We start from the raw sequence: 57,671 nt of genomic DNA on the forward strand, positions 1-57,671 counted from the left end.
CAAGGAGCTCATGACGGAGTACCGGGGCGACTGGGAGAAGGTGATGGGGCACGTCCGCGTGCGCCGGCTCATCCTCTCGGAGAAGGACCGCATCGGCGTCGGCACGTTCCAGCCGAAGGACGAGAAGAACCAGGACTCCACCGAGCTCACCGGCGACATCAACTACCGGAAGATCGCGGAGTACGGCTCGGACTCCGACCCGCGCGCCTTCAACTTCGACGGTGAGTTCAACATCGCGAACCGCGGCATCGTGGAGTTCGTCGAGATCCTGAAGCTCGACGTCGCCTTCCTCTACGACCTCCTGGGGGCGACCCAGGAGCGGAAGATCAAGCCGAAGAAGTTCGCGCAGACCGACATCGACGAGGTGATCATCGGTCACACGAACGAGGCCGAGTACAAGCGGCTCCTGAACAACGAGTTCATGGAGGCGCTGCGCGATCGCACGGTGAAGATCGATATCCCATACATCACGCGGCTATCGGAGGAGACCAAGATCTACCTCAAGGACTACTCGGTGCGGAAGATCAAGGGCAAGCACGTGGCGCCGCACACGCTCGAAATGGCCGCCATGTGGGCGGTGGCGACACGCCTCGAAGAGCCGAAGAAGGCCAACCTCACGCTCCTGCAGAAGCTCAAGCTCTACAACGGCAAGACGCTCCCCAACTTCACCGAGGACAACATCAAGGAGCTGCGCAAGGAGGCCATGCGCGAGGGCCTCGAGGGCATCAGCGCCCGCTACATCCAGGACAAGATCTCCAACGCCCTGGTGAGCGACAAGGGCGAGGGGTGCATCAACCCCTTCATGGTGCTCAACGAGCTGGAGGCCGGTCTCAAGGGCCACTCGCTCATCAACAGCGAGGACGCGCGCAAGCGCTTCAAGGAGATGCTCACCTCCGTGAAGCAGGAGTACGAGGACATCGTCAAGAACGAGGTCCAGCGCGCCATCAGCGCCGATGAGGACGCCATCAGCAAGCTGTGCGGCAACTACATCGACAACATCAAGGCCTACACCCAGAAGGAGAAGGTCAAGAACAAGTACACCGGCCTCTATGAGGAGCCGGACGAGCGCCTGATGCGGTCGATCGAAGAGAAGATCGACATCCCGGACAGCCGCAAGGATGACTTCCGCCGGGAGATCATGAACTACATCGGCGCGCTCGCCGTGGAGGGCAAGACCTTCAACTACCGGACCAACGAGCGGCTCCACAAGTCGCTGGAGCTCAAGCTGTTCGAGGATCAGAAGGACAGCATCAAGCTCAAGAACCTCGTGTCCAGCGTGGTGGACAAGGAGACCCAGGAGAAGATCGACCTGGTCAAGGACCGGCTGATGAAGAACTACGGGTACTGCGAGATCTGCTCCACCGACGTGCTGAACTTCGTGGCGAGCATCTTCGCCCGCGGTGACGCCAAGGAGTAGCCACCCAAGAAGGGGGTTGTCGTGTCACTGCGGATCCACCAGGACCACTCGCGCTTCAAACAGATCGTCCGCGGGAAGATCAAATCCAACCTGCGCAAGTACGTGCAGAAGGGGGAGATGATCGGGAAGAAGGGGAAGGACACCATCGCCATCCCCATCCCCTTCATCGACATTCCCCACTTCAAGTACGGCCACAAGGAGCAGGGGGGCGTCGGACAGGGAGAGGGCGAGGTGGGTCAGCAGCTGTCCCCGGGCTCGGTGCAGCCCGGGGATGGGCACCAGGCCGGCCAGGGAGAGGGGGACCACTCCCTGGAGGTCGACGTCACGCTCGACGAGCTGGCGCAGATCCTCGGGGAGGAGCTGCAGCTCCCCCACATCGAGCGCCGGCACAACGAGAAGATCGTCACCCAGAAGATCAAGTACACCGGGGTCAACACCACCGGCCCCGAGTCGTTGCGCCACTTCAAGCGCACCTACAAACAGGCGCTGAAGCGGCAGATCGCCATGGGCACGTATGACCCGGCGCGGCCCATCATCGTGCCCACGCGCGAGGACCGGCGCTACCGCAGCTACAAGCTGCAGGAGCTGCCAGAGACGAACGCGGTCATCATCTACATGATGGACGTGTCCGGCTCGATGGGTGACGAGCAGAAGGAGATCGTCCGCATCGAGAGCTTCTGGCTCGATACGTGGCTGCGCCACCAGTACAAGGGCCTGGAGGCGCGCTACATCATCCACGACGCCGTGGCGCGCGAGGTGGACCGGGACACCTTCTTCCACACCCGCGAGTCCGGCGGCACGATGATCTCCAGCGCCTACAAGCTGTGCCGGGACATCATCAAGGCGGACTACCCGAAGAGCGCGTGGAACATCTACCCGTTCCACTTCTCGGACGGAGACAACTGGAGCGCGGACGACACGCGCCAGTGCATCGAGATGCTCCGCGAGGACATCCTCCCCAGCGTCAACCAGTTCGCCTACGGACAGGTGGAGAGCCCCTACGGCAGCGGCCAGTTCATCAAGGACTTGCGCGAGGCCATCGGCGACTCCACCAACGTGGCCCTGAGTGAGATCGCGGACAAGGACGCCATCTACACTTCCATCAAGGACTTCCTTGGCAAGGGCCGCTGACGGCGGACCTTCGGAGCTCGCGATGCCCAAGAGCCTCACCCCCGGACTCAGCAAGCTGAAGGAGGAGATCGAGGGCTACGCCCGCCAGTTCGGTCTCGACTTCTTCGAGACCATCTTCGAGGTGCTCACCTACGACGAGCTCAACATGGTGGCCGCCTACGGCGGCTTCCCCACGCGCTACCCGCACTGGCGCTGGGGCATGGAGTACGAGCAGTTGTCGAAGGGGTACGAGTACGGGCTCAGTAAAATCTACGAGCTCGTCATCAACAACGACCCCTGCTACGCGTACCTGCTGGAGAGCAACTCGGACGTGGATCAGAAGCTCGTGATGGCGCACGTGTACGGCCACTGCGACTTCTTCAAGAACAACTTCAGCTTCCGCCACACCAACCGCCGGATGATCGACGACATGGCGAACCACGCCACGCGCGTGCGCCGGTGGGTGGACAAGATGGGCGTGGAGAAGGTGGAGGACTTCATCGACCGGACGCTGTCGCTGGAGAACCTCATCGACCAGCACGCGCCGCACATCCGCCGCAACCCGGACCCCAAGCGGGCCGAGGACGAGATGAAGTCCAACGAGCGGGTGGAGGGCTTCAAGGTGGAGCGCGAGTACATGCGCGGCTTCATCAACCCCGCCGAGTTCCTCGACAGCCAGCGCAAGAAGGTCGAGGACGAGAAGATCAAGGCCAAGAAGTTCCCCGAGCGCCCGCAACGCGACGTGCTGCACTTCCTGCTGGAGCACGCGCCGCTGGAGCCGTGGGAGTCGGACATCCTGTCCATCATCCGCGACGAGGCCTACTACTTCGCGCCGCAGGGCCAGACGAAGATCATGAACGAGGGGTGGGCCAGCTACTGGCACTCCACCATCATGACCCGGCGCGCGCTGAAGGATGACGAGGTCATCGACTACGCGGACCGGCACTCGGGCACGATGGGGACGAGGCCCGGGGCGCTCAACCCCTACAAGCTGGGCATCGAGCTGTGGCGGGACATCGAAGAGCGCTGGAACAAGGGCCGCTTCGGCAAGGAGTGGGACGAGTGCGATGATCTGCGGGCGCGCCGCTCGTGGGACAAGAAGCTGGGCGTGGGGCGCGAGAAGATCTTCGAGGTGCGCAAGCACTACAACGACATCACCTTCATCGACACGTTCCTGACGCCGGAGTTCGCGATCGAGCAGAAGCTGTTCGTGTACGGCTTCAACGAGAAGAGGAACTCGTGGGAGATCCTGGACCGTGAGTTCCGGAAGGTGAAGAACAAGCTGTTGCAGGGGCTGACGAACTTCGGGCAGCCGATCATCGAGGTGGTGGACGGCAACTACGAGAACCGGGGCGAGCTGCTGCTGGCGCACAAGCACGACGGGCAGGACCTGAAGGGCGACTATGCGCGGGAGACGCTGCGCAACCTGCAGAGCCTGTGGCGGCGGCCCACGTGCATCATCACGCGCTACGACAACAAGGGCGTGCTGCTGCGCTTCGACGGGCAGAACCACACCGAGAAGAAGATCGACCTGTAACCCCCAGGTTCCCCCCGTGCCGGAAAACCACCGTCACCGTGAATCGGCCGGGGCAACCAGGCGGCCGAGCCGCCCGTAACACCGGCCAGAAGTTAGGCACAGGCCTGTAGCTCCACTACACTGCGCGAGCCCCATGAGACTCGCCACTGCCGTCGTGTGCCTGGGCCTGCTGCTGGCCGCGCCCTTCGCCGAAGCCTCGACCGTCCGTTACACCGTGAAGAACCGCCGCATCGAGCCCAACCAGCCGATGGCGGTGGCGCTGCAGGAGGCGGGACTGCCGCCGGAGCAGGTGTCGGCGCTGATTTCGGCGCTCGAGGGCGTGTTCGACTTCCGCAAGTCGCGGGTGGGGGATCAGTTCCGCCTGGTCATCCGCGAGGGCGAGCTGGACTTCTTCGACTACCGGCAGAGCACGGTGGACGAGTGGCAGGTGCGCCGGGACGGGGACAAGTACGTGGGCAGCAAGCGCTCCATCGAGGTGGAGAAGCAGGTGGGGCTCGTCTCCCTGGAGATCAACAACTCGCTCTACGAGGCGGCGCTGGCGGCGGGCGAGGATCCGGTGATCGGCATGGTGCTGGCGGACGTGTTCGCCTGGGACATCGACTTCTACCGGGACGTGCGGCGGGGAGACCGGGCGCGGGCGCTGGTGGAGAAGTTCGTGTCCAAGGGCCGCATCCTGCGCTACGGCGAGGTGCTGGCGGCCACGTACGAGGGCGAGTCGGTGGGCACCAAGCGGGTGTTCCGCTACGAGCTGCCGGACGGCAGGGCGAGCTTCTTCCAGGAGGACGGGGCGAGCGCGCGCAAGGCCTTCCTCAAGAGCCCGCTGAAGTACGCGCACGTGACCAGCCGGTTCGGCAGCCGGGTGCACCCGGTGCTCAAGTACGTGAAGGCGCACAATGGCGTGGACTACGCGGCGGCCATCGGCACGCCGGTGTGGGCCGTGGCCGACGGCACCGTCACCGTGGCGCACAACACCGGGGCCGGCGGCAACACCGTGTGCCTGCGCCACACCAACGGCTTCGAGACGTGCTACCTGCACCTGTCCAAGTACGGCTCCGGCGTGCGCGCGGGCTCCCGCGTCAGCCAGAAGCAGGTGATCGCCTACTCGGGCAACACCGGCCGGAGCACCGGCCCGCACTTGCACTACGCCCTCAAGCGCAACGGCGGCTACGTCAACCCGCTCAACCAGAATTTCCCGCGCACGGAGCCGCTGCCCAAGAACCTCCTGCCGGACTTCCGCACCAGGATTGCCCCGCTGGCCCAGCAGCTGGACGCCGTGTCCGTCGCCTCGGCGAGCAGCCAGCCGTAGATTTTTCCAGCCTGACCTGAAATGTAGGGTTGAACCTTACTTCCCCGTCTCGCCGAAAAAGCGGGAAAGCAAGCAAGCCCCCTGCTCCCGGCCGACCTGTCTGATAGGATGGGGCGTTCCCCGTGCGTCCTCCCCCACCGCCCCGGGCCCCTGACAGAATGTCCGCCATCGCCGATTTCATCGATATCGCCGAGGAGCTCCGCAAGGGGCTCACCGAGCTGAGCAACGAGTTCCAACACGGCCTGCCCGAGCGCCTCGCGCGGTTTCCGCGAGACCCCCAGCAGCGGGCCATGATGCAGCAGGAGCAGCAGGAGGTGCTCAAGCGGCGCATCCCGGAGGTGACGGCCTGGCTGGACGCGAGGTACCGGCGGCTCGCCGAGCTGGACGCGCAGCTGACGGAGGAGGAGCGGGAGCGGGCGATGGAGCACCACCGCTCGGCCGTGCAGCCCTTCTTCCTGCAGTGCCCCCTCATCCGGCGCTGCGTGGACAAGCCCCTGGGCTACCCCGGTGACTACTTCACGGTGGAGATGCTCTTCGGCACCGAGGATCAGGGCGTCTCCACCATGTCGAGGCTGCTGTCGCACTACGCGCTCAACGTGGGGCCCGCCCAGGCGCACCGCGCCCGTCCGCCCTGGCTGATCGGCCACCTGCGCAAGCGCGAGCAGGAGGTGGGCCGCCCCCTGCGGGTGCTCTCCTTCGCCTGCGGGCCGGAGCACACGCTGCGCGAGCACACCGCCATGGGCGGCACCGGGGACTTCACCCTGTGCGACTTCGATCCCGCCCCGCTCGACTACTGCCGCCGGCAGTTCGAGAAGCTGGCGCGCATCCCCCGCGGCGGCATCCCCGCGCCCCACCTGCGCTTCACCCAGGTGTCCACCTACCAGCTCATCCGCTACCGGGACTCGCTGGACAAGCTGCGCCACCCGGACGGGCCCATGGACGTGGTGGTCGCCGCCGGCATCCTCGACTACCTCAAGGACAACGTCCTCTCGCGCTTCCTGGACATGATGGCGTCCCTGCTCGCCCCGGGTGGCGTGCTGCTGCTGACGAACCTCAACCAGCACAACCCCTGGCGCGCCCTCATGGAGTACGTGTGCGACTGGTACGTCATCCACCGCACCCGCGAGCAGTTCCAGTCGCTGTGCGAGGGCCCCGCCGAGCGCCGCATGCGCACGCTCGAGCTCACCACGGACGCCACGGACACCAACATCTTCTGGGCCGGGCAGAAGCGCTGAGCCGCGCTCAGGTCCACTCCAGCAGGTACTGGCCGTAGTCCAGGGCCACGGCCGTCCCCGTGGCCTTGCCGTTGCCGCGCAGCACGTGCAGGGCCTCGGTGAGGGCGCCCTCGTGGAAGTAGATGGGCTGCATGTCCCCGCGGTAGTGCAGGCGCAGGCGGCTCTCCCCGAGGTCCTCGTACGAGCGCTTCCCGTAGCTCACCAGCGTGGAATAGATGGTGTCCACCGAGGAGAAGACGCGCTTGGGGTCCCCCACCCCCACCAGCTTCATGAGCGTGTTGCCCACGTAGGACTTGAAGAAGCCCGTCACCGTGGAGGCCCCGCACGCGCGGATGGCGTCCTCGGTGGTGGGGTACTGCGGCTCCAGCACGTCCGCCGCCGTGTACAGCATCCGCAGGAAGTCCGCCGCCGGGTACGAGAAGAAGTCCACCGGCATCTTGTTGATGCGCAGCTGCTGCAGCATGCGATCCGTCCCGGCGCTGCCCACACGCTGCTCCACCAGGCCATACACCGCCTTGAAGATGAAGCCACGCACGGTGTCCTCGGGCTTGCAGATGGCTATCCGCTGAGCGAGGTCGTTCTTGTCACTGGGCATGAAAGAACCTTCCGGGTCCCAGGCCGGGGGCAGGACCTGGATGCTCCCGCTTCCTACCAGAGTCTTCGCCTGATCGGCGAGTGATCGGCGGAGCCGCCCCGCCGGGCCCGCTCGGGGCTCAGAAGCCCCGCAACTCGCGATCAGGCCGCGCCGGGGGAGTGCCTGGCCGCCCTGGAAGCACACGTTTTTTCTTTCGGTGCGAGACGGCCCGGTGGCAGATACCCTGGCAAGCCCCGCGCACCGCTCAGCGGCCCGCGCATGACGCCACCTGATTTCCGAACGAAGAGTTCCACGCATATGCCCACCCTCGCTCCCGTCGATCTGCCGCCCACCTCCGCGTCCGACTCCCAGGACACGGGCCGTGAGCCCAGCCGCACCGGGCTGGACCCGCGCAACGTGCGCCGGGGCGTGCTCGAGCACGTCCGCTACTCGCGCGGGAAGAACCCCGAGACGGCCACCGCCCATGACCGCTTCATGGCCCTGGCCCTCGCCGTGCGCGACCGGCTCGCGGACCGCTGGGTCCGCACCGCCCGCACCTACTACGAGCAGGACGTGAAGCGCTCCTATTACCTCAGCGCCGAGTACCTGCTGGGGCGCGCGCTGGGCAACAACCTCATCAACATCGGCATGTACGAGGCCGCCGAGCAGGCCATGCGCGAGATGGGCGTGGACCTGTCCACCCTCGTGGAGATGGAGCCGGACGCGGGCCTCGGCAACGGCGGCCTGGGCCGTCTGGCGGCCTGCTTCCTCGACTCGCTGGCCACGCTGGGCTACCCCGGCATGGGCTACGGCATCCGCTACGAGTTCGGCATCTTCACCCAGGACATCGTCGACGGCTACCAGGTGGAGCGCGCCGACGAGTGGCTGAAGTTCGGCAACCCGTGGGAGATCGTCCGCCCGGAGAAGGCGGTGCCGGTGCGCTTCTTCGGCCGCGTGGAGCACCACCAGGGCGCGGACGGCCGGCCCGTGGCGCGCTGGGTGGGCGGCAAGACGGTCATCGGCGTGCCCTTCGACACGCCCATCGCCGGCTACGGCAACAACACCGTCAACACCCTGCGCCTGTGGCAGGCGCGCGCCAGCGAGGAGTTCGATCTCCTGCTCTTCAACGCCGGTGACTACGAGCGCTCGGTGGTGGAGAAGAACGACTCGGAGGTCATCTCCAAGGTCCTCTACCCCAACGACGCCTTCCAGGCCGGCAAGGAGCTGCGCCTCAAGCAGCAGTACTTCTTCGTGGCCTGCTCCATCGCGGACATCGTCCGGCGCTACCTGAAGAACCACACGGACTTCCGCGACTTCCCCAACAAGGCGGCCATCCAGCTCAACGACACGCACCCGGCCATCGCCGTGGCCGAGCTGATGCGCGTCTTCGTGGACGAGAAGCGCCTGTCCTGGGACGAGGCCTTCGCCATCACCCAGGCCACGTTCGGCTACACCAACCACACGCTCCTGGCCGAGGCCATGGAGAAGTGGCCCGCCACGCTCTTCGAGCGCCTGCTGCCGCGCCACCTGGAGATCATCTACGAGATCAACCACCGCTTCCTGCGCCAGGTGCAGATCCGCTACCCGTTCGACCACGACCGGATGCGGCGGATGAGCCTGGTGGAGGAGGGCCCGGAGAAGAAGATCCGCATGGCGCACCTGGCGGTGGTGGGCAGCCACAGCGTCAACGGCGTGGCCGAGCTGCACAGCAACCTGCTCAAGCGCGACGTGCTCCCGGACTTCGCGGAGATGTTCCCCGAGCGCTTCAACAACAAGACCAACGGCGTGACGCCCCGCCGCTGGCTCGCGTGGAGCAACCCGCGCCTGGCCAAGCTGATCACGAGCCGCATCGGCGGGGAGTGGGCCACGGACCTGGATCAGCTCCAGAAGCTGGCGCCGCTGGCCGAGGACGCGGAGTTCCGCGAGGCCTTCGCCGAGGTGAAGCGGCAGAACAAGCAGGACCTGGCCCGCTACCTGTGTGACACGTGCCAGGTGGACCTGGACCCGAACGCCATCTTCGACGTGCAGATCAAGCGCCTGCACGAGTACAAGCGCCAGCTGCTCAACGCGCTGCACATCGTGTCGCTGTGGATGAAGGCGCGCAGGGACCCGAGCACCATCATCGCCCCGCGGGTGTTCCTGTTCGGAGCCAAGGCGGCGCCGGGCTACCACGAGGCCAAGCTCATCATCCGCCTCATCAACGGCATCGCCGAGGTGGTCAACAGCGACGCGGGCACCACGGGCCTGCAGGTGCTGTTCGTGCCCAACTACCGGGTGAGCCTCGCCGAGCGCATCATCCCGGCCACGGACGTGTCCGAGCAGATCTCCACCGCGGGCATGGAGGCCTCCGGCACGGGCAACATGAAGTTCATGATGAACGGCGCGCTCACGCTGGGCACGCTGGATGGCGCGAACGTGGAAATCCGCCAGGCCGTGGGTGACGAGAACTTCTTCCTCTTCGGCCTCACGGTGGACGAGGTGCTCGCCCGCAAGCGCGCCGGCTACAAGCCTCGCGAGGAGTACGAGCGCAACCAGGAGCTGCGCGAGGCGCTGGATCTCATCGGCTCGGGCTTCTTCTCGCCGGAGGACAAGAGCCTCTTCAAGCCGCTGGTGGACGGCCTGCTCGACGAGGACCGCTACCTGCTGCTGGCGGACTTCGGCGCGTACGCGGCCCGGCAGCAGGACGTGGCGCGCGCCTACAAGGATCAGGAGAAGTGGACGCGCATGGCCATCCACAACGTGGCCCAGGCCGGCATCTTCTCCTCGGACCGCACCATCAAGCAGTACGCCGAGGAGATCTGGCGGGTGAAGCAGACGCCCATCCCCTGAGCCGCTGCCCCCGACAGCCAACCCCGCCTCGGGACGCTCCTCCCAGGCGGGGATGTCGAGCCGCCGGGACTCCTCCCGCCCGGGTATGCACCAGTCAACGCCCCGAGCCCCTTCCTTGGAGCCGAAAACAAGAGGCCGCCCCGGTCACCCGGAGCGGCCTCTTTTCACATCCGATGAACGAGCGGAGCGCTACGGGTACTCGGCGGCACTCGACGCGTTTTGCGGCTGACGCGCCGTGCGCACCACGAAGTCGTTCGCGTTGTTGTTCGAGTCCGTGCCGTTGCCGCGGTCGGCGTCGACGCCTCCCACCGCCATGGTGGCGGCGGTGGAGGTAGTGTACGCCTTGCGCTCGAGACTGCTGCCCGCGATGGCGTTGTCGATGAGCGGAGCAGGGCTACCCTCGGGATCGAGTCCCGCCGTGGTCGCGGTGCCCCAGGCCAGCCGGTCCACCACCGTCCCACTCCCATTGACGAGTCGCAGGGAGCCGCCATTGTGAGACGTCAACGCCGTGTACGTGGCATCGGGCGTCACCGAGCCGGTGAAGCTCGTCCTCTGCGCGACCAGGTAGTAGCCCCGCGCCGGGATGCTTCCGGAGAGGGTGAGACCCGCCAGTGCGCTGAAAGCCGACGAGGTGGACTTGTACTCAATCTTCCAGCCCGTGAGCGAGATGGGGCTGTTGGTCGGGTTGTGGAGTTCGATGAACTCGTCGTCATGGTTGACGGTCCCATCCGACTTCAGGTTCTTCGAGGCGAACTCGCTGATGACCACGTAGCTCGTCAGCACGGGAGCCGAGACCGTCACGGTACCGTAGTTGCCCGCCGGAGGCGTGGTCACACCAGACTGGTCACAATACACGTAGGGGCCGTAGCTGCCCGTGGCAGTGTTCCAGAGCCGGTAGCGGAAGCCGTACTTGTACGTGCCCAAGGTGTTGATCCTCAGCGAGCCCAGCACCTCGTCGTTGTTGCTGAACGCACTGGCGTAGCCACCGTTGGGCAGCGCCGCCGTCCACGTCCAGCCCGCCGGGTTGGCGGGATCCGTGCCGTAGCCCAGCTCGGCGGCCACGTGCGGGTAGAAGTCGTTCCCCTTCGTGTTCCGGTCGGTGATGCTCGCGCCGTAGAACTGGCTGTAGATGGACCACGAGGAGCCCCGCGACACGGTGGCCGGGTAGTCGGTGCCCTCCGGGAACGTCTTCGGGTACTGGATGTTGCACCAATCCAGCGTCGGGACGTCCGGCATGCCGCAGGTGGAGTTGCGGGCGTTGGGCGTGCCCAGGTCACCCCCCGCCTTGAGCGGCGCCTCCGAGTCGCACCAGTACCAGGTGTACGCCGAGGCCTTGGTGCCCACCACGAGCGCCGAGAGGTTCATGGACCTGCCCAGCGTCTGCGGGAAGGACGGCGTGTACTGGAAGTCCTCCACCGTGGTGGCGCCCTGGTTGAGCACGAGCCGGCCCGAGCCCTCCAGGTTCAGGTCCGTGCCGTACTGGTAGTCGGCGGAGACCCCACCGTTGGTGGCGCTGTCCTTGTTCTGCGCCAGCACGAAGGTGCCCTTGCGATCGACGATGAGCGGCTTGCTGCTCCCGGAGCTCACGGTGGTGGAGGACGTGACGCTCGCGCTGTTCCGGTAGAGCACCGAGAGCCCGTTGAGGTTGAGCAGGTTGCCGGTGTTGTTCGTCAGCTCGATGTACTCGGTGACGCCGGACGAGGGCGAGTGCATCACCTCGGAGATGCTCAGCTGGTTGGCGCCCGGAGCGGCCGCCGTGTCGCAGACATCCTTGAAGCAGACGCCGTTGGCACCCGGGCAGACGGTGGTCGTCTGCGACTCCTTGCAGGTGGCGGTGTTGTCCACGTCGACGCACGTCTCCGAGGTCTCGATTCGCGAGACGCCATCCGGGGCGCAGGCGAAGCTCGTCGGCGCGCAGGTGAAGCCCTCGCACGGGTTCGCGTTCGTCGCCGTGCTCAGGCTGGAGACGGCCGTGTTGCCCGCGTCATCGTGCACCTTCAGCACGAAGTAGTAGGTCGTGCTGGGGGTCAGCCCGGCGACGAGCACCGACTCCTCGGTCCCCGGAGGCTGCGGATCATCCAGGGACACCGACGAGACGGAGCCAGCGGGCGCGGTCTCGACGGGGACGGTCGCGTAGAGCAGCTCATGACTGGAGGCGGTGCCCACCAGGCCGTCATCACCCACGGCCGTCCACTTCAGCTCCACCTGGATGCTCGTCTTGCCCGTCACGCTGAGGGCCACGGCCCCCGGCGCGATGTCATCCACGAGGGTGAACGTGTTGCTCCGGGCAGCGTCCAGCAGCCCGCCCATGGCCTCGAGCTGGAAGCCCGTGCCCTGCTGGTCCACGGTGAGGCCGGAGAAGGTGGCGATGCCCTTCACGGGCTTCACGCTCAGCGAGCCGCCACCGAGCACGGCCGCCGGGTTGCCGCCCACCAGGCCCACCGTGATGTCCGGAGCGTCCACGTCGAGCACGTTGTCGAACGCGTCCGTGACGGCCACGGTCACCGCCGCCAGCGCCGTGCGCACCTTGCCGCCCGTGGGCTGGTCACGGAACACGAGCTTGCGGGCCGGGCCGGGGTTGACCACGAGGGAGGGAGCCGTCGCCGTCAGGAAGGTCCGGGCGAGGTCCTTCACCGTCAGGGACTGCTCGCCCGCGGTCTTCAGCGTCACGGAGAAGACCTTGTGGCCGGCATCCGCGCTGGTGAGCGCGCCGCTGGCGGGAGGCACCAGCTTCGGGTCGCTCGAGGTGAAGCCGAGGGTCCCCGTGTAGCCGGTGGCCACGTTGCCGTAGGCGTCCTTCAGGGTCACGTCGACGGTGAAGGCCACGCCCGCGTCCACCGGTGTGGAGGGCGCCACCAGCACGAGCTCGGAAGCCGGAGCGTGGGAGACCGACACGGTGTGCGAGGCGCTCAGGCCCGCCGTGTCCGTCACGGTGATCTTCGTGGAGACGGCCTTCTCCAGCGTGAAGTCGAACCGGCGGCTGCCCTCGTCCGCGAGGGCGAACAGGTAGGACGCCGGACCGGAGGCCCGGTCGGCATCCACGGAGAAGGTCACCTCGCGGGTGTAGTCCTTCACCACGTTGTCATGGACATCCACGGCGGTGACCGTCAGGGCCAGCGGGCCGCCCGCCTCCACGGAGGCCGGAGCCGCCAGCACGAGGCGCGACACCGCGAGCCACTTCACCGTGGTGTCGGCCTTCGCGTTGATGGCCGGAGAGGCCTTGTCCTGAACCGTCACGGACTGCGCGCCCGCGGTCACCAGCGTCACGGGGAACGTCTTGAGGCCCTTGTCCGTGGCGGTGAAGGTGTACTCCGACGCCAGCGTGGCCTTGCTGTCGGTGGCGCTCAGCACCACCGTGCCGGTGTAGCCGGTGGCCCGGTTGCCGAAGCCGTCCCGCACCTCGAGCGTGAGCGTGGACGAGTCACCCGCGTTCACCGTGGCCGGCAGCCCCGTCAGCACCAGCGTGCTGGCGTCCGAATGGCCCACCTCCGTGCGCAGCGTGGCGTCCGGCAGGCCCGCGGCGGACACCGTGAGGCTCTGCTCGCCCACGGTGCGCAGCACCACATGGTCGAAGCGGCGCAGGCCCTTGTCGGCGGCGACGAAGGTGTAGGGCGACGGCTTGTCGGCGGCGGCGTCGCTGGAGGTGAACGACACCGTGCCGGTGTAGTCCTCGACGGAGTTGTTGAAGACGTCCTGCACCGCCACCGTCAGGGTGTTGTCGGTGCCCGCGATCGTCGTCGGAGCCAGCCCCACCAGCGTCAGGCGCGTGGCCTCGGAGTGGGTGATGTTGAAGGGAGTGCTGTCATCCTCCGTGAGCCCGGACGAGGTGGCCTTCAGGGTGTAGCCCTCGCGCGCCTCGTCGATGCGCACGTCCGTGAAGGTGGCCACGCCCTTGTCCGACGTCACGGTGAAGGGACCGAAGCCCGAGGTGCCCACCACCGTCAGCGTCACCGCCACGGACGCGGTGTCCACGCGCACGCCATCGGCGTCACGCACCTCCACCGTGATGGGGGCCAGCACCGTGCCGGCCTTCCCGCTCCTCGGCTGCTCGACGAAGGCGAGCTGGGCGGCGGTCAGGTTCTTCGTGGAGACCGGGAGCGTGTCCGAGCGCACCGTGTTGCCGCTGTTGTCCGTCACCTTCAGGGCCACGTAATAGGCCGTGTTGGAGGTGAGGCCGGAGAGGGTCACGGAGCGCGTGGTGTCGGACGGCGAGGGCGCCGCCACGGCCACCGCGGTGGCCCTGTCGAAATCCAGGTCCGTGACGATGTTGGACGTGGAGTAGCGCAGCTCGTAGCTGGCCGGCGTGCCGAGCATCCCGTCATCGCCCACCGCCGCCCAGGCGACGGTGAGGGTCCTGGGCGAGTTGCCCGTCTGGGCGAGCTCCGGCTTGGAGGGCGCCACATCGTCGATGATGTCGAAGGCGGTGCCCGGCACGGAGCCCACACCCGGGGCCGAGGCCGTCAGCACGTAGCCCGTGTCCTCCTCGGCGATGGAGAGGCCCGAGAAGGTGGCCACACCCTCCACCGGCGTCACGGTACCGAGGCCCGTCACCCGCCCCGGCTTGTTGGCGGAGAGCGTCACGTCGGGAGTGCTCGTCCGCACCTGGTTGCCGAACGCGTCCGTCAGCAGCACCTGCACGCCGAAGCCCTCACGCACCGAGCGGTCGGGCAGCGTGTCGGTGAAGACGAGCGCCGACACGGCCGCCGGCACCACGGTGAGATCCACGAAGGAGGTGAAGGCCGCCGTCACCGTGTCCGTCACCGTCAGCCGATGGGAACCCGCGCGCGTCACGAGGATGCCCGTGAAGGGATGACGGCCCGCGTCCGCCGCGGTGAACGTGTAGTCCGCCGGCACCGTGGCCGCGCCATCCTCCGAGGTGAAGCGCACCGTGCCGGTGTAGCCGGCCGCGTCGTTGCCGAACGCATCCTGGACGACGACCTCGACGCTCTGCGCGACACCCGCCGTCACGGGCCCGCCCGGGTGGCTCATCGTCAGCGAAGCGGGCGACGCGGACGCCACGTCGAAGCTCGCGCTCGTCGCGCCCGTGAGGCTCCCGGAGCTCGCCACCAGCGTGTAGTCCCGCGCGGCCTTCTCGATCACCAGGTCCGTGAAGCGCGCCACGCCATTCACCGCCGCCACCGTCGCCGTCCCCTTCAGGGTGGCCGCCGCCGGACCGGAGCCAATGGCCACCGTCACCGGGCCCGTGGCGTCACTCACCGTCTCGCCCTCCGCGTTCTGGATGACGACCTCGAAGGCGCCCAGCGCCGCGCCCGCCGTCCCGGAGGAGGGCGCCACGATGAAGGCCAGCTTCGCGGCCGGCAGACGGACGAACTCGACGGTGGGCCGCGACGACAGCGTCACCGCGCCGCCCTCGGCCTCCACCGACACCGTCACCGTCTTCACGCCCGCCACCGTGGACACCAGCTTCGCGCTCGCCTGGCCCTGGTCATCGGTGGTGCCCGCGGGCTGCGTCACCGCATTGCCCTCGCCGGAGACCGCCACCCGCACCGTCCGGCCCGCCAGCGCCGTACCGTCCGCCTTGCGCACCGTCACCTGGATGTCGACGGCGTCCTCACCGTTGGCCCGGACTCCCGCCGACCTGCTCACCGCGACCGACGAGCGATCCGCGTCCGGCATCTCGCGCGCGGCCGGGGGGTTGGTGCCAGGATCACCACAACCCTGCCCACAGCCCACGGATAGACCAAGCAACAATACACTCCACGCGACCAGCCGCGCGAAGCCGGGGGGGCCATGCATCATGGACAACTCCAGGTAAAGGGGGACTGCATCCACCCAACGGCGGGTGGATACAGTCTGTATTCTACCAGACAGCCCCTACCTGTAAAAACTCAGCGGCAGAGGACGAAGCCGCCTGCCCCCTCTGGCCGAGCGGGCTCTTCTCACATTCCCATCGCCTGGAGCATGAGGCCGGAGCCGAGCAGCGATTGGCCTCCATCGCAAACCATGATGGAGCCGGTGATGTATGAGGCTGCATCGGACGCCAGGAAAAGCGCGAGTTGCGAGATGTCTTGCTTTGTCCCGAAACGCTGCAACGGCAGGGCACGGGTGAGCTTCTCGCGGGTCTCGCCACTGGGAGCGAGCCGATTCATACCCTCGGTGTCCTCGATGGGGCCGGGGGTGATGGAGTTGACGCGCACGCCGGCCCCACCCCACTCGATGGCGAGGGTGCGGGTGATCATGTCCACACCGGCCTTGGCGGCACAGACGTGGGCCTGCATGGCCATGGGCAGGTAGGCCTGGGGCGCGGAGATGTTGAGGACGCAAGCACCCGGCTTGCGCAGGTGCTCGAAGGCGGCGCGGCAGGCGTTGAAGGTGCCCAGCACGTCGATCTCCAGCACCGACTTGAAGCCGTTGGAGGACATCCCGAGGGCGGGCGCGGGGAAGTTGCCGGCCGCGCCGCACACGAGGATGTCCAGCTCCCCGTACGCGTCACGCGCCGCCTGCATGGCCTTCTCCATGGACTCGTAGTTGCGCACGTCCGCGGGCAGGCCCATGGCGGTGCCGTGCTGCTGGAGCCCCTTCACGGCGGCCTCCAGCTTCTCCACGTTGCGGCCGTTGATGACCACCTTGGCGCCAGCCTTCACGAACGCCTCGGCGATGCCGAGGTTGATGCCACTGCTGCCGCCGGTGATGAACGCCACCTTGCCCTGGAGCAGCCCCGACTTGAACACGTCCGACATGTGATTCATCTCCCCTGGAAGCGCGGAGGCCGGCGCTCGGCGAACGCGGCGAAGGCCTCGGCGAGGTCATGCGACTGAAGGAAGGCGGAGTTCCACACCGCCACGTAGCGCAGGCCGTCCGCCACGGACTTGCCCGCGCAATACTCCATCACCTGCTTGGCGCCCTGGACCACCAGCGGCGGGTTGTCGGCGATCTTCCGCGCGGTGGCGCGCGCCGCGGCCAGCAGCTCCTCGGGGGTGGCGAAGACCTGATTCACCAGCCCCATCTGGAGGGCCCGGTCCGCGTCCACGTCCCCGCCGGTATAGGCGAGCTCGCGCGTGTTGCCCTCGCCGATGATGCGAGGCAGCCGCTGCAGCGCGCCGAGGTCCGCGGTGATGCCCACGCGCACCTCGCGCAGGGAGAACTTCGCCTCGCGCGAGCAGTAGCGGAAGTCACACGCGGCGATGAGATCCATGCCACCGCCGATGCACCAGCCATGCAGCGCCGCCAGCACGGGCTTGCGGCAGCGGGCGAGCCCCTCGGTGGCGGCCTGCATCTTCTCGATGAGCTGGAGCAGCTTCGTGCGCTCGAGCGCGAGGTTGCCCTCGCCGAGGATGAGCGGCCCGAGCGACTCCGTCATCGCCATCAGGTCCAGGCCGTAGGTGAAGTTCGCGCCGTCGCCGCGCAGGAGGATGACCCGGACCGAGTCATCCGCGTCGAGAGCCCGGAGCGCCTCGGGCATCTCGCGCCAGAAGTCCGGGCCGAGCGCGTTGCCCTTGCCGGGACCGGTGAGCACCAGCTCGGCGATGCCGTCCGCCTGCTCGATGCGAAGAGACTGGTATGCCGCCGTCATTCAGGCCCTCCCTCGCGAGGAAGGGCCCACTTGAGCAGAACGGGCGGGCAGCGTCCACGCCCGCGCTCAGCCGAACTCGACCACCTTCATGCCGAAGAGCCGCTCCACGGACTGGATGAGCTCGTCACTCACCTGCACCTTGAGCGACGTGTTGCCGATGAGCGCCTCGGCCTCGTTGGTGAAGAGCAGGCTCACGGCCACCGGCGTGGCGCCCTCGTACTGCTTGACGAGCTTCGCCAGCTTCTCCATCCGCTCGTCCGTGGCGAGATCCACCGGCAGCCGGAACTCCAGCCGCCTGGTGCGCTTCTCGCGCACGGCCTTGAGGCTCTGGATGTCCTCGACGATGAGCTCCGCCACCGGCGTGTCCTCGTCGCGCTGATTGATCTGGACCGTGCCCGTCACGAGGATGGGGTCATCGCTCTTGAGCAGCGGCTCCCAGTGCTCGAAGCCGGGCTTGGGCCCCGACTTCGTCCACTTGCCGTCCTTGCCCATGACGTTGCGCGTGCCGTCCTTGCCGGGGAAGCACACCAGCTCGATGGAGCCGGACAGGTCCTCCAGCGTCACCCACGCCATGCGCTTGCCCGTCTTGGTGGGCCGCTCGCGCAGCGCCGCGACGATGCCGGCGATGGTGAGCTTCTCGTCCTTGCGCGCACGAGCCACCGCGGTGATGGGCCGGGCGTAGCGCTTGAGCTCCTTGTCGTACTGGTGCAGCGGGTGGCCCGACACGTAGAAGCCGATGGCCTCCTTCTCCAGCGACAGGCGCTCCTTCTCCGGCCACTCCTCCGCCTGGACGTACTCGTCCTTCATCCCGCCGCCGCCCCCCGAGGAGCCACCCCCCAACATGCCGAAGAGCGAGCTCTGCCCCGCGGCCTTGTCCTTCTGGCTGCTGGAGCCGCGGCTCATGGCGCGCTCGATGCTCTCGAAGAGCTGGCGCCGCGGGCGGTTCTCGAAGTCGAAGGCCCCCGCCTTCACCAGCGCTTCGAGCACCTTGCGGTTCACCTTGCGCGAGTCCACGCGCTCGCAGAAGTCGAACAGGCTCTTGAAGGGCCCTTCCTTGCGCGCCTCGACGATGGACTCGATGGCGCCCTCGCCCACGCCCTTGATGGCGCCCAGGCCGAACCTGATTTTTCCCTCCACCGCGCCGAAGGCCATGTCCGACTGGTTCACGTCCGGCGGCAGCACCTGCACGCCCGACTGGCGCGCCTCGCCGATGTGCAGCACCACCTTGTCGGTGTTGTCCTTCTCGCTCGTGAGAAGGGCCGCCATGAACTCCACGCGGTGGTGCGCCTTGAGCCATGCCGTGTGGATGGTGACCAGGCCGTAGGCCGCCGAGTGGCTCTTGTTGAAGCCGTACTCGGCGAACTTCTCCATGAGGTCGAAGATTTCGCCGGCCACCTTCAGGTCGACGTTGTTCTTCGCGCAGCCCTCGAGGAAGCCGGCCCGCTCGGCCTGCATGACCTCGGCCTTCTTCTTGCCCATGGCGCGGCGCAGCAGGTCCGCGCGGCCCAGGGTGTAGCCTCCCAGCACCTGGGAGATCTGCATCACCTGTTCCTGGTAGACGATGACGCCGTAGGTGTCCTTGAGGACGGGCTCCAGCTTCGGGTGCGGGTACACCACCGGCTCGCGGCCGTGCTTGCGGTTGATGAAGACGTCCACCATGCCCGAGTCGAGCGGACCCGGGCGGTAGAGCGCGCCGGCGGCGACCACGTCCTCGAAGCAGGACGGCTTGAGCTTCATCACCATTTCGGTGAAGCCGCTGGACTCCATCTGGAAGACGCCGGCCGTGTCGCCCTCGGCCATCAGCTTCCAGACCTCGGCGTCACCCTCCAGCGGGATGTCCTCGCGCAGGATGGGCTTGCCGTTGGGCGGGTTGCGGTTGATGAGGTTGAGCGCGTTCTGGATGACGGTGAGCGTCTTGAGGCCGAGGAAGTCGAACTTCACCAGGCCCGCCGCTTCCACCTCGTCCTTGGCGAACTGGGTGATGAGGGTGTCTTCCCCCGGAGGCTGGTAGGTGGGGACGAACTCCCACAGCGGCTTGTCGGCGATGACGACGCCGGCCGCGTGCATGCCCGGCTGACGGTGCAGGCCCTCCAGCGCGAGGGCGATCTCCAGCACGTCCTTGGTGGTGACGTCCTTGCCCTCCACCTGCCCGATGGCGGTGGGCTTCTCCATCATCTCCTTGAGGCGCGGCTCCTGCTCGATGGCGTCCTTGAGCGTGATGCCGAGCACCTCGGGCACCAGCTTGGCGATGCGGTCCCCCTCGCTGAAGGGCAGCGCGAACACGCGGCACACGTCGCGCAGCACGCTCTTGGCCTTGAGCGAGCCGAACGTGATGATCTGCCCCACGTTGTTCTCGCCGTACTTGCGGCCCACGTACTTGATGACCTCGTCGCGCCGGTCCTGGCAGAAGTCGATATCGAAGTCCGGCATCGACACGCGCTCGGGGTTGAGGAAGCGCTCGAAGAGCAGGTTGTACGGGAGCGGATCCAGGTCGGTGATGCGCAGGCAGTAGGCCACCAGCGAGCCGGCACCCGAGCCACGGCCCGGGCCCACCGGAATCCCGTGCTGCTTGGCCCAGTTGATGAAGTCCTGGACGATGAGGAAGTAGCCGCTGAACCCCATCTTCTGGATGACGCCGATCTCCAGCTCCAGACGGGCCTTGTAGGGCTCCCGGTCCACGGGCGGCTGGCCCGTGCGGTAGCGCGCGATGTCGATCTCCTTGAAGCGCTCCTCGAGGTTCTTGCGCGCCAGCTCCGCCATGAAGCTGTCGGCGGTGTGGTCCCCGGGCACCTGGAAGGTGGGCAGCATGGGCTTGCCCAGCTTCAGCTCCAGGTTGATCTGCTCGACGATGCGCTGGGTGTTGTGGACGGCCTCGGGGGTGTCCTTGAAGTACTCCAGCATCTCCTGGGGACTGGTGACGTAGAGCTTGTCCGTGGAGTGCTTCATGCGCTTGCCGTCCGCGAGCGTCTTGCCGCTGGCGATGCACATGAGGAGCTCGTGGGCGCGCGCGTCCGACTGCTTGATGTAGTGCGCGTCCGCGGTGGCGCACAGCCCGATGCCCAGGTCCCGGCCGAGCTGCTTGAGGTTCTCGTTGGCCTTCTCCTGCTCGGGCATCCCGTTGGACTGCACCTCGAGGAAGAAGTGCTCGGGCTCGAAGATGTTCTTGTACTCGAGCGCCGCCTTGCGGGCGTGGTCCATGTCCCCGCGGAAGGCCGCGCCCGTCACTTCGCCACCCAGGCACGCGGTGAGCGCGAAGAGACCCTTGCTGTGGTCCTTCAGCAGCTCCTTGTCGATGCGCGGGTGGTAGTAGAAGCCCTCGCGGTAGGCCATGGACGAGAGGTACTTGAGGTTGTCGTACCCCTCCTTGTTCTTGGCCAGGAGGATGAGGTGGTGACCCACCTTCTCCGTACGGTCCTTGCGGCCCTTGGGCCCGGCCACGTACGTCTCCATCCCGATGATGGGCTTGATGCCGGCGTCCTTGGCCTTCTTGTAGAAGTCGATGGTGGCGAACATGTTGCCGTGATCCGTCACGGCCACGCTCGTCATCCCCTTCTCCTTCACCGTCTTGATGAGGTCCTTCATCCGGATCGCCCCATCGAGGAGCGAGTACAGGGAGTGCAGGTGCAGATGGGTAAAGGACATGGCGGGAAAGTAGTCAGGAAGAGGGTCTACAGCACCACATTTGTTCAGGGTGGCGGCGCTCGCCAGTTTCCGGCCGGACGCCGCGTCCGGAGCCGGAAAATCGGCCCCGGCGCCTTGTGGCATGGCTCACACGGGCCGTGAAGGAGCCATCAGGTCGGGCATGGCCCGGGTGGCCTGGCACCTGGGGTGCCCCTCGGAAGCCCCCTGGCCGGGCGGCCGGGCAGGCGTGCCGGGACGGGTTCTCCGTGGCCCCGGAGCCTCCCGCGGCGGCCTTCACACTTCTTTACGCCCGCGCAAAGCGCCCGCAACGGGCCTCTCGCATTCTGTCCACCGTCGCCGATTGACGGCGCCCACGAACAGAAAGCGGGGCCCCCAGGGCCCCTGGGAGTTACACGCCATGACCACGAAGAACAAGCTGATGATCGCCGGTTCCGCCGTCCTCGCCTTCGTCCTCCTCACGGGCTTCCGCGGGGGACACTTCGGCGGCCCCCGCGACCCCGAGCGCGTGAAGCAGATGATCACCTGGCGGATGGATGACCGGCTCGAGGAGCTGAAGGCCAGCGAGCAGCAGAAGCAGGCCCTCCACGGGCTGAAGGACTCGCTCTTCGAGGACGGCAAGCGCCTCTTCGAGGAGAACAAGGGCGCCCGGGCGCAGATGGTGGAGCAGTGGGAGTCGGTCAACCCGGACGCCAACGCCGTGCACGCCCTGGTGGACGCGCGCATGGACGCCTTCCGCGCCTTCGCCCACAAGGTGGCGGACGCCGCCCTCCAGGCCCACCGCATCCTCACCCCGGAGCAGCGCCAGCAGGTGACGGAGAACGTTCGTGAGCGCATGAACGCTCGCTAGCCCTCGCCTACCGCCCGGTATCCATCCATGCACACATCCGGGCACAATCGAGCCCACGGACACTGCGGAGTGCGCCCCCAGGTGAGTAACCTGGGGGCGTGCCCCAGAACTACGACGAGTACGCCCGCCGCATCCGCGGCTACGCCCAATTCGCCGAGGTGAACGAGTACGCCCGTGTCGTCGAGGGTGGTGTCGAGTACCCACTCTTCCGGCTCACGACACCCGGCGACCGTTGGCTGGTCATCACCTCCGGCTTCCACGGTGAGGAGCCCGCCGGCCCGCTCACGCTCTGCCACTACTTCGCGGACATCTCCGCCTACGCCCGGGAACGCGGCGTGGGGCTGCGCGTGTACCCGTGCATCAACCCCTCGGGCTTCGTGGACGGCACGCGCTACAACCGCGGCGGGGAGAGGCCCAACAACGACTTCCTGCGCTACGAGACGGCGCCCGGCGAGTGGAAGGGCGAGCTCACCCGCGATGAGCCCTTCCTGCGCTGGGCCCTCTACGAGGGCGGACCCAAGGAGACGCGCGCGGTGCGCTCGGACATCGCGCGCTACCCGGCTCCCGCCGCGGCGCTGGACATCCACCAGGACAACTACCTGCCGGACCCCGCCACCTACGCCTATACCTTCGGGGACAAGGCCGCCTACCGGCCCTTCATGAAGGCCGCCGCGGCGCACGCCCAGGTCATCCGCGACGAGAAGGTGGACGAGCACAACCGCACCGACCCGGACGGCCTCATCGAGTACCACGACGGCAGCGTCACCGATTACTTCATGCGCCTGGGCGTGCCCTACACCACGGCGCTGGAGACGACCACCCGGACTCCGCTAGAAGCCTGCCACGCCATCAACCTCATCTGGATTCGCGGCTTCATCGACCTGGCCGCGCGTGGAAGCGGGAGCACATGATGATTCGCCGTCCTCTGGGCAACACCGGTCTGCAGGTCTCCGCGCTGGGATTTGGAGCAGGACCGGTGGGCAGCCCGGAGCTGTCCGAGTCCGGCGCCGAGGCCCTCTTGAAGGGCGTGCTGGACGCGGGCATCAACCTGCTCGACACCGCGCCCAGCTACGGGCAGTCCGAGGAGCGCATCGGCCGCGCGCTGCAGGGGCGGCGGCAGGACTTCGTGCTCTCCACCAAGTGCGGCTACGGCGTGCCCGGCGTGGAGGACTGGACCGGGCCCTGCATCACCCAGGGGATTGAGCTGGCCCTGCGCCGGCTGCGCACGGACTTCCTGGATGTCGTTCACTTCCACTCGTGCCCCGTGGAGGTGCTGGAGCGCCCCGGCGTGGTGGACGCGCTCCGGCAGGCCGTGCAGCAGGGCAAGGTGCGCGTGGCCGCGTACTCGGGTGAGAGCGCGCCCCTGAGCTGGGCCCTGCACTCGGGGGCCTTCGGCTCCGTGCAGACGTCCGTGAATGTGTTCGACCAGAAGGTGCTGGACTGGGCCCTGCCCCTGGCCCACGAGCGGGGAATCGGGGTCATCGCCAAGCGTCCCCTGGGCAATGCGCCGTGGCGTCACGCCGAGCGTCCTTCCGCTCCGGATGTCGCGACGTACTGGGACCGGATGCGCGCCATGGGCCTGGAGACCGGGGGGATGGACTGGAGCGAACTGGCGCTGCGCTTCGCCGCCTTCGTGCCCGGCGTGGCCACCTGCATCGTGGGGACGACGCGGATGGAGAACCTCCAGCGCAACGTGCACGCCCTGGAGAAGGGTCCGCTGCCCGAGTCCCTGGTGGAACGCATCCGGAACGCGTTCCGCCAGCATGACCACGGGTGGGAGGGGCTCATCTGATATTCCCTCATTGAATGACGCCCTTCCTCTTCACCGTCGTGGTCTTCCTCATCTCGCTGGGCGCGGGAGCGCTGGGCTCGCTGCTCGGGCTCGGAGGAGGACTCATCCTCGTCCCGGTGCTCACGTTGATGCTCGGGGTGGACATCCGTTACGCGGTGGGTGCCTCCATCGTGTCCGTCATCGCCACCTCCAGCGGCGCGGCGGCGGCCTACGTCCGCGAGCGCCTCACCAACCTGCGTGTGGCCATGTTCCTCGAGCTGGCCACGACGGCGGGCGCCCTCTCCGGCGCGCTCCTCGCGGGCTTCATCGGTGGGCGCTGGCTGTACATCGTCTTCGGCGCGGTGATGGGGTACTCGGCGCTCGCCATGTTGCGCAAGCTGGGCGGCGAGGCCCGCGCGGCGGTGCCCGTTGCTCCCGACGCGCTCGCGGACCGCCTGGGACTCCACGGCAGCTACTGGGATGAGGAGGCGGGCCGTGAAGTGCCCTACCGCGTCACCCGCCCGCTGACGGGCCTGGGCCTCATGTACGCGGCGGGCACGGTGAGCGGGCTGCTCGGCATCGGCTCGGGGGCGCTGAAGGTGCCGGCGATGGACCTCGCCATGCGCCTGCCCCTCAAGGTGTCCACCGCCACCAGCAACTTCATGATTGGCGTCACCGCCGCGGCGAGCGCGGGCGTCTACTTCGCGCGCGGCGATATCGATCCCTTCATCGCCGGCCCCGTATGCGTCGGCGTCATGCTGGGGGCCTTCGCCGGCTCGCGCCTGCTGTCGAAGGTGAAGAGCACCTGGCTCCGGGGGCTCTTCGTGCTGGTGCTGTTGTGGGTGGCCATCCAGATGCTGCGCAAGGGGGTGAGCCCGTGAGCGAGCCGTCCGCCGTCGAGGTGAAGTCCACCCAGCCCGGGCTGGCGCGCGAAGCCGTGGGCCCCGAGGTGCTCATCAGCCAGCTGCTGCGCCTCGGGGTGCTGCTCAGCCTCTCGCTGGTCTCGGCCGGCATGGTGCTGACCTTCTTCCACCACCCCGACTACTTCTCCTCGACCCAGGCCCTCCAGCGCCTCACGGCCCCGGAGCACACGCTCCATTCGCTCGATGGGGTGCTCGCGGGCGTGGAGGCCATCCGGGGCCAGGCCCTGGTCATGGTGGGGTTGCTGGTGCTGATGGCCACCCCCGTCCTCCGGGTGGCCCTCTCGCTGCTGCTCTTCAGCAGGCAACGGGACCGCATCTTCGTCGGGGTGACGTCCGTGGTGCTCGGCCTGCTGCTCCTGTCCTTCCTGCTCGGCAAGGTGGAGTGAGGGAACGCTGGACGGGCGGGGCCGCTCGCTGGCCTGACTGCTCGGAGGCCCAGGGTGCACGGCCGGGGAGGAACCCTGCTCCTGGGAGGCGCTCGCACTTCCTAGCTTTCACGGGCGTGGGTCTCTCGTCGGAATCGGAGCGGTCGGCTTTTCCTCCGGGGACGGAGACCTCGAGACGCGCAGCGCCACCGCTCGGCGGCTTCTTCCGCGGCCTGGCGGGCGTGGAGAAACGCTTCTGGGTGCTCGTCGTCGCCGTGGGCCTCATCTCGGGCGTGGGAGCCGTGGTGCTCCTCCGGGTGCTGCGCATCACCCAGCACCTCTTCTGGCGCAGCGAGGTGGAAGGCTTCCTCGCGGGCGTCGTCGCCTCGCCGCCCTGGCGCCGCTTCCTGGTGCCCGTGCTCGGCGGAGGGCTCGTCTCCCTGATGACCCTGCTCGTCGGGCGGCCGCTGCGGGGGCACGGGACGGCGGGCATCATCGAGTCCATCTGGGTGAAGGCCGGCGAGCTGCCCCTGCCGCGGGCGCTCTTCCGGGGCTTCATCTCCATCGTCGCGGTGGCCCTGGGAGCCCCCCTGGGCCGCGAGGGCGCGCTGCTGCAGACGGGAGCGGCCAGCGGTTCCGCCCTGGCCCGCCGGCTGCGGCTCCCCTCGGGACAGGCCCGCCTGCTGGTGGCGTGCGGGGCCGCCGCGGGCATCGCCTCCGCCTACAACGTCCCCATCGGCGGCGCGCTCTTCGGGCTGGAGGTGCTGCTGGGCAGCTTCGCGCTCGAGCTGTTCGGCCCCATCGTCGTCTCCTGCGTGGTGGCCACGCTCGTCTCGCGCGCCCTCGTCGCGGACCACCCCAGCTACGTCATCCCCCACTACGTGCTGACGCACCCCCGGGAGCTGCTCCTCGCGCTGCTGCTGGGCGTGCTGGTGGGCGCCGCCTCCGCCCTCTACGTGCGCGTCATCAACCTGCTGTCGGACACGCTGGACAAGGTGCCCCGCCGGTTCCAAGCGCTCCAGCCGCTGGTGGCGATGAGCCTCGTGGGACTGGCCGCCATCTGGCTGCCCGAGTTGCTCGGCAATGGCTATGACGCGGTGAACGCGGCGCTGCTCGGGAGGATGTCCCTGCTGCTGCTCGCCCTCCTCCCGCTGGCCAGGCTGCTGGCCACGTCCATGTGCGCGGGCGCGGGGGTGCCCGGCGGTCTCTTCACCCCCTCGCTCTTCTATGGCGCCCTGCTGGGCGGGGCCTTCGGGCAGGTGGCGGGAATGCTGTGGCCCGGCGGGGCTCCGAGTGGAGCCTACGCGCTGCTGGGCATGGTGGCCGTGCTCGCCGGCACGACGCACGCGTCCGTGTCCGCCGTGCTCCTCATCTTCGAGATGACGGCGGACTACGACTTGATGCTGCCCTTGATGCTGTGCGCGGTGATCTCCGCGGCGGTGAGCCGCAGGCTGGAGCCGGAGTCGCTCTACACGTCCGTGCTCAACCGCCGCAACGTGCGGATGCCCGCCAGTGTCCCCCACTGGCTGAGAGAGGAGGGAACCCGCGCCCTGCTCAAGCCCGTACACCAACGCCTCCCGCCCTCGGCGCCCTTCCAGGAGGTGGTGGTGCTGTTGCTGGAGCAGCCCCCCGGAACGGACCTCTACGTCACGGACGAGCACGGCCGGCTGCTCGGCACCATCGTCCTGGATGACCTCAAGGGGCACCTGCCGGACCACAGCCTGCTGGAGGCCACGGTGGCCGCGGACGTCATGGACTCGAGCCTGCCCGTCATCACCCCGGAGCTCTCCCTGGCCGAGGTGGCCAGGAGCTTCGGCAAGACGGCGCTCGAGTGCCTGCCCGTGGTGGACCATGAGCGGCGCCTGCTGGGCACGGTTTCCAAGAGCGACGTGTTGCAGAGAGGGCAGTTCTGACGGAGCGGAGGGCCGGCATGGACAAGAGGACTCGCGCATGGAGCATCGTGGCCCTGGGCCTCCTGTGTGCGGTCCTGGCCTATGTGCTGCTGCGGACGCCCCCCAAGGTGGGCCACTCGCATGACACCCCACGGGAACACCAGGCCGCGAGCACACCGGCGGCGCATCCCCCCTCCACGGAGCCGAAGTTCGACCCGAACATGTACCGGGGGTGGCCCCTCTTCCTCGGCTGGCCCCTGCCCGAGGTTCCTCCCCCCGACTGGGGAACCGGCGGCTCGGCCCCACCTCCCCCGCCGCCACATCGGCCCCCTGACCAGCAGTGAGAGGGGACGGCGTGCCCTCCCCTTGCCAGCGGAGGAGGCTCCCCGCACACTGCCTCGTCCATGAGGAGCGCCAGGGCCGGGCGCACCCGCCTGGAGGCCGTCGTGAGGCGCTGGAATGGTTGGGGAGACGCCGCCGTCAGCTACCCACTGCCGGATGCCACCGCCGCCGTCCTCGCGGAACGGCTCGGCCCCGGGACTCCGCCCCGGGATGCCTCGCTCGCCGAGGTGCTCGCCTCCGTTCCTCCCTCCCGCCTTCCGCCCCACCCGCTCGTCTCCACCGAGCCCGAAGTCCGCCTGCGCCACGCCCGCGGCCAGAGCTTCCCCGACCTCATCGTCCTGCGCGGCGGCCGCGTCCCCGCCTTCCCCGATGGGGTCGCCTTCCCTCGCGATGCCGGGGAAGTCCGTGCCCTGTTCTCCTACGCGCGTGACGCCGGTGCCCGCCTCATCCCCTTCGGCGGTGGCACCAGCGTCGTCGGCCACGTCAACGTCGCGCCCGGTGACGCCCCCATCCTCACCGTCTCCCTCGAGCGCCTCCAGCGGCTCCACTCGCTCTCCGAGGAGGACCGGCTCGCCACCTTCGGCGCCGGGGTGAGCGGCCCCCGGCTCGAGGAGGCCCTGCGCGCCCGTGGCTACACGCTCGGGCACTTCCCCCAGTCCTTCGAGCTCTCCACGCTCGGTGGATGGATCGTCACCCGCTCGCGCGGGCAGCAGTCGCTCGGCTATGGGCGCATCGAGAACCTCTTCGTCGGAGGACGGCTCGAGTCCCCCGCCGGCACCGTGGTGCTCCCCTCCTTCCCCGCCAGCGCCACCGGGCCGGACCTGCGGGAATTCGTGCTCGGCTCCGAGGGGCGCATGGGCATCCTCACCGAGGCCACGGTGCGCATCTCCCCGTTGCCCGAGCGCGAGGACTTCCACGCCCTCTTCTTCCCCGACTGGGAACGCGCCCGCACCGCCGTGCGCGAGCTGGTGCAGAGCGGCACGCCCCTCTCCATGCTGCGGCTGAGCACGCCCCAGGAGACGGCCATCAACCTCGCCCTCTCCGGCCACCCGCGCATGGTGAAGGTGCTGTCCGGTTCCCTCTCCCTGTTCGGCGTGGGCGCGGAGGGCTGCATGCTGGTGCTCGGCGTGTCCGGCAGCCGGTGCACCGTGGAGTCCGCGCAGCACACCGCCATGGGCCTCGCGGGCCGGTACGGCGGGGTGCGCGTGCCCCTGCTGGGACAGAAGTGGCTCAAGGGCCGCTTCCGCGCCCCCTACCTGCGCAACGCCGCCTGGGAGCGCGGCTGGGGCGTGGACACCGTGGAGACGGCCACCTCCTGGAGCAACGTGCCCCGTCTGCTCACCGCCGTCGAGGACGCCCTGCGCGGAGCCCTCGCGGACCAGGGCGAACGGGTCCTCGTCTTCACCCACCTGTCCCACGTGTACGCGACCGGCTCCAACCTCTACACCACGTTCATCTTCCGGTTGGGGAAGGATGCCGGGGAGACCCACGCACGCTGGCTCGCGCTCAAGACCGCCGCCAGCCGCGCCATGGCCGCCCACGGCGGAACCATCAGCCACCAACACGGCGTGGGCACGGACCACCGGCCCTGGCTGGAAGCGGAGAAGGGCGCACTCGGCCTCTCCGCCATCCGCCAGATGCTGGGAACATTCGATCCATCGGGCCTGCTCAATCCGGGCAAGCTCGTCTGAGACTGGCAGTCGGGGGGAGTCGCAACACCATGTCCGCATCCACTCAACGAGAGACGCTCTGGGGAGCGCTGGCCGCGCCCTGGGATTTGATCATCATCGGCGGTGGAATCACCGGCGCCTCCGTGCTGCGCGAGGCCACCCGCGCCGGACTGAAGGCCCTGCTCGTCGAGCAGCGTGACTTCGCCTGGGGCACCTCGAGCCGCTCCAGCAAGCTCGTTCACGGCGGTCTGCGCTACCTCGCCACCGGGGATGTGCCCCTGGTCCGCCAGTCCATCCGCGAGCGCCAGCGGCTCCTCGCCGAAGGCAACGGCCTGGTGAAGCCCCTCGACTTCATGCTCGCCAGCCACCCCCGCGAGGGCGGCAAGCACTGGCAGGGGCGCGCCGGCATCTTCGTGTACGAGCTGCTCACCGGCCGATGGCCTCGCGGCAACCACGCCACCGCCCGGCTGCGCCAGCTGGAGCCCTCGCTCGTGCAGGAGGAGGGACTCATCGGCGTGCCCTATGACGAGGCCTGGGTCGACGACGCGCGGCTCGTGCTGCGCATCCTCCGCGAGGCCGTGGCGGCGGGAGGCTCGGCGCTCAACCACGTGCGCGTCACCGGCCTGCTCCGCGAGGACGGCCGTGTCGCGGGCGTCGAACTGACGGACACCGTCGGTCAGCGCTCCGCCACCGTGCGCGCCCGCGCCGTCGTCAACGCCACGGGCGTGTGGGCCGACTCGGTGCGCGCCCACCTGTCCGCGGCTCCCAAGCTGCGCCCCCTGCGCGGCAGCCACCTCGTCTTCTCCTCCCAGCGCTTCCCCCTCGCCCACGGCATCAGCTTCCGTCACCCGCGCGGAGACCGCTTCGTGTGCGTCATGCCCTGGGAGGACTCCACGCTCATCGGCACCACGGACCTGGACCACCACCCCTCGCTGGACCAGGAGCCCTCCATCTCCTCCGAGGAGGTGGCCTACCTCATGGAGGCCGTGGAGTCCCGCTTCCCCGCGCTGAAGCTCACCCTCGAGGACGTGGTGTCCAGCTACGCCGGGGTGCGGCCCGTCATCTCCTCCGGCGCGAGCGACCCGTCCAAGGAGTCCCGCGAGCACCTCGTCCTCGAGGAGGAGGGGCTCGTCACCGTCACCGGCGGCAAACTCACCACCTGCCGTGCCATCGCGCACGATGCCCTGCGCGCCCTCCGCCACCGGCTTCCCGAGCTGGCCGCGCTGGAGCCCCACGGGCCCTTCCTCGGCACGCCTCCCGCGCTGGAGGACGCGCCCCTCTCCCCCGAGGCCCGCCTGCGCCTGCGGGGACGCCACGGAGCGGATGCGCCCGCGCTGGTGGCCATGGCCCGTCCCGGCGAGCTCGACGCCGTTCCCGGCACCTCCACGCTCTGGGCGGAGCTGCGCTGGGCGGCCCGCCACGAGAACGTCGTCCACCTGGATGACCTGCTGCTGCGGCGCGTGCGGCTGGGCCTGCTGCTGCCCCGGGGTGGCACGGCGCACCTGCCCGCCCTCCGCGCCCTCTGCCAGCAGGAGCTGGGCTGGGACGACGCGCGCTGGGAGTCCGAGGCACACGCCTACCTGACCCTCTGGCGCACCCACTATGCGCTGCCCGAGCAGCCCCGCCTTGAGACGCCGCGCGCCCAGCTCGCCACGTCCACTGGCTCCCCGCGGCGCCCCGGCGGATGACGCACGCCCGGCAGCCTCTCCAACATCGCCCGGCACTATCGTCTTCCCGACGCTCGCCTGCACCCGGAGGCGATATTTCCTCCTGCGCTCAAAGGTTACACAACTCCCCCACAATGGATTCCGCGTGGGGGGGCCATGCAACGGACCGTGGTAGCGGCGGTGGGTATGTGCATCGTGGCGTTGGGAGTGGGAGTCGTCGGCCCGCGGGAACAACCCCAGCCCACCGTGGCGAGCGTGGTCACCTGTGCACGGACGATCTCCGCCAACGTGGTGGTGCTGGATCAACCGCTGATGTTCAACCGGCTGGGCGCCCAGAACGTCAATGGCATGGTGTACGCGCTGAGCCGGGACGTCATCAACCTGGACTCTGGCCTGCCACTGACCCGGGGAGGCGCGCCGGTGCCGGGCCGGGTGGCCTTGCGCCCGGACAAACGGCCGAGGCCGCTGGTGCTGCGCGCCGCCGAGGGCGACTGCCTGCGGGTGAGCCTCACCAACCTGCTCACGCCCGCCGCCAACCCGCGAGGAGCCCCCACCCTCCTCAACCGCCTGCGTTTCAACCTGCCCCTCAACGAGCAGGCCGCCAGCCGGACCGTGGGCTTCAGCGTGCCGGGCCTGCAGCTCGCCGGCACCCTCGCCGATGACGGCTCCTTCGCCGGGCGCAACGCCAGCAGCCTGGCCGCCCCGGGCCGCGGCGCCGTCTACAACCTGCTGGCCGTGAAGGAGGGCACCTTCCTCGTCACGAGCGACGGCGCCCCGTTCGGCAGCGAGGGCGGCCAGGGCAACAGCGCCAATGGCCTGTTCGCCGCCGTCAACGTGGAGCCTCGCGGCGCGAGCTTCTACCGCAGCCAGGTGAGCGAGGAGGAGCTGCGGCTGAGCACCACCGGAACGAGCCCCACGGGCCACCCGCTCATCAACTACGAGGCGGTGTACCCCAGCACGGAGCCGTGGCTCGGCGAGGGCAAGAGCGGCCTGCCCATCCTCAACATGCTGGCGGCCGGGGAGCTCGTCCACTCGGACCCCACCGCCCTCATCGTGGGCCCCCTGGCGGATGGCTCCTTCCCGCCGAGCACCTACCCGCTGGAGAGCGTGGGCCGGCGCAACCCCAGCGTGCCCAACCGCCTGGAGGCCTTCCGCGAGTTCACCTCCCTCTTCCATGACGAGACCGCCACGGCCAACGCCTTCCCCGGCTACTTCGAGGACCCCGTGCTCGGCTACACCCTGGAAGGCGTCCGCGACGGCTTCATGATCAACTACGGCTCGGGGGGCATCGGCTCGGAGATCATCGCCAACCGCCTGTCCGTGGGGCCGATGCACGACTGCCTCGACTGCGCCTACGAGGACTTCTTCCTGAGCGCGTTCGCGGTGGGTGACGCCGCGATGGTGGTGGACGTGCCGGCCAACATCGGGCTGGAGACGCTGCCCCCCGGGGTGGCACCGCCGGCGGGCGCCTCGGGGCCCAAGGCCACCCGGGCCTTCTTCCCGGACGATCCCAGCAACGTCACCCACAGCTACCTCAGCGACTTCGTGAAGTTCCGCAACCTGCACATCGGCAAGGAACAGCACGTCTTCCACCTGCACAACCACCAATGGCTGTTCAATCCCAACGACGACAACTCGAACTACATCGACGCCCAGGGAATCGGGCCGGGTTCGGGCTACACGTATGAGATCAACTTCGGTGGCTCGGGCAATCGCAACCAGAGCGCGGGCGACGCCATCTTCCACTGTCACTTCTATCCCCACTTCGCCCAGGGCATGTGGGCCATGTGGCGCATCCACGACACGTTCGAGGCGGGAACGAAGCTGGAGGTGAGCGGCACGGGCTTCCACACGGCCCCCTTCTCGCTCCAGGACGGCAGGCCGGCCACCGGGGCCCGGGCCCTGCCGGACGGAGAGCTCGTGGCCGGGACGCCCATTCCCGCGGTGGTGCCACTGCCCGGCAAGGCCATGGCGCCCATGCCCGGCCGGGTCGAGGTGGTGCCCAGCTCGAACATCACCACGGCCTCCACCTTCCATCCGCTCAACCCGGGGGCGCGCGTGCCGGTGGGCAGCAATGCCCGCGTCATCGATCGCACCACCAACCCGGGCTACCCGTTCTGGATCGCCGGCATCGAGAGCATCGTGGGCCAGCGGCCCACCACGCCGCCCCTGGACATGCTGTCGGAGGCAGAGGCGACGGCGCTCCAGTCCGGCGCCAATCCCCTGTTCACCGGCCGGGCGGAGCTCGTCGCCGGTGCGGGCGGCTTCACCGGCGGACTGCCGAGGCACGCCCTGGAGGGCGTGGCGGCGGGAGGTGAGGCCGAGTCCACCGTGAGCCGGCTGGACTTCAGCAAGGAGGTGCGCAAGGCCCGGCCGGTGTACTTCCCCGAGGAAGGCACGGACGTGGAGCAGACGGCCATGCTCTTCCACTCGCGGCCGAGCCACCCGAGCACGACGCTGCGCCGCGATGGCACCTCGGTGCCGGGCAGCTTCCGCACCAACGGGATGCCCCCCGTGCCCAGCGCGCCCTTCTTCGAGCCGTGCCGGGATGACGCGGGCAACCCCGTGCTCGCCGGTGTGGCGCCGCGCTTCTTCGACGGCGTGGGCGGCCTGGGCACCACGGGCGCCGTCCAGTTCGGCGCGAGGAATCCCCGCGTCTACAAGGGCGCCAACATCCAGCTGGACGTGGTCTTCAACAAGGTGGGCTACCACTACCCGCAGGAGCGCATCCTCACCCTGTGGGAGGACGTGACGCCCACCCTCAACAAGACGCGGCCGCCCGAGCCCTTCATCATCCGCTTCAACACCTTCGACTGCGGCAAGTACCTCCACACCAACCTCATCCCCAAGGACTTCGAGCTGGATGACTTCCAGGTGCGCACGCCCACGGACGTCATCGGCCAGCACATCCACCTGCCCAAGTGGGACCTGCCCTCCGCGGATGGCGCGGCCAACGGCTGGAACTACGAGGACGGCACCCTGTCGCCTGGCGCGGTGCGCGAGCGCATCGCGGCCATCAACACGTACAACACCACCCCGGGCGTCACCCCCGTGCCGGCGCCGGATGGCCGCACCACGCTCACGCCGCTGCCCCACCCCTTCTTCGGCGCCGGGCCGGGCGGTGAATGGCTGGGGGCCCGCACCACCATCCAACGCTGGTTCTTCGATCCGGTGGTGAACGCGGAGGGCATCCACCGGGGACTCGGCGTCATCTTCACGCATGATCACCTGGGACCGTCCACCCACCAGCAGGTGGGCCTCTACGGCACGGTGATGACCGAGCCGCCGGGCTCCACCTGGAGGCACAACGAGACGGGCGTGCCGCTCGGGACGCGGAGCGATGGAGGCCCCACGAGCTGGCAGGCCGCCATCCTCACCGGGGACCTGGACGGAGACGGGCTCAACGACAGCTACCGCGAGTTCTGGTTCCAGGCCTCGGACTTCCAGCACGCCTACGAGGCCGGCGTGTACGTGGGCGCCGGTCCGGACGGGAGGCCCGGGCCGGGGAGCGCGCCCACCGCGGCGACGTTCCGCAGCGCGATCGGCCCCCCCCACCGGCTGCAGGCCAGCCCGGTGTTCCCGGACCTGTTCGTCAACGCGGCCACGTGCCCCGGCGGTGTGCCCCGGCCGTGTCCCCAGGCCATCTCCGTGGATGACCCGGGCATGCTCGTCGTCAACTACCGCAACGAGCCCGTGGGCCTGCGCGTCTACGACCCGGGCAGGGTGGGACCGGATGGCAGGCCGGGCGCACAGGCCACGGGCCTGGCCGGAGACCTCGCCTTCGCGCTGCAGACGCGCACGGACCGCGCCATCCCCGTGCTCAACACCGCGCTCGGCAGCACCCCGTACCCCGCGCTGACGGCGGACATCGGCGCGGGAGATCCGTTCACCCCGCTCATCCGCACCTATTTGGGGGACCGGGTGCGGGTGAAGTTCCAGGTCGGCGGACACGAGGAGGAGTTCAACGCCACCATCCACGGGGTGAAGTGGCTGCAGGCGGGCTCCAGCTTCGGCTCCTCGCCCAACTCCGGCTGGCGCAACGCCCAGGCCCAGGGCATCTCCGAGCAGTTCACCTTCACGGTGCCGCTGCTGCCCGCGCTCGGCCAGGCCGGCTCCCGGGTGGACTACGCATACGGCATGAACAGCAGCCAGGACGGCTGGTGGAGCGGCGCCTGGGGCCTGATGCGCTCGTACAACACCCCGCGCACGGACCTCTTCCCGCTGCCCACCACCCGGGCCCCGGTGCGCATCGCCAACCCCGCGGACTTCAACACCGACAGTGGTGGCTCCTGCCCCCGCGCCGCGCCGGTGCGCGCCTATGACATCACCGCGGTGCTGGCCAACACCGCGCTCCCCCTGCCGGCCGGTGTCTCCCTCGTCCCCTCGGACGCCTCGGCCACCCAGCACGCCGGAGCCCCGCTCAATCCCAGCGGCGGCACGCTCGTGTACAACCCGCGGCGCACGGCGCTGTCCAATGGCGAGTCGGGACCGCTCCATGACCCGACGGCCATCCTCTACGTGCGCACCGCGGACCTGGATGCCACCGGCAAGCTGCGGCCCGGCGTCCCCATCGAGCCGCTCGTCCTGCGCGCGGCGGCGGGCGAGTGCATCGAGGTGACCCTGCGCAACCGGCTGCCCGGGGACATCAACCGCAACACCTTCTTCGATGACAACCCGGACCTGGGCAACCTCACCAGCCTCATCGGCGTGGTCAACCGCAACCGGAACGATCCCCAGGGGGTGACCACCTTCAACAACAACCTCATCCGCCCCTCGAGCTGGGTGGCGCTGCATCCCCAGCTCGTGGCCTATGATCCCACCAAGGCGGATGGGGCCAACGTCGGCACCAACCCGCAGCAGCTCACGCCCCCGGGCGGCCTCATGCGCTACCGCTGGTACGCGGGTGACATCAGCGGGACGCCGGGCAACACCCGGAGCATCACGCTCGTGGCCACGCCGTTGGAGTTCGGCGGCGCCAACCTCATCCCCGCCGACAAGGTGAAACAGGGGCAGAAGTCGCTGGTGGGCGCGCTCATCATCGAGCCCACGGGCTCGGCGTGGACCGAGGACGCGGGCCGGAGGGCCGCGGCGAGCGTGGGCCCCGATGCCAACCGCGATGGCCGGCCGGACAGCGTCGCGTTCCGGGATTTCGCCGTGGTGTGGCAGAAGCAGTTGAGCCACCGCTACGCGGATGGCACGGCCGTGGAGAACGTCGCCGCCGAGGGAGTCGTCTCCGAGGACCCGCAGGACTCCGGGCAGATGGCCATCAACTACGGCACCGAGCCGCTGTGGTTCCGCTTCGGCCTGCGTCCCAACGCGCCACTCGGCAACGTGGCCGGGGGCTACGGCGCCGTGACCGATGCCTCCACCGCCTACAGCAACACCCGCGTGGGGGGAGATCCGGTGACGCCCGTGTTCACGGTGGCGCCCGGCCAGCAGGCCCGCCTGCGGCTGGTGGAGCCGCACGGCGCCTACCGCGGCTCCACCTTCCGGCTGCACGGCCATGGCTGGCAGAGGGACCCCTATATCTGTCCGGGCTCGGCCAACCTCGGCCTGCCGGGCAAGTGCGGCATGACGGAGGTCGGCTCCCGGGCGCTCGGCGTCAACCCCGTGGGCATGTACCTGGGTGCCCAGGAGAGCGTGCAGCCCTACACGCACTTCGAGCTCTTCCTGCCGAGCGCCGGAGGCGCCAACGCGGTGCCGGGGGACTACCTGTTCCGGGACTACGAGAGCCTCGGAAACATCTGCGGCCAGTGGGGCCTGCTGCGCGTGCAGTGAGTGACCGGAGACCCGCCACCATGACTCCACACACGTCCCCGTCCCACCCGAAGCGCCCGTGGCGTGCCGCCGCCGCCGCGGGAGCCCTGCTCACCTTCCTGGCCCTGGCCGGGTACGCCGTCCTCTCCACGAAGAAGCGCGGGAGACCGGCCCCCGCGGCCCAGGCGCCCGAGCAGGTGAGCGCCACCGGACGGCTCGAGAAGAGCGGCGTCGTGGTGGAGTTCTCCGTCGTCCAGCCAGGGCTCCCCGGCACGGAGCAGCGGCCACTGATGGAAGGGGACCATGCCGAGGTCCGCTTCCGCATGACCGATGCCACCAGCGGCCTGCCGCTGCGGGGCCTGTCGCCCTCGGCGTGGATGGACCTGGGCCAGGTGCTCTCGGGGAAGGTGGAGCGGAAGCACGAGTGCAAGGAGCGTGTCGCGCTCTACCTCGAGGGGCTGGTCGGCATCCGCCCGCTCATCGACCTCAACAGCTACTACCTGCTGGTGATGAACCAGGATGCGAGCATCTCGGTCATCGATCCGCTGGTGGGGATGACGGGCAAGACGAGCCTCTATGCCACGGTGGTGCTCGACCGGCCCGGCGCGGACTGGGTGAAGAGCCGCGACGGGCGGAAGCTCTTCGTGTCGATGCCCCGGGCGGGGAAGGTGGCGGTGGTGGACACGGAGGTGTTCCGGGTGTCGGCCCGGGTGGAGGCCGGCGAGGAGCCCACGCGCGTCGCCCTCCAGCCGGACGGGCGCTACCTCTGGGTGGGGGATGGCCCCGGAGCGAAGGCCGGCAGCGGCGTCACGGTCATCGACACCGAGTCCCTGGAGCCCGTGGCCCGGATTCCCACCGGACGCGGCCACCACGAGCTCGCCTTCACCCCGGATGACCGCTTCGCCTTCGTCAGCAACCGCGAGGAGGGCACGGTGTCCGTCATCGACATCGCGAAGCTCGAGAAGGTGAAGGACCTGCGCACGGGCCCGCTCCCCATCTCCGTGGCCTTCTCGCCCCTCGCTGGCGCGCTCTACGTGGCGGATGGCAGGGAGGGCACCCTCGTGGCCATCGACGGCGAGCGGCTGGAGGAGCGCGCCCGCCTGACGGCTAGACCGGGCCTGGGGCCCATGCGCTTCACCCAGGACGGACGCTGGGGCCTGGTGGTCAATCCCTCCGAGCACACGGTGTCCGTCATCGACGCCGCCAGCCACCGGCTCGCGCACACGCTGAGCGTGGGAGGCCAGCCCTACCAGGTGGGCTTCACCCGGGCGTTCGCCTACGTGCGCCTGCTCGACTCCGAGCGCGTGGAGATGATCAACCTCTCCACCCTGGGCGGCGGCGCGAAGCCGACGATGCAGGGCTTCGGCGCGGGAGCCTCGGCGCCCCGGCTCGCCGGAGAGCTCAGCCTCGCCGACTCCATCTCGCAGGCCGCCACCGAGGCGGCGGTCTTCGTGGTCAACCCGGCGGAGAACACCACGTACTTCTACATGGAGGGCATGAACGCCCCCATGGGGAGCTTCGGCAACTACGGGCACAACGCCCGGGCGGTGAGCGTGGTGGACAGGAGCTTGAAGGAAGTCGAGCCCGGGGTGTACTCCACGCGCGTCCGCGTTCCGGTGGCGGGCCGGTACGACGTCGCCTTCCTGTTGGACTCGCCGCGCGTGCTGCACTGCTTCTCGGTCGAGGCGAAGGAGAACCCCGCCCAGAAGCAGGCGCGCAGTGCGCTCGAGCTCGAGTACCTGGACTTCCCGGCGCGGCTGACGGCGGGTGAGGAGCCACGGCTGCGCTTCAAGCTGCGCGAGCCGGACACCCACGCGCCCGTGGCCGGGTTGGGAGACGTGACGGTGCTCACCTATGCCGCGCCCGGGCGGCTGCGTGCCGAGGTGGCCGCGCGGGAGGTGGAGGACGGCGTCTACGAGGCCCGGCCCACGCTGGCGAGCGCTGGCGCGTACTACCTCTATGTCTCGGTGCCCTCGCGGAAGGTGGGTTACGGCGGGCTGCCCTACCGGACGCTCTGGGTCGCGGGCACGGCGAAGAACGAACCCTGAGGAAGGAATCCCATGTCACTCGAGCGCATGAGAGCGAAGACCGCGAGTCTCGTCGTGATCCTGCTGTTGGGAGTACCAGCCCCCGTGCTGGGAGCCGAGCCCTGTCCCCACCACGAGCAAGGCACCGCCACCGAGGCGTCCGCGGCGAAGCCCCCCGCCTCCGACGTCCGCCTCGTGGAGGCCGGGCTCGTCGACCAGGACGGCACACCGGTCCGGCTCGGTGGCGAGGTCATCGGAGACAGGCTCGTGGTCATGAACTTCGTCTTCACCACCTGCACCACGGTGTGCCCCGTGCTGTCGGCCATCTTCAGCCGGGTGCAGGGCAGGCTGGGCGAGCGGCTGGGCAAGGAGGTCCAACTGGTCTCCCTCAGCGTGGACCCCACCCGCGACACGCCCGCGCGCTTGAAGGACTACGCGACCCGCCTCCGGGCGAAGGCCGGGTGGACCTGGCTCACCGGCAGCCCGGAGAACGTCAAACAGGTGCTCCAGGGCCTGGGGGCCTACACCCCGTCGTATGCCAACCACACGCCCATGGTGCTCATCGGTGACGCACGCACCGGCACGTGGGTGAGGCTCAATGGCTTCCCCAGCGAGGAGCAGATCCTCGCGAAGGTGGATGAACTGGCCGCGGCCCGCCGGGCCCGCACCTGGTTCACCGACACCGCGCTCGTCACGCAGGAGGGGAAGCAGGTCCGGTTCTACAGCGACGTCCTGAAGGATCGCGTCGTCGTCATCTCCTTCCTCTTCACGCGCTGCACCACCGCCTGCCCGATGATCGCCGCCCGGCTCAATCACATCCGCGAGCAGCTCGGCGAGCGCTTCGGGCGCGACGTGTCCTTCATCTCCATCAGCGTGGACCCCGAGCACGACACACCGCAGCGGCTCGCGGAGTTCGCCCGCAAGCACCAGGCGGCCCACCCGGGCTGGACGTTCCTCACCGGGAAGAAGGAGGACGTGAACCAGGTGATCGCCCGGCTCGGCCAGTACGTGGAGAACGTCGAGGGACATTCCACCCTGCTCATCGCCGGCAACGAGAAGCGCAAGCACTGGATGAAGATCCGCCCGGATGAGCCCTCCCCGGCCGTCGCCGAGCGCGTGCGGCAGCTCGCCGAGGAACGATGACGGGCCTGGCCCTCACCCTGCTGCTCTGCGCGCTGACGCCCCAGGAGCAGGCGGGCAGGAGAATCTACTTCGAGGGCGAGAGCCCCTCGGGCGGGAGCATCTCCGCGACGCTCGGCGCGGGCGTCCGCCTGCCGGGCTCGGCGGTGCCGTGCGTCAACTGCCACGGCGAGGACGGCACCGGCAGTCCCGAGGGCGGCGTCCTTCCCCCGGACATCACCTGGACGGAGCTCACCAAGCCCTACGGCCACGTCCACCCGGGCGGCAGGAAGCACCCGGTGCTCGACGACAGGAGCGTGGCCCGCGCCGTCTCCGAGGGTTTCGACCCGGGCGGCAACCGGCTGGACGTGGTGATGCCGCGCTACTCGATGTCCCGGGAGGACATGAGCAGCCTGCTCGCGTGGCTGAAGCGGCTGGAGCACGAGCGCGCGCCCGGGGTGACGGACTCGGCGCTGCGGCTGGGCGTCGTGCTGCCCACGCGGGGGCGGCTCGCGGAGCTGGGACAGGCCATGCGCGGCGTGCTGGAGGCGTACTGCGCCGGGCTCAACGCCTCGGGAGGCATCCACGGCCGCGCGCTCGAGCTGGTCGTCGCCGGGTACGACAGCGATCAGGAGACGGGCCTGAGCAGCGCCCAACGGATGCTCGGCCAGGAGCCCGTCTTCGCGCTGCTGTCCGGCTTCCTGCCGGGAGCGGAGCGGGAGCTGGCCGCGCTGGCGGAGCGGGAAGCGCTGCCCCTCATCGGGCCCTTCACCCTGTCCGCCCGGAAGGACGGCGCACCGGGGCGTCACGTCTTCTTCCTCCTGTCGGACGCGGGAGAGCAGGCCCGCGTCCTCGCCGAGTACGCCGCGAGGGAGCTGCACCGGGAAGGCACGCGGGCCGCCATCCTCCACCCCGACGACGAGGGCCTCGCCACGGCCGCGCGCGCGGCACGGGCCCGGCTCCAGGCACGAGGCTGGAAACAGGTGGAGCCGCGGCGCTACGCCCGGGGTGCATTCAATCCCGCGGTGGCCGAGGAGCTGAAGCGGAAGGGAACGCGGGTGGTGCTGTTCCTCGGCAATGACGCGGAGCTGGCCGCGCTGCTGGAGAAGGCGCGGACCCTCGGCTGGGCGCCCTACGTGCTGCTGCCCGGAAACCTCTCCTCCCGGGCGGCGGTGCGAGCGCCCGCGCTCTTCCAGGGGCGCATCTTCCTCGCCTACCCCACCCTGCCCTCGGACGAGCAGCCCCGCGCCCGCGAGGCCTTCGCCCGGCTGCGCGCGAGCACGCCCACCGCGGAGGGCTACCGGATGGCCCAGGTCTCCGCGTACACCGCCGCCACGCTGCTCACCGAGGGACTGCGCCGCTCCGGCAGACAGGTGAGCAGGAAGAAGCTGCTCGGCCACCTGGAGGGGCTGTATGCCTTCGAGACGGGGCTCGTGCCTCCCTTGAGCTACGGGCCCAACCGGCGCGTGGGCGCTCGGGGCGCCTACGTCGTCACGGTGGACCTCGCGACGCGGAGCTTCCGTCCGGTCACCGGGTGGATGGACCTCGGCGATGAGGACTGAGTACCCCTGAATCGTACACACCCTCGGGAGCGATACGCCCTCGGCCGGGGCGTGCGCATCCTCCAGCGGAAGTGCTGTCCTTGTCCGGGAGAGGAATCATGTTCCGTATGCCGAAGCAGCACTGGAAGCGGTCCGCCCTCGTGGTGTGTGGTGCCCTTTTCGGTCTCGCGCCGCTGGTGTATGCGCAAGACCCGTCCGAGGAAGATCCCCAGGGCCGGGAGGTCCGCGCCAGGCCCGAGGGCAACGTCCACACCTCCTCCGAGCGGCAGGCGAAACGGAGCATGCCGAAGGCCGCGCTGGTGGGCAACCAGCTCTTCCTGAGCTGCATGCTGGACTTCCCCAGCCAGGTGAGGCGCTTCGCCGTCACCTGCCCGGGCACCCGGCACATCGACGTGAAGCTCGCCGACTGCTGCGACGCGGGGGACCACTGGCAGGTGACGGTGCGCTCGTGGGATCCCAAGCCCAATGTAGCGGTCGCGAGCGCCTCGGGCGCGAACGGCGAATTCAGCATGCCCGCGCGCGTCTTCACCTACCACAGAACCCGGGACATGAACGCGCTCATCGAGTGCAGCTACCTGCACGGCCGCAACCTCTTCCCGGCCGAAGCCGACATCCTCGTGGAGACACCGGGAGCGCCCTGCACCGTGCGGGAGCTGGGGTTCTCGAGCGAGGCGGACCTCGGCCGGTGAGGCCGGGCTACCTGCCGCCCGAGGTCATGCGCCGCATCTGCTCGGTGTACTCGGCCATGGTGCCCAGGCCCACGGCCGCGCGGCGCGCGTCCACGTTCGCCTCGTCCTCGATGGGGCGGGGCACCAGCTTGCCCTCCACCTCGTGGAACTGGGTGCCGTAGCGCTGCGGCTTGCCCTCGGCCACCAGCACCCGGTCCGTCAGGTAGGCCAGGGCCTTCGCATCGCCCTCGCCCGCCGCCACCGACTTCTCCAGCAACGGCAGGCACTGCCGCTGGAAGGCCACGTCCAGGTCCGCGTGCTGCACGAGCAGCCATGCCGCCTTCGCGCCCCGCTCACTCACCAACGACTTCGTGGGCCAGCCCACCTGCGCGACGATCTCCTTCATCCGCGCGGTGTTCTTGATGTCGATGGCCTTCATCCGCTCGTTGGCCGCCGTGTCCTTGAACCGCGCCGCGCCCGCCGCGCGCCGGGCGGCCTGGTCCTCCTCCATCATGCGCAGCAGCTCGTCGCGCAGCTGCGGATTCTGGGCCTGCATGAGCTTCGCCTCGTTGGCGGCGGCCTTCTCGGCGATGCGGGCGAAGGCGGGCTCCTCGCGCAGCGAGGCCAGGTCCTCGTCCTGCTTCAGGGGCCCGGGCTCGGCGAAGCCGGCGTCCACGGCGCGCTCGAGCCACGTGAAGGCCTCGTCCTTCTGGCCCGCGAGGGCCGCGGCACAGGCCGCGTTGTAGCTCGTGTACTCGGTGCGCACGCCCTGCTCCCAGGCCTGCCGGTAGAGTGGGAGCGACTCGGTGCTCTTGCCACTCTGGAGCAGCGCGTCCGCCTGCATCGCCAGCGCGCGAGCCTCGGGCGTGGGCGCCGGGGCCGCGGCGGGCGCGGTGGCCGCGGCGGGCGCGGGCGTCTCGGTGGGGGCGGCCGTATGGGCGCAGGCCGACAGCAGGCTCAGGGCGGCGAGCCGCACGATGAGGCGATTCATTCAGTCTTCTCCCGTGGGGATGGAGACCGGCGGGATGCCGGCCGTGGGGGGGCGCGGATGCTAGCGGAGGACCCGGACATGCCCTCCTGATTGGACTCCAGGCAGGCAGCCAACACTCCCGAGAACGGAGCGGCTTCCGGTATTTATTGGACTTCCAAGGAGATCGACCGGGACAGCTCTGTCCGTTAGAGTCGCGAGCCATGAATTTCGTGAGCCGGAAGCTGTGGATCGTCGGAGGAATGAGCCTGGCGCTGGGCGCGTGTGCGGGGAGGAACGTAGCGCCGGTCCAGAAGTACAGCCTCGGAGTGGCGCGTGCGGACTACCGCGACTACACGGGCGCCAAGGCGAACATCTGTGACGCGGAGCCCCGCTGGCTGACGGACGAGCTGAGCGCGGTGAACGGCCTGATGACGCGCTTCCTGTCCGAGACGGAGCAGGTGAAGAACCCGCAGTCGGTGGACTACGCGCGCTCGGTGGAGCTGCTGAAGGAAGCGGCGGGCTCGCTGGAGAAGGTGATGAAGGTGCACCAGAACAACCTCCAGGCGGTGCAGAAGTGCGGCTTCGCGAAGAGCGGGGCCTTCCCGGACATGACGAAGCGCGGCACGGAGCTGCTGGAGCAGTCGCGGGCGCGGCTGGCCGAGGGCGGCCAGTTGCTCGCCCTGGAGGAGGTGCAGCGCAAGTGGAAGGAGGAGGCGCCGCGGCGGGAGCAGGCGGCTCGCCAGGAGTGGTGCGCGAAGAACCCCGAGGTGGGCAGCACCGACCTGTACTACGCGCGCAAGCACGCCGATGGCCGCACCGAGTGGTTCTTCTGTGACGGGCACATCGTGCAGTCCGCGGCCAACGGGGGCGAGCCCACGCTGGTGTCTCCCGAGGGGCTGAGCGCGAAGGAGCGCCGCAAGGTGAAGCCGCCGCGCTACCTCGAGGCGGCCGCGGGCTACCCGGTGGAGGAGATGGACAAGCAGCCGGCGAGCGTCGCGGACGCGGCGGCTCCGGCGCCCGCTCCGGCTCCCGCCCAGGGCACGGCCGCGGGCGGGAACTGAGCACCCGCGCTACGGCGCGTACGTCACCACCAGGTGGTTGGCGGTGAGCACCATCCCGCGCGGCGCGCCGCCGCTCGGGAGGGTGAGGTCGAAGGTGAAGGGCAGGCGCAGCACCCGCTCGTTCAGGGCATTGCGCAGCATGCCCTCCGACTGGCTGCTGGAGTGGGCCTTGAGCTTCGTGCGCGAGGCATGGGCCCGGGCCATCAGCGCGTTGTCGCTGCCCATGGACAGCTCCACCACGAGGTCCGCCACCACACCGGCGGCCACGCCCGATTGGAACTTGCGGACCTCGGCCTGGTAGGCCTTGGGGACGCTGCCGTTGTAGCGGATGTTGTCGCCGCGCAGCTCGGCCCGGCAGGTGAGCGTGTTGAGCGGGCCGAAGCGCACGTCGGAGATGCGCTCGATGACGACCTCGCCCAGGAGCCGCTGGTCGAAGGTGCGGGCGGGCATCCGCATGGGCAGCAGCTGCGCGGCCATCTGCTCCAGGGCCGCGGGCGAGTAGTACATGGAGAAGGAGCGCCCCGCCTTGCCGGGCGAGCGCAGCCCCTCGGTGTAGCGCGAGACGGACTGGAGGGCCTTGTCCAGTTGCTGCTGCTCCTCGGTGAGGAGCCGGTTGTCCTGCTCCGCCGAGCGCAGCCGCGCGGCGGCACTCGTGCCACAACCGGCGCCCAGGGCGGCCCACACCACCAGGAGGCCCAGCGACAGCGCCCTCATGGCCCCACCACCCTGCAGGTGCCCTGGGACACGCGCCACTCCCCCGCCTTGCGAGGCGCGGAGAAGGTGGCCGTCATGCTGTAGGGCTGGCCACGCAGCTGGAAGCGGGCGTGGACGGCACCCGATTGGGGCAGCCCCGGCACCTGCGCACTGGCCGGAGCCACCCCGGCACAGGCCAGGTTGTTGAGGCCGGCGGCACTCTCCGCCTGCGCCATCACCTGGTAGGACTGCTGGAGCTCGGCCCTCTTGCGCTCCAGCTCGGCCCGGAGCTCCGCGTTGCGCGCCTCCAGCTCATTCGCGCGCCGCTCCGTGGCCGAGCCCGAGGACGCCCGGGCACCACTCCTGCTCGAAGCACACCCGGCCGCGCACAGCGCGAGCACGGGCAACCAACACCAGCGGGACATGTTCATGGTCCCACCAGGGTACCACCACCGCCTACCCGCCCAGCCGCGACAGGCGCTCGGCGAGCCGTGCATCGCCCCCCGCCTCCAGCGCGCGCAGCAGGGCCGGCAGGGAGCTGCCACCCGAGGCCAGGTGCCCCTCCACGTGCGGGCGCAGCTCGCTCCAGCGCGTCTCCCAGCCCTCGCCCGAGGCACGGGGCCTCGCCTCCAGCAGCGAGCCCAGGCGCAGCGCCAGCTCGGGCTCGCCGAGCACCTCGGCCTGACGGGACAGCACGCCGATGGCCGCCTGGGCCGGTGTCCCCGAGGCAGCCTTCTTCCACTGCTCCAGCGCCCGGACGAAGGCCGCGGCATCCAGCTCGGCCAGCAGCTCCAGGGCCACCCACAGCGGCAGCCGCGGCTCGCCCCTGGGCGCCACCACCTTGCCCATCAACGACGTGAACACCGCGCCGAGGGCGGCATGGCTGGCCGGATCCACGCCTCCCAGGGCCCGGAGCGCGCGCCGCGCCCGGCGGGCCTGGAGCGACACCTTCCAGCTGCGTCCTCCCACCCGCGTGTCGAGCGCCGTGAGCGCCTCGGCGGCCTCCTTCACCTGCTCGGCGGACGGCTTGCCCCCGCGCACCCGGGGCGGCAGCGAGAGCTTCGGAGCGGCGGCGGCGGCGCCCTTGGCGCCCTTGGGCGCGGGCGCGGACTCGGAGGACACCTCGTGGTAGCCCTCGCGCAGCTTCTCGGCCACCTTGCGCTCGTACTCGCGCCGGGCGCCCGCCTCGTCGTCGAACTCCTTCTCCTTGCGCTGCCCGTCGGTGCCCAGCCGGCCATACACCACGATGAAGGTGTTGCCCTGGACCTCGGCCATCCAGAACTTCGCGCTGGTGCCTTCCACGAACTCGAACCTGCGCATGGTGCTGCCCCTCCCGTACCCGGTGTGCGGATGCGGAGCCGGACGCTACTACGAAGCGGTCCCCCCCGGCGTGCCTGGAGCGCTAGCATTCCCCCCATGATTCGTTCAGCGACCCCCGCGGATGTCCCCTCCATCGCCCGGCTGATCCGGGCCCTGGCCGAGTACGAGAAGCTCTCCCACGAGGTCGTCCTGCGCGAGGAGGACCTGCACCAGCACCTCTTCGGCGAGCGGCCCTATGCCGAGGTGGTCCTGGCCGAGGATGGCGGGCAGGTGGTGGGCTTCGCCCTCTTCTTCCACAACTACTCCACCTTCCTCTCCAAGCCGGGCCTCTACCTGGAAGACCTCTTCGTCCTGCCCGAGCAGCGCGGCCGGGGGCACGGCAAGCGCCTGTTGTCGCACCTGGCGAAGCTCGCGGTGGAGCGGGGCTGTGGGCGCTTCGAGTGGTCCGTGCTGGACTGGAACACCCCGTCCATCGAGTTCTACAAGTCCTTCGGCGCGGTGCCGATGAACGACTGGACGGTGTTCCGCGTCACGGGCGAGTCGCTGGAGCGGCTCGCGCGGGCGTGACATTCTGCGTGGGAGCTGCGTGGTAGCGAGGCCGCATGACGTCCTTCGATGACAAAGAGCGCCGCACGCTCGTGAACGACGAGCGCCGCACGCTCGTGCCCGAGGAGCCCCGGCGCACGGTCGTGATGGACGACCGGCGCACGGTGAACATCGGCACGAGGGACGCACCAGGGTCTTCCGCGGGTACCCGACCCCTTGGGGTACCTGACGGGACACCTGGTGGGGCCCCGGGCGAGGCCCCCACGCTCGGCCGGGGCACGCCCCTGGACCGGTACGTGGTGTTGGATCCGCTGGGTGAAGGCGGCATGGGCATGGTGTACGCCGCCTACGACTCGGTGCTGGACCGGAAGGTGGCGCTGAAGCTGCTGCCGCCGGGAGAGGTGGACGGCGGCCCCGAGGTGTCCTCGGGACGGGCGCGGCTGTTGCGCGAGGCGCAGGCCATGGCCCGGCTGTCACACCCCAACGTGGTGGCCATCTACGACGTGCACCAGCACGAGTCCCAGGTCTTCATGGCCATGGAGCTGGTGGACGGCCAGACGCTGCTGCAGTGGGAGCGGGAGAAGCCGAGGACGTGGCGGGAGCTGCTCACGGCCTACCTGTCCGCGGGCCGGGGACTGGCCGCCGCGCACGCCGCGGGGCTGGTGCACCGGGACTTCAAGCCCACCAACGTGCTGGTGGGCAAGGACGGCCGCGTCCGGGTGACGGACTTCGGCCTGGCGCGTCCGCACAACGCCCCTCCGGAGCAGGCCGCCGACGCCGCTCCGGACACCAGCCCGGTGAAGGCGCACAGCCTGCTGGAGCTGAACCTGACGCAGCGGGGCGCGGTGCTGGGCACGCCGGCCTACATGGCGCCGGAGCAGTTCCGGGGCGCCACGGCGGACGCGCGGAGTGATCAATTCTCCTTCGCCGTGTCGCTGTGGGAGGCGCTCTACGGCGTGCGCCCCTTCGAGGGCACGTCCCCGGGCGAGCGCCGGGAGAACGTGCTGGCCGGGCGCATCCACGCGCCGCCGCCCTACTCCAAGGTGCCGCCGTGGGTGAACCGCGCCCTGCTGCGCGCGTTGAACACGGCACCGGAGGCGCGCTACCCGTCGCTGGACGCGCTGCTGGCCGTGCTGGAGAGGGACCCGGCGCGGGTGCGCCGCCGCGCGCTGGCCATCACGGCGTTGGGGCTGCTGGTGACGGGCTCGGCGGTGCTGGCGTGGACGACCTGGCAGCAGCGCCAGGCGCAGCTGTGCACGGGAGGCGCGGCGAAGCTGGTGGGCATCTGGGACGCGCCGCGCAAGGCGGCCATCGAGAAGGCCTTCTTCGCCACGGGCCGGGACTATGCGCGCGACACGTGGGTGCGCGTGCGCGAGGCGCTCGACGCGTACACGCGCGAGTGGCAGGAGATGCACCACGACACGTGCGCGGCCACCCGCATCCGGGGCGAGCAGTCCGAGGACGTCATGTCCTTGCGCATGGCGTGCCTGGAGGGACGGCGGCAGGAGCTGGCCGCGCTCAGCGAGGTCTTCGCCGACGCCGACGAGACGGTGGTGGAGAAGGCCATCTTCGCCACCAGCTCGCTGCGGCGGCTGTGGGGCTGCGCGGACGTGGAGGCGCTCATGTCCGAGGTGAAGCCGCCCGAGGACGCGAATACGCGCCGCGCGGTGGAGACGGTCCGCGCGCAACTGGCCCGCGTCAAGGCGCTCAACACGGCCGGCAAGCTCCCGGAGTCGCTGGAGCTGGCCACGGAGGTGGCGAAGAAGGCGCCCACGCTGGGGTACTCGCCCGTGCACGCCGAGGCGCTCTTCACGCAGGCGTGGGTGCAGATCCTCGCCGCGGAGAACCAGGGTGTGCCCCCGCTGCTCACCGAGGCGCTGTGGCTGGCGCACGCCTCCCGGCACGACACCATCGTCGCCGCGGCGGCGGTGCGGCTGATGGGCTACTACGCCCAGCGGGGCCCGGAGGAAGAGGCGAAGCACTGGCAGGCCTTCGCGCTGGCCTCGCTGGACCGGCTGGGGGAGAACGGGGAGCTGCGGGCCATCTACCACAACAACCGGGGCATGGCCTTCTACGCGCAGGGCAACTTCGCGGAGGCGTACGAGTCCTTCGACAAGGCCTTCGCGCTGGCGGAGCAGACGCTGGGCCCGGCGCACTCGACGACGCTGCGCTACGCCACCAACTCGCTGGCGGCGCTGGGCAACCTGGACCGCATGGACGAGTCGCTGCGGGCCCTGGAGTCGCTCGTGTCCGTGGGAGAGCAGAACCTGGGCCCGCTGCATCCGTTCCTCGTGCAGCCGATGATGAACCTGTCGAGCACGTACGTGATGCAGGGGCGGCTGGCGGACGCGCGCCGCATCCTCGACCGGGTGCGGGAGATCGTGAAGCGGGCCTTCCGGCCGAACTCGGAGGAGTGGGCGCACTACCACCTGTCGGCGGGCGAGCTGGACAGCGAGCAGGGCCGGGACGCCGAGGCGCTGGAGCACTACCAGGAAGCGGCGCGCCTGTACGGGACGCTCACGGGCCCGGAGAGCGCGGACGCACTGCAATCGCTGGTGCGGGTGGCCGAGGCGCAGATGGCGCTGGAGCGGCTGGGGCAGGCGCGGCAGACATTCCAGCAGGTGCTGGAGCTGACGAAGAAGGATCCGCAGCAGCAGGAGCACATCTACACGCAGGCGTTGAACGGACTGGCGGCGCTGCACACGGTGAGGGGCCAGCATGACAAGGCCCTGAAGCTGCACCAGCAGGTGTTGGAGCTGCGCGAGCGGTTCCTGGGAGCCGATCACTTCAACACGTTGCTCATCCGGATGGACGTGGCCAACAGCCTGTTGGAGATGGGGCAGGCGGCGAAGGCACTCGCGCTGTTCGAGCAGGTGCGGGTGCTCTTCGAGAAGACGACGGAGCTGGATTCACCGGTGGGGGCGCTGCTGCTGGCGGGCACGGGCGAGGCGCTGCGCAAGCTGGGCAGGACGGGCGAGGCCATTCCGCTGCTGGAGCGGGCGCTGGTGATCGTCGGGAACCACAAGGGGCGTCCGGAGTACCAGGCGTTGGTGCAATCCGCGCTGGCGCGGGCGTTGTGGAACACGGGGCAGCAGCTGGAGCGGGTGCAGAAGCTGGCGGCGGCGGCGCGGGCGATCTACGCGCGGACACCCATCCTGCGAGCGAACGAGCTGGCGCAGCTGGACGCGGTGCTGAAGCGGTACGAGCCGAAGACACCGCCCCTGGGAGCCATGGCGCAACCCACGGCGCCGTGAAGCGGGGGTGAGGGCCGTCACCCACGCATCCACCCCCACCCACGCATCCACCCCTCTCCCCTCGGGAGAGGGACGGGGTGAGGGTATCAGGGCCCCAGGTTGAGCCCGTGCTCCCGAGCGCCTACACCTTGACCACCTGGCGCAGATCCGCCGTCGGAGCGAACGCCGGCGGGCGGCGATGCTTGGAGGCCTGCTCGTAGGCGAACGCGAGCCGCAGGAGCACGGGCTCGCTCCAGGCGCGGCCGATGAACGACAGGCCCACGGGCAGTCCGGCCACATACCCAGCGGGGACGGTGATGCTCGGGTAACCCGCGACAGCGGCGGGCGAGGAGCTGCTGCCGAGCCAGTGGTCGCCATTCACCAGGTCGATGAGCCCGGGAGGAGCCTGGGTGGGAGCGACGAGCGCATCGAGCTTGTGCTTGGCCATGACGGCATCGATGCCCTGCTCACGCGACAACTTCCGGCAGGCGGCGAGGGCCTTGAGGTACTTCTTGTCGGTGAGGGGCCCCTTCTCCTGGGCCTGGAGGAACAGCTCCTGGCCGAACCAGGGGAGCTCGGTGTCGCGGTGCTCCTCGTTGAAGCGGATGAGGTCCGCGAGCGTCTTGAGCCGGGTCCTCTCCCCGAGCCCGGCGAGGTAGGCCTCGATGTCGGCCTTGAACTCGTAGAGCAGCACCTCCATCTCCGGCTCATCCGTCTTCGAGGCGGTGGGGATATGGGCCTCGTCGACGATGACGGCACCCTGGGCCTTCATGAGCTCGAGGGCCTGCGCGACGAGCGCATCGGTGGCGGGGTGATAACCGAAGAAACGCTCGCGCGGCACACCGATGCGAGCCCCCTTCAGCCCATGGGGGTCGAGGAAGCGCGTGTAGTCCGCGTGCGCGTGGCCCTTGCTCGAAGCCGTGACCGCATCAGTGGGGTCGATACCGGCGAGGACGCCCAGAAGCGCGGCGGCATCCGCCACGGAGCGGGCCATGGGGCCGGCGGTGTCCTGGCTGTGCGAGAGCGGAATGATGCCCGAGCGGCTCACGAGCCCGAGCGTGGGCTTGAGCCCGACGAGCGAGCTCGCCGCGGACGGAGAGACGATGGAGCCATCGGTCTCGGTGCCGACGGACACGGCGCAGAAGTTGGCGGCGGTGGCGGCGCCGGAGCCCGAGCTGGAGCCCGAGGGCGTGCGGTCGAGGGCGTAGGGATTGCGGCACTGGCCGCCGCGCCCGCTCCACCCGCTGGAGGAGTGCGTGGAGCGGAAGTTGGCCCACTCGCTGAGGTTCGTCTTGCCGAGGATGACGGCACCCGCGGCGCGCAGCCGCTCCACCACGAAGGCATCGCGGGAAGGGACGGCGCCCACGAGCGCGAGGGAGCCGGCGGTGGTCTGCATCTTGTCGGCGGTCCCGATGTTGTCCTTGATGAGGACCGGAATGCCGTGCAGCGGACCGCGAGGCCCCTTCGCCTTGCGCTCCTCATCGAGCGCGGTGGCGATGGCGAGCGCATCCGGATTCAGCTCGATGACGGACTTGAGCGGGAGCTCTCCCTCGCGGTCCAGCGATTGGATGCGGGCGAGGTAGCGCTCGGCGAGGCCCTGCGCGGTGTACCGGCCCGACTGCATGGCGGCCTGGAGCTCGGAGACGGTGGCCTCCTCGAGCTCGAAGGAGCCGGCGCGCGGCGCGGAAGCGGGCGCGGGCGCGGCGTTGCCGGGAGAGGGCTGTGCATGGACATCCAGGGCGGCCAGCGTGCTGGCGGCGGCGGCGCCACCGAGGAACGTCCGGCGGCTCAGGCCCTGGGAGTTTCCGGGGGAAGGAATGGGCTTCTTCATGGAGGGCGCTCAGTACAACAGCGGACGCGGCCGGCCACAACCCGGACCCCTTCACCCCTGGCTCCTGCACCCCACGCACCTTCCGTGCGAGACTCGGGAGGGTGAGCACTCCGACTCCAGACGCCTGGTGCCCGCGTTGCCGAGATACGACCCTGCGCCGGATGCGGACGCGGCACGGGACATTGGGGTTCTGCCAGGGGTGCAAGGGGCACCATGTGACGCGGGAGGCAGGTGACTTCCTGGCGCCGCTCCTCGCCCGGCTGGCGAAGCGCCTCACCGAGGCCGCCGGAGAGGGGCGCTGTGCCCAGGGAGTCCACCTGCTGGCGGACGAGCAGGAGCATTGCTACGTGTGCCCGATGCCCTCGCTGCGCTGTCCGGACTGTACCTCCCGGATGGTGCCGCTCGAGGTCCACGGACAGACGGTGGACATCTGCACCCGCTGTCCGGGCATGTGGCTGGATGCGAACGAGCTGACGGCCCTGCGGAGCGCCCATCAGGGACAGCTCTCCGCACCAGGCGGGTCCCAGGTCCTCGCCGGGTCCCGTCCGGAAGAGTCAGGGACCTTGCTGGGAACGGTGGGAGAGGTCGCGGGCGATGGCGTGCTCTACGTCATCATCGAGGCGATCTGCTCCCTGTTCTGACCGGCCGCGCGGCGTACCAACGGGTCCGACCATCGGACCAGTTGCTCCCCATCGCGGCCGGAGCCTCCCCTCCGAGCTCAGAGCGCCGTCAGGTCGTAGTACTCCGCCGACGACTGGTCGTGGTTGCTCACGCCGCCCACGACGAGCACCGTGCCGTTGCCGAGCAGGGTCGCGGTGTGCTGGTAGCGGTCCACGCTCATGGCGGCCGTCACGCTCCACCTGCCCATGGCCGGGTCATACAGCTCGGACGAGGTCAGGATGCCCGTGGCCGGGTGGTAGCCACCGGCGATGAGCACGCGGCCATCCGGAAGCACGTTGGCGGTATGGAACCGGCGCGGCGAGCCCATGCCGCCCGTGGCTGACCAGTTGCCGGTGGCGGGGTCATACAGCTCGGCGGACGCGCTCGGCGCCACGCCGGTGCCCGAGCCGCCCGCGACCAGCACCTTGCCGCCCGGCAACAGGGTGGCGGTGTGCGAGGCGCGGCCCGTGGCCATCGTCCCCACGCTCGTCCACTTCCCGGTGGCCGGGTCATACAGCTCCGCGGAGGCGATGAGTCCATCGGAGGCATCGCTGCCCCCCGTCACCAGCACCTTGCCGCCGGGCAGCAGCGTCAGGGTGTGGAAGGCCCGAGCCGTGTTCAGGCTTCCAGTAGAGGACCAGGTGTTGGTGGCCGGGTCATACAGCTCGGCCGAGGCCAGCGTGGCGCTGTCGTACTCACCCGCGCGGCCACCGGCCACGAGCACCTTGCCGCCAGGCAGCAGGACGGCGGCGTGGTGGTAGCGCTGGGTGTTGAGAATTCCCGCGGGCGTCCACCTGCCCAGGGCGGGCACGTACAGCTCGGCGGTGGCGTTGGTGATGGGGCACACGCCGCCGCCCGCGATGAGCACCCGGCCATCCCGCAGCTTCGTGGCCGTATGGCCCCGGTGCGAGCCCAGCGTGCTTCCCGTGACGGACCAGGATCGGGCCTCCGGGTTGTAGACCTCCGCCGTGGTGTTGAAGCCACCGGCCACCAGCACCCGGCCATCGTCCAGCAGCGTGGCGGTGTGCAGCAGCCGTGGCAGGGCCATGCTGCCCGTCGGAATCCAACCGCCGCCCCGGTCCTCGCACGAGCCGGAGGCACCCGGAACGACCGTGACCGTCCGCGTCGCGCTGCCCACGTTGCCGGCCCCATCCTTCGCCGAGTACGTGAGGGTGTACGTGCCCGGCATGCGGGTGTTGATGGAGCCGGACACGGTCACCGCGGAGGACAGGACCCCGGAGCACGAGTCGATGGCCACCGCACCCGGCTCGACGTAGGGCGTGCGGCACTCGAGCGTCTCCGAGGCATACCCCACCAGCGACACGGCCGGCGGCGTGGCGTCGACGACGGTCACCGTCCCCGCGCAGCTCGACAGCAGGCCCGCGGGGTCCAGACAGGTCAACCCCACGAGGTACGAGCCCAGCCCCAGGGAGCCGACGAGCCCCTGGGTGCACTGCAGCGAATCCCCATCTGGGTCGTACGAGCCGTCATTCACGGAGGGTACGGTGGCGCTGCAGGTGGGGCCGGCCTGGAGCGTCACGTCCTTGCACTTCGCCACCGGTGCACGGTTGACGGCCACGGACCGGCAGGACGCGCTGCACGCACCGGTGCCGTTGGCCGCGCCGGTATCGCACTGCTCGCCCGGATCCAACGTGCCATCTCCGCACCAGTGCAGGCGGCACACGGACGAGCAGGCCGTGCCCGGCATGCCGTTGCCGAGGCCGGTGTCACACTCCTCGGGGTACTGCACCACGCCATCGCCGCAGCGCACGGGGACGGCACCGCGGGCCAGGATGTAGGGCACCCCGTGCGAGCCATCCGCGAAGTCCAGCGAGCCCGGCAGACGCGCGCCGTACACCGGGTCCCTCGCGATGACGAGCGGGGTGAAGTTGGCGGCCGGGAAGGAATCGAAGGCCTCGTGCACCGAGCAGGCCCAGCGGGACAGCAGCGTGTCCGTCAGGCCCGACAGGGCCGGGTGCGAGGCCACCATGTGGGCGTCGTCGTAGCAACCCACCCCCGTCACGGTGAAGGAGCCAAAGGGCTCCAGCACCGGCACCGGCGTCCGAGGATCCGTGTCGTGGTAGTAGCAGCTCAGGTTGATATAGGCGCCCGTCCTGCCCTCCTGCGCGGTGGCGAACTGGACGGCGTTCTTCGTGACCTGATCCTTGAAGTGGTACACGGGATCCGTGCCCACGATGATGACGTTGCCGTCCACCACGGGGCCCCAGATGCCGCGGGTCTTCGAGGCCGCGGAGATCAACCCGAGGCTGCCAGCACACGTGGCATCCCCCAGGATGATGGCGCGATAGCCCGCGAAGTCCGCCGAGCCCTTCGCGGCCCACGCGGCATCGGAGACGACGTCCACCGTGTAGCCCAGGCTCCGCGCGGCCACCGCCTCCACGCTGTTGGAGCCCCCCGTCACCGACGCCGCCAGGATGAGCACCTTGTGGGTGCTGCCGAGCCCCTGGGGACGCGTGCTCACGTCCGCCGGCATCTCACCGCCACCACAGCCCACGAGCCACCACACGCCCAGGGCCATCAGCATCCGGGAGCACAGACCGCTCCAGGTCTTCGGGGGGATTTCAGACCGCATGGGTTACCTCGGGGGGTTCGCACGCACCGCTCCCAGACACCCGGAGCAGGCGAGCGGCGCCTTTGTACACCAGCGATCGGGGTGGACGGACAGGGGGGGCCCGCCACCGCTTCACGAGCAGAGACGGAATCCCCGCGAGGCCCGGCAATCAGCGAGGCCCGAAGCCTCCGCTGGCACTCTCGGGCACCGGGCAGGCGGCACCGGGCGCACGGCTTGTTCGCCTCCAGACAGATGCTCAGCTTTCCGGGGCGATGAAGACTTCACAGATGATTCCGGCCTGGGTCGTGTTGCTGCTCACCCCGATGATGGCGCTCGCGCAGATGGGTCCCCCGGGGGACAGCCAGAAGGTGGATCAGTATGTCACCCACAGCCCGGCGCTCTGGTACTGGGTGGCGATGACCGTGGTGGCGGCGGCGGCCTTCGCGGTCGTCTCCTTCCGCCTGTCCAGGCACAAGCAGCCGCCCCACCGTCCGAGCACGCCCTGACGCGGACTAGCGCGCGTCCGCGGCCGTCTTCGTCTCGCCCTGCTTGCCCGCGGGGAGATCCGGGATGAGGAGGATCTCGATGCGGCGGTTGCGGGCGCGGCCCTTGGCGTTGGCGTTGCTGGCCACGGGCTTCGTGTCCGCATGGCCCGCGGCCACCAGCTTGCCCGGGGGAACACTGGCCTTCTCGCCGAGGAAGCGCACCACGTTCACCGCGCGCGCCACCGACAGCTCCCAGTTCGTCGGGTAGGTGGCCGCCAGCCGCTGCGAGGGCGGCGCGTCATCCGTGTGGCCCGACACGAGGATGGAGCGGTTCTCCACCTTGGACAGCACCGTGCCCAGCCGCGCCAGCACCTCGCCGCCGCGCGGCGACAGGCTCGCCTCGCCCGAGTCGAAGAGGATCTTGTCCACCAGGTCCACCTGGATGCGGCCCTCGCCCTGCGACAGGCGGATCTCCCCATCGGCGATCTCCGCCTTCAGCTTCTGCTCGATGTCCTCATAGGTGGCCTTGAGGCGGGCGAGCTCGGCGTCCTTCTCCTGCACCGCCAGCTGGAGCTGCTCGCGCTCGGTGGACAGGCGCGTGCGCTCGTCCTCGAGCGCCGTGAGCTTCTGGTCCTTCGCCGCGAGCTGCTGCGACAGCTGCGCCTCCAGCGCCTTGCGCGCCTGCTCGGTGCTCACCGTCCGCGCACGGGCCTCCGCGGCCGACTTCTCCGCCGCCTCCGCGCGCTCCTTCTGCATCGAATACGCGCCGTAACCGAGGTAGCCCGCCACACCGGCCAGCAGCGCCACCACCGCCGTCACCAGCCACGGGAGCCAGGCCTTCGAACCGCCCTCCTTGTTCTGGGGGGCCATTCCCTTCGCGAACACCGTCTTGTCGGAATCTCCAGGCATGGCGCGCAAGCTAGAGGCCCCGCCCGGTGCGCCTCAAGGCGTTGCAGGTACGCGCAGGTATCTGGAGGTGCAACGTTGCACCGATGGCGGAGCGCGAGTCCCGCTCCACGCCGTCCGGTTACAGCCCGGGTCGCGAAGTTTCAGGCCAGCGAGCCGCTCGGGGTGCTCAGCGCGTCGATGAGCTCACGCGCCGACACCGGGTGCCCCTGCCCTTCCGGCGTGAAGAAGATGCCCACGGGCATGCCCTCCTCCTCGAGCTGGGGCAGCACGTTCTCCAGCAGCTCCTGGAGCTTGATGGCGCGAGGCTGGAAGCCGGACCACAGCCGGGTGGCGCACATGGCGGCGAACTCGGGCGTGGGCCAGAGCGGCAGCACGTCCCGCCCGGAGTCGTCGAGCGCGAGCGCCCAGCCCTCGCCATCGAGCCCCCAGACCTCGCCGGACTCGGCCACGCGCTGGAGGAAGTACGCATAGCGGCGGGCCGCGGGCAACCGCAGCACGGCCTGCATCCGATCCTGGCTCTGCTCACTTTCCATGGGTCCTCCCAATGCTCGAAGGATGGTGGGCCGGTCCGACATGGGGCACGCCATCGGTCAACTGGCCCGCGAGCGCGGCCACCTCCTCGGCGCAGCCCCAGGAGAGTGTCACGCCCGCACCACCATGTCCGTAGTTGTGGAGGACGTGACGTCCCTCCACCTGCTCCAGCTCGAGGCGCACGGCGGGCCGTCCGGGCCGCAGCCCCACGAGGTGCTGCAACACGTGGAGGCGGGTGCCCGCGGGCAGCAGCCGCGCCGCGCGCGCGAGGATGGCCTCGGCCTGCGAGGGGTCCGGCGCCAGGGAAGCGCTCCCCTTCACGGAGGTGCCGCCGAGGATGCAGTCGTCGATGCGGGGAATGAGGTACGTCATGCCCCGCGCCTCGTCCTGCTCGTCGAGGAGGAAGCGCTCGAGGGGGAGCGGCGCCACGCGGAGCACCTCGCCGCGGATCGGGTAGAGCGACGCGTCACCCAGGAGGGTGCGCGACCCGAGGCCGGTGCAATTGACGACCAGCGGAGCCACCGCCCAGGCCTCGTCGAGCGAGCGCACCTCGCGCTGGACGATGGAGCCCCCGAGCCGGCGGAAGCGCGCCAGGAGGTACGGGAGGTAGCGCCGCATGTCGATGACGGGGGCCTCGAAGACGAAACCGTCGACGAAGCCCGGGAGCAGCTCGGACGCGGTGGCGTGGCGGAAGCCGGGCACGCTGGAGGCCCACCACGGATCGGGAGCGGGCCAGAGCAGCAGCTCCGTGCCGAGGACGCGCCGCACACCGGTCTCGGGGTGCGCGGCGAGGACGCACAGCTCCTCGAGGGTGCGGGCGCCCCAGGCGGTGACACGCTCCTGGGGGAAGGCGAGGTACGGGTACCAGACGGCCGCCGCGATATCGGACGTGGTGTGGGGAGGCAGCTCGCGCGCCCAAATCTCCACCGCGTGCCCGGCTTCGAGAAGCCGGACACCGCAGGACAGGCCAGAGACTCCACAGCCAAGGATGACGACGCGCATGGGAGACCGGGGGGACAACCCCATGTTCTATGCGGACGAGGCTGGTGAAGTGAATGCCCCCCCC

At 69.7% G+C, this 57,671-nt stretch carries 39 protein-coding genes; 25 read left to right on the plus strand and 14 right to left on the minus strand.

Annotated features, from left to right (window positions below):
* The 5 genes from AC16DP_RS23045 to AC16DP_RS23065 all read left to right on the plus strand — a co-directional run.
* Window positions 1–1,417 (plus strand): PrkA family serine protein kinase (locus AC16DP_RS23045; protein WP_483956858.1); only part of this gene is annotated, 1,417 nt, incomplete at its 5' end.
* Between the two features lie 21 nt (window positions 1,418–1,438).
* On the plus strand, window positions 1,439–2,548 hold the full coding sequence (locus AC16DP_RS23050; protein ID WP_329726712.1) for a DUF444 family protein: 1,110 nt from the start codon (window positions 1,439–1,441) through the stop codon (window positions 2,546–2,548).
* A gap of 22 nt (window positions 2,549–2,570) precedes the next feature.
* Window positions 2,571–4,064 carry a SpoVR family protein gene (locus AC16DP_RS23055; protein ID WP_329726711.1) on the plus strand — a complete coding sequence of 498 codons (1,494 nt, stop codon included), beginning with the start codon at window positions 2,571–2,573 and terminating at the stop codon, window positions 4,062–4,064.
* Window positions 4,065–4,197: 133 nt separating this feature from the next.
* Window positions 4,198–5,370 (plus strand): peptidoglycan DD-metalloendopeptidase family protein, encoded by a 1,173-nt coding sequence (locus AC16DP_RS23060; RefSeq protein ID WP_329726710.1) that lies wholly within the window; start codon window positions 4,198–4,200, stop codon window positions 5,368–5,370.
* Window positions 5,371–5,528: 158 nt separating this feature from the next.
* A complete protein-coding gene (locus AC16DP_RS23065; protein ID WP_329726709.1) occupies window positions 5,529–6,605 on the plus strand; it encodes a class I SAM-dependent methyltransferase in 1,077 nt (358 codons plus the stop codon).
* A gap of 7 nt (window positions 6,606–6,612) precedes the next feature.
* On the opposite strand, the gene AC16DP_RS23070 is transcribed toward AC16DP_RS23065, so the two are convergent.
* Window positions 6,613–7,200, minus strand: coding sequence for a TIGR02265 family protein (locus AC16DP_RS23070; RefSeq protein WP_329726708.1), 588 nt, complete (start codon window positions 7,198–7,200; stop codon window positions 6,613–6,615).
* A 297-nt stretch (window positions 7,201–7,497) separates the two neighbouring features.
* On the opposite strand from AC16DP_RS23070, the gene AC16DP_RS23075 reads away from it, so the two are divergent.
* A complete protein-coding gene (locus tag AC16DP_RS23075; RefSeq protein ID WP_329726707.1) occupies window positions 7,498–10,008 on the plus strand; it encodes a glycogen/starch/alpha-glucan phosphorylase in 2,511 nt (836 codons plus the stop codon).
* A 189-nt stretch (window positions 10,009–10,197) separates the two neighbouring features.
* Here AC16DP_RS23075 and AC16DP_RS23080 read toward each other — a convergent pair whose 3' ends face one another.
* The 4 genes from AC16DP_RS23080 to dnaE form a co-directional block, all read right to left on the minus strand.
* A complete protein-coding gene (locus AC16DP_RS23080) occupies window positions 10,198–15,768 on the minus strand; it encodes a lamin tail domain-containing protein (RefSeq protein ID WP_329726706.1) in 5,571 nt (1,856 codons plus the stop codon).
* Window positions 15,769–15,908: 140 nt separating this feature from the next.
* Entirely contained in the window at window positions 15,909–16,709 is an 801-nt protein-coding gene (locus tag AC16DP_RS23085; protein ID WP_329726705.1) for an SDR family oxidoreductase, read from the minus strand.
* Between the two features lie 5 nt (window positions 16,710–16,714).
* Window positions 16,715–17,542: a crotonase/enoyl-CoA hydratase family protein gene (locus AC16DP_RS23090; RefSeq protein ID WP_329726704.1), complete on the minus strand. Its 828-nt coding sequence runs from the start codon at window positions 17,540–17,542 to the stop codon at window positions 16,715–16,717.
* Window positions 17,543–17,608: 66 nt separating this feature from the next.
* A complete protein-coding gene (gene dnaE / locus AC16DP_RS23095) occupies window positions 17,609–21,184 on the minus strand; it encodes a DNA polymerase III subunit alpha (RefSeq protein WP_329726703.1) in 3,576 nt (1,191 codons plus the stop codon).
* A 397-nt stretch (window positions 21,185–21,581) separates the two neighbouring features.
* On the opposite strand from dnaE, the gene AC16DP_RS23100 reads away from it, so the two are divergent.
* The 14 genes from AC16DP_RS23100 (at window position 21,582) to AC16DP_RS23165 (ending at window position 41,815) form a co-directional block, all read left to right on the plus strand.
* The gene (locus AC16DP_RS23100; RefSeq protein WP_329726702.1) at window positions 21,582–22,031 is read left to right on the plus strand and encodes a Spy/CpxP family protein refolding chaperone; all 450 of its coding nucleotides are present in this window, start codon (window positions 21,582–21,584) and stop codon (window positions 22,029–22,031) included.
* Between the two features lie 98 nt (window positions 22,032–22,129).
* Window positions 22,130–22,942, plus strand: coding sequence for a M14 family metallopeptidase (locus tag AC16DP_RS23105; protein WP_329726701.1), 813 nt, complete (start codon window positions 22,130–22,132; stop codon window positions 22,940–22,942).
* The gene (locus AC16DP_RS23110) at window positions 22,939–23,823 is read left to right on the plus strand and encodes an aldo/keto reductase (protein WP_329726700.1); all 885 of its coding nucleotides are present in this window, start codon (window positions 22,939–22,941) and stop codon (window positions 23,821–23,823) included. Before AC16DP_RS23105 ends, AC16DP_RS23110 begins: the two co-directional genes overlap by 4 nt.
* Window positions 23,824–23,837: 14 nt before the next feature.
* The gene (locus AC16DP_RS23115; RefSeq protein ID WP_329726699.1) at window positions 23,838–24,683 is read left to right on the plus strand and encodes a sulfite exporter TauE/SafE family protein; all 846 of its coding nucleotides are present in this window, start codon (window positions 23,838–23,840) and stop codon (window positions 24,681–24,683) included.
* On the plus strand, window positions 24,680–25,111 hold the full coding sequence (locus AC16DP_RS23120) for a DUF1634 domain-containing protein (protein WP_329726698.1): 432 nt from the start codon (window positions 24,680–24,682) through the stop codon (window positions 25,109–25,111). The genes AC16DP_RS23115 and AC16DP_RS23120 overlap by 4 nt, the downstream gene beginning before the upstream one ends.
* Window positions 25,112–25,332: 221 nt before the next feature.
* On the plus strand, window positions 25,333–27,003 hold the full coding sequence (locus tag AC16DP_RS23125; RefSeq protein WP_329726697.1) for a chloride channel protein: 1,671 nt from the start codon (window positions 25,333–25,335) through the stop codon (window positions 27,001–27,003).
* Between the two features lie 17 nt (window positions 27,004–27,020).
* On the plus strand, window positions 27,021–27,326 hold the full coding sequence (locus AC16DP_RS23130; RefSeq protein ID WP_329726696.1) for a hypothetical protein: 306 nt from the start codon (window positions 27,021–27,023) through the stop codon (window positions 27,324–27,326).
* 102 nt (window positions 27,327–27,428) lie between these two features.
* Window positions 27,429–29,015, plus strand: coding sequence for an FAD-binding oxidoreductase (locus tag AC16DP_RS23135; protein ID WP_329726695.1), 1,587 nt, complete (start codon window positions 27,429–27,431; stop codon window positions 29,013–29,015).
* A 29-nt stretch (window positions 29,016–29,044) separates the two neighbouring features.
* Complete coding sequence (locus AC16DP_RS23140; RefSeq protein WP_329726694.1) at window positions 29,045–30,682, plus strand: glycerol-3-phosphate dehydrogenase/oxidase; 1,638 nt, start codon at window positions 29,045–29,047, stop codon at window positions 30,680–30,682.
* A gap of 135 nt (window positions 30,683–30,817) precedes the next feature.
* On the plus strand, window positions 30,818–36,439 hold the full coding sequence (locus AC16DP_RS23145) for a hypothetical protein (RefSeq protein WP_329726693.1): 5,622 nt from the start codon (window positions 30,818–30,820) through the stop codon (window positions 36,437–36,439).
* Between the two features lie 20 nt (window positions 36,440–36,459).
* Entirely contained in the window at window positions 36,460–38,466 is a 2,007-nt protein-coding gene (locus tag AC16DP_RS23150) for a YncE family protein (RefSeq protein ID WP_329726692.1), read from the plus strand.
* A gap of 12 nt (window positions 38,467–38,478) precedes the next feature.
* A complete protein-coding gene (locus tag AC16DP_RS23155) occupies window positions 38,479–39,588 on the plus strand; it encodes an SCO family protein (protein ID WP_329726691.1) in 1,110 nt (369 codons plus the stop codon).
* Complete coding sequence (locus AC16DP_RS23160) at window positions 39,585–41,126, plus strand: ABC transporter substrate-binding protein (RefSeq protein WP_329726690.1); 1,542 nt, start codon at window positions 39,585–39,587, stop codon at window positions 41,124–41,126. The genes AC16DP_RS23155 and AC16DP_RS23160 overlap by 4 nt, the downstream gene beginning before the upstream one ends.
* Window positions 41,127–41,224: 98 nt before the next feature.
* The gene (locus tag AC16DP_RS23165; protein ID WP_329726689.1) at window positions 41,225–41,815 is read left to right on the plus strand and encodes a hypothetical protein; all 591 of its coding nucleotides are present in this window, start codon (window positions 41,225–41,227) and stop codon (window positions 41,813–41,815) included.
* A 7-nt stretch (window positions 41,816–41,822) separates the two neighbouring features.
* Here AC16DP_RS23165 and AC16DP_RS23170 read toward each other — a convergent pair whose 3' ends face one another.
* Window positions 41,823–42,785 (minus strand): DUF6624 domain-containing protein, encoded by a 963-nt coding sequence (locus AC16DP_RS23170; protein WP_329726688.1) that lies wholly within the window; start codon window positions 42,783–42,785, stop codon window positions 41,823–41,825.
* Window positions 42,786–42,985: 200 nt separating this feature from the next.
* Here AC16DP_RS23170 and AC16DP_RS23175 point away from each other — a divergent pair, with 200 nt between their 5' ends.
* On the plus strand, window positions 42,986–43,825 hold the full coding sequence (locus tag AC16DP_RS23175; protein ID WP_329726687.1) for a hypothetical protein: 840 nt from the start codon (window positions 42,986–42,988) through the stop codon (window positions 43,823–43,825).
* Window positions 43,826–43,834: 9 nt separating this feature from the next.
* Here the strand turns inward: AC16DP_RS23175 and AC16DP_RS23180 are convergent, their stop codons facing one another.
* The 3 genes from AC16DP_RS23180 to AC16DP_RS23190 are packed head-to-tail and all read right to left on the minus strand — an operon-like array spanning window position 43,835 to window position 45,838.
* Window positions 43,835–44,539: a hypothetical protein gene (locus tag AC16DP_RS23180; protein WP_329726686.1), complete on the minus strand. Its 705-nt coding sequence runs from the start codon at window positions 44,537–44,539 to the stop codon at window positions 43,835–43,837.
* Window positions 44,536–44,949: a hypothetical protein gene (locus AC16DP_RS23185; RefSeq protein WP_329726685.1), complete on the minus strand. Its 414-nt coding sequence runs from the start codon at window positions 44,947–44,949 to the stop codon at window positions 44,536–44,538. The genes AC16DP_RS23180 and AC16DP_RS23185 overlap by 4 nt, the downstream gene beginning before the upstream one ends.
* Before the next feature lie 25 nt (window positions 44,950–44,974).
* Window positions 44,975–45,838 (minus strand): WGR domain-containing protein, encoded by an 864-nt coding sequence (locus AC16DP_RS23190; protein ID WP_329726684.1) that lies wholly within the window; start codon window positions 45,836–45,838, stop codon window positions 44,975–44,977.
* A 96-nt stretch (window positions 45,839–45,934) separates the two neighbouring features.
* On the opposite strand from AC16DP_RS23190, the gene AC16DP_RS23195 reads away from it, so the two are divergent.
* Window positions 45,935–46,405 (plus strand): GNAT family N-acetyltransferase, encoded by a 471-nt coding sequence (locus tag AC16DP_RS23195; RefSeq protein ID WP_329726683.1) that lies wholly within the window; start codon window positions 45,935–45,937, stop codon window positions 46,403–46,405.
* 35 nt (window positions 46,406–46,440) lie between these two features.
* Window positions 46,441–49,638, plus strand: a complete 3,198-nt coding sequence (locus AC16DP_RS23200; RefSeq protein ID WP_329726682.1) for a serine/threonine-protein kinase — start codon at window positions 46,441–46,443, stop codon at window positions 49,636–49,638.
* Window positions 49,639–49,759: 121 nt separating this feature from the next.
* Here the strand turns inward: AC16DP_RS23200 and AC16DP_RS23205 are convergent, their stop codons facing one another.
* The gene (locus AC16DP_RS23205) at window positions 49,760–51,448 is read right to left on the minus strand and encodes an amidase (RefSeq protein WP_329726681.1); all 1,689 of its coding nucleotides are present in this window, start codon (window positions 51,446–51,448) and stop codon (window positions 49,760–49,762) included.
* Window positions 51,449–51,663: 215 nt separating this feature from the next.
* Here AC16DP_RS23205 and AC16DP_RS23210 point away from each other — a divergent pair, with 215 nt between their 5' ends.
* Window positions 51,664–52,089, plus strand: a complete 426-nt coding sequence (locus AC16DP_RS23210; protein WP_329726680.1) for a TFIIB-type zinc ribbon-containing protein — start codon at window positions 51,664–51,666, stop codon at window positions 52,087–52,089.
* 77 nt (window positions 52,090–52,166) lie between these two features.
* On the opposite strand, the gene AC16DP_RS23215 is transcribed toward AC16DP_RS23210, so the two are convergent.
* A complete protein-coding gene (locus AC16DP_RS23215) occupies window positions 52,167–54,701 on the minus strand; it encodes a Kelch repeat-containing protein (RefSeq protein WP_329726679.1) in 2,535 nt (844 codons plus the stop codon).
* 266 nt (window positions 54,702–54,967) lie between these two features.
* Here AC16DP_RS23215 and AC16DP_RS23220 point away from each other — a divergent pair, with 266 nt between their 5' ends.
* Complete coding sequence (locus AC16DP_RS23220) at window positions 54,968–55,186, plus strand: hypothetical protein (protein ID WP_483956859.1); 219 nt, start codon at window positions 54,968–54,970, stop codon at window positions 55,184–55,186.
* Between the two features lie 6 nt (window positions 55,187–55,192).
* Here AC16DP_RS23220 and AC16DP_RS23225 read toward each other — a convergent pair whose 3' ends face one another.
* From AC16DP_RS23225 to AC16DP_RS23235, 3 genes are all read right to left on the minus strand, one after another.
* Window positions 55,193–56,074 carry an OmpA family protein gene (locus AC16DP_RS23225; protein WP_329726677.1) on the minus strand — a complete coding sequence of 294 codons (882 nt, stop codon included), beginning with the start codon at window positions 56,072–56,074 and terminating at the stop codon, window positions 55,193–55,195.
* Between the two features lie 140 nt (window positions 56,075–56,214).
* On the minus strand, window positions 56,215–56,607 hold the full coding sequence (locus AC16DP_RS23230; RefSeq protein WP_329726676.1) for a DUF2750 domain-containing protein: 393 nt from the start codon (window positions 56,605–56,607) through the stop codon (window positions 56,215–56,217).
* Window positions 56,597–57,631 carry an FAD-dependent oxidoreductase gene (locus tag AC16DP_RS23235; protein WP_483956860.1) on the minus strand — a complete coding sequence of 345 codons (1,035 nt, stop codon included), beginning with the start codon at window positions 57,629–57,631 and terminating at the stop codon, window positions 56,597–56,599. The genes AC16DP_RS23230 and AC16DP_RS23235 overlap by 11 nt, the downstream gene beginning before the upstream one ends.
* Between the last annotated feature and the right edge of the window lie 40 nt (window positions 57,632–57,671).

It is taken from the genome of Archangium sp. (genome assembly GCF_057119385.1).

Coding starts and splice junctions, on each gene's coding strand:
- AC16DP_RS23055 (WP_329726711.1), top strand. CDS start 2,571: ATGCCCAAGAGCCTCACCCCCGGACTCAGCAAGCTGAAGGAGGAGATC.
- AC16DP_RS23060 (WP_329726710.1), top strand. CDS start 4,198: ATGAGACTCGCCACTGCCGTCGTGTGCCTGGGCCTGCTGCTGGCCGCG.
- AC16DP_RS23065 (WP_329726709.1), top strand. CDS start 5,529: ATGTCCGCCATCGCCGATTTCATCGATATCGCCGAGGAGCTCCGCAAG.
- AC16DP_RS23070 (WP_329726708.1), bottom strand. CDS start 7,200: ATGCCCAGTGACAAGAACGACCTCGCTCAGCGGATAGCCATCTGCAAG.
- AC16DP_RS23075 (WP_329726707.1), top strand. CDS start 7,498: ATGCCCACCCTCGCTCCCGTCGATCTGCCGCCCACCTCCGCGTCCGAC.
- AC16DP_RS23080 (WP_329726706.1), bottom strand. CDS start 15,768: ATGATGCATGGCCCCCCCGGCTTCGCGCGGCTGGTCGCGTGGAGTGTA.
- AC16DP_RS23085 (WP_329726705.1), bottom strand. CDS start 16,709: ATGTCGGACGTGTTCAAGTCGGGGCTGCTCCAGGGCAAGGTGGCGTTC.
- AC16DP_RS23090 (WP_329726704.1), bottom strand. CDS start 17,542: ATGACGGCGGCATACCAGTCTCTTCGCATCGAGCAGGCGGACGGCATC.
- dnaE (WP_329726703.1), bottom strand. CDS start 21,184: ATGTCCTTTACCCATCTGCACCTGCACTCCCTGTACTCGCTCCTCGAT.
- AC16DP_RS23100 (WP_329726702.1), top strand. CDS start 21,582: ATGACCACGAAGAACAAGCTGATGATCGCCGGTTCCGCCGTCCTCGCC.
- AC16DP_RS23110 (WP_329726700.1), top strand. CDS start 22,939: ATGATGATTCGCCGTCCTCTGGGCAACACCGGTCTGCAGGTCTCCGCG.
- AC16DP_RS23115 (WP_329726699.1), top strand. CDS start 23,838: ATGACGCCCTTCCTCTTCACCGTCGTGGTCTTCCTCATCTCGCTGGGC.
- AC16DP_RS23130 (WP_329726696.1), top strand. CDS start 27,021: ATGGACAAGAGGACTCGCGCATGGAGCATCGTGGCCCTGGGCCTCCTG.
- AC16DP_RS23140 (WP_329726694.1), top strand. CDS start 29,045: ATGTCCGCATCCACTCAACGAGAGACGCTCTGGGGAGCGCTGGCCGCG.
- AC16DP_RS23145 (WP_329726693.1), top strand. CDS start 30,818: ATGCAACGGACCGTGGTAGCGGCGGTGGGTATGTGCATCGTGGCGTTG.
- AC16DP_RS23150 (WP_329726692.1), top strand. CDS start 36,460: ATGACTCCACACACGTCCCCGTCCCACCCGAAGCGCCCGTGGCGTGCC.
- AC16DP_RS23155 (WP_329726691.1), top strand. CDS start 38,479: ATGTCACTCGAGCGCATGAGAGCGAAGACCGCGAGTCTCGTCGTGATC.
- AC16DP_RS23160 (WP_329726690.1), top strand. CDS start 39,585: ATGACGGGCCTGGCCCTCACCCTGCTGCTCTGCGCGCTGACGCCCCAG.
- AC16DP_RS23165 (WP_329726689.1), top strand. CDS start 41,225: ATGTTCCGTATGCCGAAGCAGCACTGGAAGCGGTCCGCCCTCGTGGTG.
- AC16DP_RS23170 (WP_329726688.1), bottom strand. CDS start 42,785: ATGAATCGCCTCATCGTGCGGCTCGCCGCCCTGAGCCTGCTGTCGGCC.
- AC16DP_RS23175 (WP_329726687.1), top strand. CDS start 42,986: ATGAATTTCGTGAGCCGGAAGCTGTGGATCGTCGGAGGAATGAGCCTG.
- AC16DP_RS23180 (WP_329726686.1), bottom strand. CDS start 44,539: ATGAGGGCGCTGTCGCTGGGCCTCCTGGTGGTGTGGGCCGCCCTGGGC.
- AC16DP_RS23185 (WP_329726685.1), bottom strand. CDS start 44,949: ATGAACATGTCCCGCTGGTGTTGGTTGCCCGTGCTCGCGCTGTGCGCG.
- AC16DP_RS23190 (WP_329726684.1), bottom strand. CDS start 45,838: ATGCGCAGGTTCGAGTTCGTGGAAGGCACCAGCGCGAAGTTCTGGATG.
- AC16DP_RS23195 (WP_329726683.1), top strand. CDS start 45,935: ATGATTCGTTCAGCGACCCCCGCGGATGTCCCCTCCATCGCCCGGCTG.
- AC16DP_RS23200 (WP_329726682.1), top strand. CDS start 46,441: ATGACGTCCTTCGATGACAAAGAGCGCCGCACGCTCGTGAACGACGAG.
- AC16DP_RS23205 (WP_329726681.1), bottom strand. CDS start 51,448: ATGAAGAAGCCCATTCCTTCCCCCGGAAACTCCCAGGGCCTGAGCCGC.
- AC16DP_RS23215 (WP_329726679.1), bottom strand. CDS start 54,701: ATGCGGTCTGAAATCCCCCCGAAGACCTGGAGCGGTCTGTGCTCCCGG.
- AC16DP_RS23220 (WP_483956859.1), top strand. CDS start 54,968: ATGATTCCGGCCTGGGTCGTGTTGCTGCTCACCCCGATGATGGCGCTC.
- AC16DP_RS23225 (WP_329726677.1), bottom strand. CDS start 56,074: ATGCCTGGAGATTCCGACAAGACGGTGTTCGCGAAGGGAATGGCCCCC.
- AC16DP_RS23230 (WP_329726676.1), bottom strand. CDS start 56,607: ATGGAAAGTGAGCAGAGCCAGGATCGGATGCAGGCCGTGCTGCGGTTG.
- AC16DP_RS23235 (WP_483956860.1), bottom strand. CDS start 57,631: ATGGGGTTGTCCCCCCGGTCTCCCATGCGCGTCGTCATCCTTGGCTGT.